General features: G+C 36.1%; 43 protein-coding genes and 1 other annotated feature. Of the genes, 40 read left to right on the top strand and 3 right to left on the bottom strand.

Annotated features, from left to right (window positions below; genetic code table 11):
- Positions 1–351: 351 nt before the first annotated feature.
- The 14 genes from ileS to BUB90_RS04760 all read left to right on the top strand — a co-directional run bounded on the left by ileS (position 352) and on the right by BUB90_RS04760 (position 17,925).
- Positions 352–3,522 (top strand): isoleucine--tRNA ligase, encoded by a 3,171-nt coding sequence (ileS, locus tag BUB90_RS04830; protein ID WP_073283688.1) that lies wholly within the window; start codon positions 352–354, stop codon positions 3,520–3,522.
- Between the two features lie 223 nt (positions 3,523–3,745).
- Entirely contained in the window at positions 3,746–4,129 is a 384-nt protein-coding gene (locus BUB90_RS23785) for a hypothetical protein (RefSeq protein WP_073283684.1), read from the top strand.
- A 328-nt stretch (positions 4,130–4,457) separates the two neighbouring features.
- A complete protein-coding gene (locus BUB90_RS04820) occupies positions 4,458–5,243 on the top strand; it encodes a DUF6612 family protein (protein ID WP_084139090.1) in 786 nt (261 codons plus the stop codon).
- Positions 5,244–5,562: 319 nt separating this feature from the next.
- Entirely contained in the window at positions 5,563–6,900 is a 1,338-nt protein-coding gene (locus BUB90_RS04815; RefSeq protein WP_073283681.1) for an MATE family efflux transporter, read from the top strand.
- A gap of 76 nt (positions 6,901–6,976) precedes the next feature.
- Complete coding sequence (locus BUB90_RS04810) at positions 6,977–7,429, top strand: DUF3888 domain-containing protein (RefSeq protein ID WP_073283677.1); 453 nt, start codon at positions 6,977–6,979, stop codon at positions 7,427–7,429.
- A gap of 203 nt (positions 7,430–7,632) precedes the next feature.
- A complete protein-coding gene (locus BUB90_RS04805) occupies positions 7,633–7,878 on the top strand; it encodes a TM1266 family iron-only hydrogenase system putative regulator (RefSeq protein WP_073283673.1) in 246 nt (81 codons plus the stop codon).
- Between the two features lie 74 nt (positions 7,879–7,952).
- On the top strand, positions 7,953–8,990 hold the full coding sequence (hydE, locus tag BUB90_RS04800; RefSeq protein ID WP_073283669.1) for a [FeFe] hydrogenase H-cluster radical SAM maturase HydE: 1,038 nt from the start codon (positions 7,953–7,955) through the stop codon (positions 8,988–8,990).
- A gap of 57 nt (positions 8,991–9,047) precedes the next feature.
- The gene (gene hydG, locus BUB90_RS04795) at positions 9,048–10,466 is read left to right on the top strand and encodes a [FeFe] hydrogenase H-cluster radical SAM maturase HydG (protein ID WP_073283666.1); all 1,419 of its coding nucleotides are present in this window, start codon (positions 9,048–9,050) and stop codon (positions 10,464–10,466) included.
- 11 nt (positions 10,467–10,477) lie between these two features.
- Complete coding sequence (gene hydF / locus BUB90_RS04790; RefSeq protein ID WP_073283663.1) at positions 10,478–11,674, top strand: [FeFe] hydrogenase H-cluster maturation GTPase HydF; 1,197 nt, start codon at positions 10,478–10,480, stop codon at positions 11,672–11,674.
- Positions 11,675–11,784: 110 nt separating this feature from the next.
- Positions 11,785–12,057, top strand: coding sequence for an autorepressor SdpR family transcription factor (locus tag BUB90_RS04785; RefSeq protein ID WP_073283660.1), 273 nt, complete (start codon positions 11,785–11,787; stop codon positions 12,055–12,057).
- Between the two features lie 103 nt (positions 12,058–12,160).
- The gene (locus tag BUB90_RS04780; protein ID WP_073283657.1) at positions 12,161–12,802 is read left to right on the top strand and encodes an SdpI family protein; all 642 of its coding nucleotides are present in this window, start codon (positions 12,161–12,163) and stop codon (positions 12,800–12,802) included.
- Between the two features lie 666 nt (positions 12,803–13,468).
- Positions 13,469–13,915 carry a hypothetical protein gene (locus BUB90_RS04775; protein ID WP_073283654.1) on the top strand — a complete coding sequence of 149 codons (447 nt, stop codon included), beginning with the start codon at positions 13,469–13,471 and terminating at the stop codon, positions 13,913–13,915.
- Positions 13,916–13,988: 73 nt separating this feature from the next.
- Positions 13,989–16,445: a glycogen/starch/alpha-glucan phosphorylase gene (locus BUB90_RS04770; protein WP_073283651.1), complete on the top strand. Its 2,457-nt coding sequence runs from the start codon at positions 13,989–13,991 to the stop codon at positions 16,443–16,445.
- 490 nt (positions 16,446–16,935) lie between these two features.
- A complete protein-coding gene (locus BUB90_RS04760; protein WP_073283648.1) occupies positions 16,936–17,925 on the top strand; it encodes a reverse transcriptase domain-containing protein in 990 nt (329 codons plus the stop codon).
- A 301-nt stretch (positions 17,926–18,226) separates the two neighbouring features.
- Here the strand turns inward: BUB90_RS04760 and BUB90_RS04755 are convergent, their stop codons facing one another.
- Entirely contained in the window at positions 18,227–18,931 is a 705-nt protein-coding gene (locus BUB90_RS04755) for a hypothetical protein (protein WP_073283644.1), read from the bottom strand.
- A gap of 98 nt (positions 18,932–19,029) precedes the next feature.
- Between BUB90_RS04755 and BUB90_RS04750 the strand changes: the two genes are divergently transcribed.
- Together BUB90_RS04750 and BUB90_RS04745 are read left to right on the top strand one after the other, a co-directional pair.
- Positions 19,030–19,647, top strand: a complete 618-nt coding sequence (locus BUB90_RS04750; protein ID WP_073283641.1) for a hypothetical protein — start codon at positions 19,030–19,032, stop codon at positions 19,645–19,647.
- 285 nt (positions 19,648–19,932) lie between these two features.
- Positions 19,933–20,169, top strand: coding sequence for an alpha-glucosidase C-terminal domain-containing protein (locus BUB90_RS04745; RefSeq protein WP_073283639.1), 237 nt, complete (start codon positions 19,933–19,935; stop codon positions 20,167–20,169).
- Between the two features lie 148 nt (positions 20,170–20,317).
- Here the strand turns inward: BUB90_RS04745 and BUB90_RS04740 are convergent, their stop codons facing one another.
- Positions 20,318–20,872: an isochorismatase family protein gene (locus tag BUB90_RS04740; protein ID WP_073283637.1), complete on the bottom strand. Its 555-nt coding sequence runs from the start codon at positions 20,870–20,872 to the stop codon at positions 20,318–20,320.
- Positions 20,873–20,962: 90 nt separating this feature from the next.
- Here BUB90_RS04740 and BUB90_RS04735 point away from each other — a divergent pair, with 90 nt between their 5' ends.
- The 7 genes from BUB90_RS04735 (at position 20,963) to BUB90_RS04705 (ending at position 27,943) form a co-directional block, all read left to right on the top strand.
- Entirely contained in the window at positions 20,963–21,397 is a 435-nt protein-coding gene (locus tag BUB90_RS04735) for an Lrp/AsnC family transcriptional regulator (RefSeq protein WP_073283634.1), read from the top strand.
- A 53-nt stretch (positions 21,398–21,450) separates the two neighbouring features.
- Complete coding sequence (locus tag BUB90_RS04730; protein ID WP_073283631.1) at positions 21,451–22,950, top strand: DHH family phosphoesterase; 1,500 nt, start codon at positions 21,451–21,453, stop codon at positions 22,948–22,950.
- Between the two features lie 32 nt (positions 22,951–22,982).
- Positions 22,983–23,672, top strand: a complete 690-nt coding sequence (locus BUB90_RS04725; RefSeq protein WP_073283628.1) for a response regulator transcription factor — start codon at positions 22,983–22,985, stop codon at positions 23,670–23,672.
- A 123-nt stretch (positions 23,673–23,795) separates the two neighbouring features.
- Positions 23,796–24,704 carry an ABC transporter ATP-binding protein gene (locus BUB90_RS04720; protein WP_073283624.1) on the top strand — a complete coding sequence of 303 codons (909 nt, stop codon included), beginning with the start codon at positions 23,796–23,798 and terminating at the stop codon, positions 24,702–24,704.
- A complete protein-coding gene (locus BUB90_RS04715) occupies positions 24,697–25,533 on the top strand; it encodes an ABC transporter permease subunit (RefSeq protein ID WP_073283619.1) in 837 nt (278 codons plus the stop codon). The genes BUB90_RS04720 and BUB90_RS04715 overlap by 8 nt, the downstream gene beginning before the upstream one ends.
- A gap of 12 nt (positions 25,534–25,545) precedes the next feature.
- Complete coding sequence (locus tag BUB90_RS04710; RefSeq protein ID WP_073283616.1) at positions 25,546–26,439, top strand: sensor histidine kinase; 894 nt, start codon at positions 25,546–25,548, stop codon at positions 26,437–26,439.
- Positions 26,440–26,821: 382 nt separating this feature from the next.
- On the top strand, positions 26,822–27,943 hold the full coding sequence (locus tag BUB90_RS04705) for a DUF3810 domain-containing protein (protein WP_073283613.1): 1,122 nt from the start codon (positions 26,822–26,824) through the stop codon (positions 27,941–27,943).
- 129 nt (positions 27,944–28,072) lie between these two features.
- Here BUB90_RS04705 and BUB90_RS04700 read toward each other — a convergent pair whose 3' ends face one another.
- On the bottom strand, positions 28,073–28,582 hold the full coding sequence (locus BUB90_RS04700) for a flavin reductase (protein ID WP_073283609.1): 510 nt from the start codon (positions 28,580–28,582) through the stop codon (positions 28,073–28,075).
- A gap of 257 nt (positions 28,583–28,839) precedes the next feature.
- Positions 28,840–29,106 (top strand) — a binding site (T-box leader).
- 67 nt (positions 29,107–29,173) lie between these two features.
- Here BUB90_RS04700 and ilvB point away from each other — a divergent pair.
- The 17 genes from ilvB (at position 29,174) to fabF (ending at position 57,556) form a co-directional block, all read left to right on the top strand.
- Positions 29,174–30,913, top strand: a complete 1,740-nt coding sequence (gene ilvB / locus BUB90_RS04695; RefSeq protein WP_073283606.1) for a biosynthetic-type acetolactate synthase large subunit — start codon at positions 29,174–29,176, stop codon at positions 30,911–30,913.
- A 16-nt stretch (positions 30,914–30,929) separates the two neighbouring features.
- Complete coding sequence (gene ilvN, locus BUB90_RS04690) at positions 30,930–31,409, top strand: acetolactate synthase small subunit (protein WP_073283603.1); 480 nt, start codon at positions 30,930–30,932, stop codon at positions 31,407–31,409.
- Positions 31,410–31,628: 219 nt separating this feature from the next.
- A complete protein-coding gene (locus BUB90_RS04685) occupies positions 31,629–33,080 on the top strand; it encodes a phospholipase D family protein (RefSeq protein ID WP_073283600.1) in 1,452 nt (483 codons plus the stop codon).
- Positions 33,081–33,289: 209 nt separating this feature from the next.
- Entirely contained in the window at positions 33,290–33,784 is a 495-nt protein-coding gene (locus BUB90_RS04680; protein WP_073283595.1) for a GNAT family N-acetyltransferase, read from the top strand.
- 118 nt (positions 33,785–33,902) lie between these two features.
- On the top strand, positions 33,903–35,675 hold the full coding sequence (locus tag BUB90_RS04675; RefSeq protein WP_073283590.1) for an ABC transporter ATP-binding protein: 1,773 nt from the start codon (positions 33,903–33,905) through the stop codon (positions 35,673–35,675).
- An 11-nt stretch (positions 35,676–35,686) separates the two neighbouring features.
- Positions 35,687–37,780 carry an ABC transporter ATP-binding protein gene (locus tag BUB90_RS04670; RefSeq protein WP_073283587.1) on the top strand — a complete coding sequence of 698 codons (2,094 nt, stop codon included), beginning with the start codon at positions 35,687–35,689 and terminating at the stop codon, positions 37,778–37,780.
- 317 nt (positions 37,781–38,097) lie between these two features.
- Entirely contained in the window at positions 38,098–45,315 is a 7,218-nt protein-coding gene (locus BUB90_RS04665) for a CehA/McbA family metallohydrolase (RefSeq protein ID WP_073283584.1), read from the top strand.
- A gap of 190 nt (positions 45,316–45,505) precedes the next feature.
- A complete protein-coding gene (locus BUB90_RS04660; protein ID WP_073283864.1) occupies positions 45,506–46,669 on the top strand; it encodes a YibE/F family protein in 1,164 nt (387 codons plus the stop codon).
- 214 nt (positions 46,670–46,883) lie between these two features.
- A complete protein-coding gene (locus BUB90_RS04655) occupies positions 46,884–47,630 on the top strand; it encodes a LytR/AlgR family response regulator transcription factor (protein WP_084139085.1) in 747 nt (248 codons plus the stop codon).
- Positions 47,615–49,225, top strand: coding sequence for a GHKL domain-containing protein (locus tag BUB90_RS04650; RefSeq protein WP_073283581.1), 1,611 nt, complete (start codon positions 47,615–47,617; stop codon positions 49,223–49,225). The genes BUB90_RS04655 and BUB90_RS04650 overlap by 16 nt, the downstream gene beginning before the upstream one ends.
- A 183-nt stretch (positions 49,226–49,408) precedes the next feature.
- The gene (locus BUB90_RS04645) at positions 49,409–50,965 is read left to right on the top strand and encodes a VanZ family protein (RefSeq protein WP_073283578.1); all 1,557 of its coding nucleotides are present in this window, start codon (positions 49,409–49,411) and stop codon (positions 50,963–50,965) included.
- Between the two features lie 292 nt (positions 50,966–51,257).
- Positions 51,258–52,811: a cardiolipin synthase gene (cls, locus tag BUB90_RS04640; protein WP_073283574.1), complete on the top strand. Its 1,554-nt coding sequence runs from the start codon at positions 51,258–51,260 to the stop codon at positions 52,809–52,811.
- A gap of 283 nt (positions 52,812–53,094) precedes the next feature.
- A complete protein-coding gene (locus BUB90_RS04635; protein WP_073283858.1) occupies positions 53,095–54,075 on the top strand; it encodes a beta-ketoacyl-ACP synthase III in 981 nt (326 codons plus the stop codon).
- A gap of 17 nt (positions 54,076–54,092) precedes the next feature.
- Positions 54,093–54,323, top strand: a complete 231-nt coding sequence (acpP, locus tag BUB90_RS04630; protein WP_073283570.1) for an acyl carrier protein — start codon at positions 54,093–54,095, stop codon at positions 54,321–54,323.
- 229 nt (positions 54,324–54,552) lie between these two features.
- Entirely contained in the window at positions 54,553–55,488 is a 936-nt protein-coding gene (gene fabD / locus BUB90_RS04625; RefSeq protein ID WP_073283567.1) for an ACP S-malonyltransferase, read from the top strand.
- Entirely contained in the window at positions 55,482–56,222 is a 741-nt protein-coding gene (gene fabG, locus BUB90_RS04620; RefSeq protein WP_073283563.1) for a 3-oxoacyl-[acyl-carrier-protein] reductase, read from the top strand. The genes fabD and fabG overlap by 7 nt, the downstream gene beginning before the upstream one ends.
- 95 nt (positions 56,223–56,317) lie before the next feature.
- Positions 56,318–57,556 carry a beta-ketoacyl-ACP synthase II gene (gene fabF, locus BUB90_RS04615; RefSeq protein WP_073283560.1) on the top strand — a complete coding sequence of 413 codons (1,239 nt, stop codon included), beginning with the start codon at positions 56,318–56,320 and terminating at the stop codon, positions 57,554–57,556.
- Positions 57,557–57,671: the final 115 nt, after the last annotated feature.

The raw sequence follows: 57,671 nt of genomic DNA, 5'->3' as shown, positions 1-57,671 counted from the left end.
ATCCTATACTATGATAAAAAATAATAAAATATAGCACCAAAATACGTTGATGGAGACAGTAGCAATTAAGAGAAACCAAAAGCGAGTTCGGGACAGTGGAAGCCGAATGGGAGTAACAGATTGTGAATATCACTCCGAAGTAGCAGACTGAAAGAATGTATCTCAGATAGAGGTAGAACGCTAAGGTGTTCTTAAATCAAGTAGGTCGTCGCCGGATTCCGCCGTTATCGGAGCACATATAAAAGTCTTAGACGGAGTATGTTAAATAGGTGGTTTCATGAAAGCATAGTGCTCTCATCCTGTTTAAGGGTGGGAGTTTTTTTATTTTAATCATAATTTAGGAGGGAAATCATGTACGATAAAGTATCCACGAATCTTAACTTTGTTGAGAGAGAAAAAAACGTAGAGAAGTTCTGGAAAGATCACGAGATCTTTGAGAAGAGTATTGATTCAAGAAAAGAAGGAGAGACTTATACATTCTATGATGGTCCACCAACAGCGAATGGTAAACCACATATTGGTCACGTTCTAACAAGAGTAATCAAGGATATGATTCCTAGATATAAGACAATGAAAGGTTACAAGGTTCCTAGAAAAGCTGGTTGGGATACACATGGACTTCCAGTAGAACTTGAAGTTGAAAAATTATTAGGATTAGATGGAAAAGAACAAATTGAAGAATACGGTTTGGAACCATTCATTGATAAATGTAAAGAATCCGTATGGAAATACAAAGGTATGTGGGAAGATTTCTCAGCTACAGTTGGTTTCTGGGCAGACATGGAAAATCCTTATGTAACTTATGATAATAACTTCATTGAGTCTGAATGGTGGGCATTAAAGCAAATCTGGGATAAAGAATTATTATACAAAGGGCACAAAATTGTTCCTTACTGTCCGAGATGTGGAACTCCGTTATCTTCACACGAAGTAGCGCAAGGTTATAAGGATGTTAAAGAAAAATCAGCAATTGCAAAATTCAAATTAAAGGATGTAGAAGACGAATACATCTTAGCATGGACAACAACTCCTTGGACATTGCCATCAAACGTTGCGCTATGTGTTAACCCAAATGAAACTTACGTTAAAGTAAAAGTTTCTGTTAACGCAAAAGGTGATGTTGTTAAAGAAGGCGAAGAAGATACTGCTGTTAAAACAGAATACTATATCTTAGCAGAAGCGTTACTTTCTGTAATCGATGGCGTATATGAAATCGTAGAAAATTACGTTGGTACTGACTTAGAATACAAAGAATATGAACCATTATTTGGCTACGCAGAACCAACTAAGAAAGCTTACTATGTAGTATGCGATACTTACGTTACATTATCAGATGGTACCGGTGTTGTTCATATTGCACCTGCATTCGGTGAAGACGATGCGAAAGTTGGTCGTAGATATGATCTTCCATTCGTTCAATTAGTAGACGAAAAAGGTGAAATGAAACCAGAATGTACAGATATGGCAGGCGTATTCTGTAAGAAGGCTGATGAAATCGTATTCCGTCTATTAGGCGAAAAAGGATTATTATTCAAAGCGCTTAAATTCGAACACAGCTACCCATTCTGTTGGAGATGTGATACTCCATTAATCTACTATGCAAGAGAATCATGGTTCATTAAGATGACCGCTGTTAAGGAAGACTTAATCCGTAACAACAACACAATTAACTGGATTCCAGAAAGCATCGGTAAAGGTCGTTTCGGTGACTGGTTAGAGAACGTACAAGATTGGGGTGTTAGCCGTAATCGTTACTGGGGTACTCCACTTAACGTATGGGAATGTGAATGTGGACATATGCATTCTATCGGAAGCATTGCAGAACTTAAAGAATTATCGAGCAATTGTCCTGATAACATTGAACTTCACCGTCCATTCATCGATGCTGTTACGTTCCCATGTGAGAAATGTGGTAAGGAGATGCAACGTGTACCTGAAGTTATCGACTGTTGGTTCGATTCAGGAGCAATGCCATTCGCACAACATCACTATCCATTCGAAAATCAAGATTTATTCGAACAACAATTCCCTGCTGACTTCATCTCAGAAGCAGTTGACCAAACAAGAGGTTGGTTCTATTCCTTACTTGCAGAATCAACATTATTATTCAACAAAGCACCTTATAAGAATGTTATTGTTCTTGGTCACGTTCAAGATGAGAATGGGCAGAAGATGTCCAAATCAAAAGGAAATGCAGTAGATCCTTTCGATGCATTAGACCAATACGGCGCAGATGCAATCCGTTGGTACTTCTATGTTAATAGTGCACCATGGTTACCAAATCGTTTCCATGGAAAAGCAGTTATGGAAGGTCAACGTAAATTCATGGGGACTCTATGGAATACGTATGCATTCTTCGTATTATACGCTAATATCGATAACTTTGATGCAACAAAATACACATTAGATTATGATAAATTATCTGTAATGGATAAATGGTTATTATCTAAATTAAATACAGTAGTTAAGACAGTAGATGAAAACCTAGCGGCGTATAAGATTCCAGAAACAGCAAGAGCATTACAAGAATTTGTTGATGAATTAAGTAACTGGTATGTAAGACGTTGTCGTGAACGCTTCTGGGCAAAAGGAATGGAACAAGATAAGATTAATGCTTACATGACTCTTTACACTTCCTTAGTAACACTTTGTAAGGCAGCAGCACCAATGGTACCTTTCATGACAGAAGACATCTATCAAAACTTAGTAAGAAGTATTGATAAAACAGCTCCAGAAAGTATTCATCTATGTGACTTCCCAGCGTACAATGAAGCTCACATTGATAAAGAACTTGAGAAGAATATGGAAGATGTACTGGATATCGTTGTACTTGGCCGTGCTTGTAGAAACACTGCTAACATCAAAAACCGTCAACCAATTGGCAACATGTATGTAAAAGGTGATGTTTCCTTATCAGAATACTTCCAGGAAATTATCGAAGAAGAGTTAAATGTTAAGAAAGTTACTTTCACAGATGATGTAAGAGACTTCACTTCTTATAGTTTCAAACCACAACTTCGTACCCTTGGTAAGAGATTTGGTAAACAATTAAATGCATTGAAAGAAGTATTAGCAAACCTTGATGGCAATGCAGCTATGGATTCTCTTAACGAAACAGGCAAACTTACGATTACACTTGATGGTGTAGAAGAAGTTCTTGATAAAGAAGATTTATTAATAGACGCAGCACAGATGGAAGGTTATGAATCAAATTCGGATTATGGTATCACAGTAGTACTTGATACAAACCTTACGGAAGAATTAATCGAAGAAGGTTATGTACGTGAAATCATCAGTAAGATTCAAACAATGCGTAAAGATGCTGGCTTTGAGGTAATGGATCATATCGTTGTATACCAAGACGGTAATGATGTTATCAAAGAAGTAATCAAGAAGAATGCTGACCAAATCAAATCAGAGGTTCTTGCAGAAGAAATCCATATCGGTACTATGAGTGGATTTACAAAAGAATGGGATTTGAATGGTGAGAATACTGTACTTGGTGTTGAGAAGGTAATGTAATTTTATAAAGGAAGGCTACTCTTAACCTGATAATGGGTTGGGAGTAGCCTTTTATCTATTATTAGGAAACTTCTCAAATCGGAAGAAATACTATAAAGGAAAAAAGAACCCCCTTTTAATTTTTAGTAAAATGATTTGGACTTTCCTCCTGTTGCAAGAACATGTTGATGTTATTATGCATATGATTTAATGTGTATAAAAAGTAATGATTAGGAGATTTATGATGAAGTATGAGGATTGTGGACATATTAGTGAACAAGAATTGCAGCAACCAGTTAAGCAAGTTCCTATAATGCCTATTAATAGAGATGGTTTTCGAGATAGAGACCGAGATAGAGACCGAGATAGAGACCGAGATTTCTTCAGAGACCGAGACAGGGACCGAGACCGAGATTTCTTCAGGGACCGAGACATGGATAGGGACCGAGATCGGGATTTCAGGGATGAAGATCGAGACTTCTTTAGAGATCGGGATTTCAGGGATGAAGATCGAGACTTCTTTAGAGACCGAGATTTCAGAGATGGTGTTATAGACTTCTTTAGAGATCGAGATTTAACAGACCTTTTCAGAGACCGCGAGTTCTTTAGAGATCGTAATCGTAGATAAATACACGTATTTAGTTTAGATTAAAATTCAATAAAGTGAGATGTAACAGTAAAACGACAATCTTTTAAAGGCATGTGTAGAGTGCGGATATGTATTATGCGTAAATCTATAAAATACCATAAAGATTGTCTTTTTACTGGTGTGTAAACGTATTAAAAAAACATATTTCAACAATCCCTTTTAAAATTCCTTAAAAAAGGATAGAATATGGGATATAAGTATTATCAATTGATACTATAAAACCAATGAAGTATATTGGGATACTAACTTGGAAATAAGTAAATGGTATTTTAGCATTCACCTAATTTTTATCAGTATGGAGGGTTATATGAAAAAGAGAATCGTATTTCTATTAAGTTTATTGATGGTATTAAGCTTAATGGGCTGTTCGAAAAGTAAGGAAGCAACGAAAAGTGTTGATCCAGCAATCATGTATGAAGAGGCAGCAAAGAAAATGGCTGATTTAAAAGACATGGCTGCAACGGCAAATTTGAAAATGGCAATGATTCAAGGCGAAGAAACCATGGATATGAGTATGGATATGGACATTAAAATGACTGGAGCAGGTACAGAAGATATGAAGTATCTTGCTGATACTAAGATGTCTATGTTGGGCATGGATTTGGATATGAAAATGTTCTATACTGACGGATATTATTATGTTGAAACTTTCGGGCAGAAGATGAAGTACGCAATGAATTACGCAGATATGCTCGATAAAGTTAATGAGAGTACCATGCAGACAGGTGACTTATCGAAGTATATGAAAGACATTGTAGCTACTAAGGAAGGTGATAATACAATTGTTACCTTTAAGTTAGATGGTGAAAAGATGACAGAATATATTAAGAATATGTTGGCAGACTTAGGTACTGATATTGATAGTGGTTCATACTCGGGAATTGAGGGAAATGTAGAGACAACAATTAATAAAGATGGATATTTTTCAGCAGTTAAGATGAGTCTTGTACTTGATCTGGATGTAGAAGGCCAAGCAATGAAGATGAATATGGACATGGATATGGTTTATCGTAATCCAGGGAAATCAGTAGAAGCAATTGAACTTCCTGACTTAGAAGGATATACAGAAGTTGATCCGAGTGAGATATATTAAGAATTGTATATGAGAGAAAAAAGGGGTATCCAAGAGAATAAAATGGATAGCCCTTTTAACAATGGATTATTAAGCTAATACGAAATAGGAAAGACTTAATAATCCTTATAAAGACCTTATAATCATAATGTAGACTTTCTTTAAGTCGGAATAATTAAGTTCTTAAACAATATTAGAAACTTAAGTATTCATAATAAAGGGAAAACGGGTTAGTAGGTGAAAGAAGATTGTATAGATGCTTTGTTTCTGATACTATACTAAGTAAGAGAATTATTTACTATTTCAATAATGATATCAATATTATAGGAAGGGAATCAAAGTGAAACAGAATTTAGGAACAGAAAAAGTAAATCGGTTATTATGGCAACTTAGTATTCCAGCTATTCTTGGAATGCTAAGTAGTGCTATATTTAATATTGTAGATAGGATATACGTAGGTAAGATAAGCTCATATGCATTGACAGCAGTGGGTATAACAATGCCTATACAGATTCTACAGATGGCATTTATATTGTTAGTTGGCGTTGGCTCATCTTCACTCATTTCTATTAAGTTAGGTGAGGAGAAAAAGGAAGAGGCAGAAGCTATATTATATTTAGCATTTAAGTCCATCATAGTGTTTTTAATTGTTTTTGCCGGATTATTTATGATTTTTCTTGATCCGATTTTAGATTTGCTAGCTATATCAAAAGAAGTATATCCTTATGCGAAAGAATATATTGTAGTTATAATTGTTGGTTCCATAATTGGAATACCGGGCTATTGTTTAAACAATTCATTACGATCCATTGGTCAGGCGAAAACATCAATGAATATCATAGTCGTAACGTCGATTCTTAATATCATCTTAGATCCAATTTTTATATTTGTATTTAAACTTGGTATTGCTGGAGCGGCAATTGCAACGGTTATTTCTCAGGCGACACTAACCATATATGTGGTTTACGTATTTATGAAAAGAAAGGATTTCATGATTCATCTGAGAAAGTGTAAGGTCAATCATGAAGGTCAATTGCTTATAGAAGCATTTAGGATGGGGCTTCCATCTTTTTATGTACAAGTACTTGCTACAGTAGTGAATGTTTTTATAAATAATAGTTTGCTACGTTATGGTACGGATCTAGATATTGCGGCAGTTACAATTATGGCGAGTATATTTAGTTTTTACCATATGGTCATATTCGGAATTGTTCAGGGGAACAATGCAATATGTGGATATAACTTTGGTGCAAAGAGATATGACCGAGTAAGAAGATCCTTAGAACTGGCACTCTTGTATGGATTTGTGTTATCAGCAATTTTGTTTATAGTAATACAGGTCTATCCAAGTGGGATAGTAGGTATGTTTTCCGATGATCCGATTTTAGTAGAGAATGCATCGGTAGGTATTAAGATATATTTATGTATGTTACCACTGATCGGTTTACAGACCGTAAGTTCACAGTATTTTCAGGCGGTTGGCAGGGCAAAAAGAAGTAGTATGTTGTCTTTTTTGCGTTATGGAGTAATTATAGTACCAGCAATACTTGTTCTTGCACCTAAGCGTGGAGTAAATGGTATCTATATTAGCAATGCGCTATCAGATGGATTAGCATCAATCATTGCATTAATATATATTATAATAGAAGTAAAAAGATTGAAGAGACTAGAACAATAAAGACTAGTTGGCTTGGCATATCCACAAACCTATTCGCATATGCATAAATGTATGAATAAGGGCAGTGGGAGAAGTTATGCAAAAACCAATTACGGAGTCAACCTTCCAATCAATTGTATGTGTTCTACTTTTTTTATTTGCTGTAATTTTATGTACGGCAGACTATATGGAACAGAAAAAAGTAGAGACGCTTTCAATGGAAGCAGTTTCAGAAGAAGATCTTAAGTCACAGACAATAGTAGCGTTGTTACGTAATAATATTGAAAAAGATTTGAGTGAATACTATGATAAACGATTCATAGTACCTTTAGAGTATTTTTTATATGAGATGAAGTTGATGCATCTTAGGCCGATCCAATCCGGTTATGAGATGTTGGTGGGTATCACTCCCGTAATCGGACCACATGATGCTGTTGGATATGATGAACTAACATATGTTGTGGATTATGCAGGTGATTTAACCTTGAAACAACATAAACATATTAAGGACTACGAACTTCCTGATCGATATAGAGATATACAAAAATAAACGAATTTACTAAGTATCATTTGACCAAATATATACAAAATGATAAAATATAATCAATAAGATCGTACTGATGGTAAGGATACGTTCCAAATCAAAAGACGTGAGTAAAAACATAAATCGTATGTTAATACCCTTAGTGCGCTTATGCAAATTAAGGGTATTTTTATGTAGTATTTATTCCCGGAAAGGAGATGTTTATTAACGTGGAAACTAGAGTAGCTGTCATTGGAATTATAGTGGAAAGTAATGATTCTATTGAAGAGATGAATCAGCTTCTTCATGAATATGGTACATATATTATTGGACGGATGGGGATACCGTATCGAGAAAGAAAGATTAATATCATCAGTATAGCAATTGATGCACCACAAGACATTATAAGTGCATTAGCAGGAAAGATTGGAAGATTATCAGGAGTTAGCGCTAAGACAGCGTATTCTAATGTTTAATATAGGAATTGAGATACATTCGTTAATATAAAGAGTTTCTCAAATCCCTAAAATTAATATATTGTGAGGTGGCTATGAAGAATATAATCAATCGTTTAGCAGAGAATCATATGTTATCAAGAGATGAATTTCAAGAGTTATTAACCAATATTACTGAGGAGGAACAAGAGTATCTCGCACAAAAGGCTAGAGACGTGAGCCATCAGATCTACGGTCATGATGTCTACACAAGAGGGTTAATTGAGTTTACAAATTATTGTAAGAATGATTGTTACTATTGTGGGATACGGAGATCGAATCAGAATGCTTCTAGGTATCGATTAACTGAGGAGGACATCTTACTATGTTGTAAGACCGGCTATGAACTGGGATTTCGAACCTTTGTCTTACAAGGAGGAGAGGACAGCTACTTTACAGATGATCGACTTGAGGAGGTTGTTCGCTCTATTAAGAAGGAATATCCAGACTGTGCAATTACATTATCTTTAGGAGAACGTAGTTACGATAGCTATAAACGTTTATTTGATGCAGGGGCAGACCGGTATCTACTAAGACATGAGACAGCGAATGAGGAACATTACGGTAAGTTACATCCAAGTGAGATGTCACTGAAGAAGAGGAAGCAGTGTCTTATCCACTTAAAGAACATAGGATATCAGGTGGGTTGTGGATTTATGGTTGGTTCACCGGAGCAGACTGTGGATAACTTAATTGATGACCTAGAATTTATTAAAGAGTTAGAACCACATATGGTAGGAATAGGACCATTTATCCCCCATAAGGATACTCCATTTGCTGACCAGATACAGGGAACGCTAGAGATGACACTACGGTTATTAAGTATTATTAGACTTATACATCCACATGTGTTGCTACCTGCAACGACTGCACTTGGAACCATTCACCCACTAGGCCGAGAAAAAGGAATTTTAGCGGGTGCTAATGTAGTTATGCCAAACTTGTCGCCAACCGATGTTCGGAAAAAATATATGTTATATGACAATAAAATCTGTACGGGAGATGAGGCAGCAGAATGTCGTATGTGCCTTGGGAGACGTATGGAGAGCATCGGGTATCAATTAGTGGTAGATCGAGGCGACTATAGAATATAGACTAATGGGAAAGCGATGCGTTATCACAGACCTACCCCAGAAGAAAGGATGAATGACATGTATGATGTAAAATCTTTTAACGCGGAGGAGTTTATTAATCATGAGGAGATTAATAAGACTCTTCAGTACGCGGAAGAAAACAAGAATAATGTAGAGGTTATTGATGCAATTCTTGCAAAAGCAAGATTGAGGAAAGGGTTATCACATCGTGAGGCAGCGGTTTTGCTAGATTGTGAAATTCCTGAGAAAGTTCAAGAGGTCTTTGAGTTGGCAGAACAAATCAAGAAAGATTTCTATGGAAATCGAATTGTTATGTTTGCGCCATTGTACTTATCCAATTACTGCGTGAATGGTTGTTTGTATTGCCCATACCATTTGAAGAATAAACATATCGCTAGAAAGAAATTGACTCAGGAAGAGGTAGCCAAAGAAGTAATCGCGCTACAGGATATGGGGCACAAACGTCTAGCAATTGAAGCAGGCGAAGATCCTGTGAATAATCCTATTGAATATATCTTAGATTGTATCAAAACCATATACAGTATTAAACATAAGAATGGTGCAATTCGTCGTGTAAATGTGAATATCGCAGCGACCACAGTTGAGAACTACCGTAAACTTAAGGAAGCAGGAATTGGTACATATATATTATTCCAAGAGACATATCATAAGGAAAGTTACGAGAAATTACATCCAACGGGACCAAAACATAATTATAACTACCATACGGAAGCCATGGACCGCGCCATGGAAGGTGGAATTGATGATGTCGGAATTGGTGTGTTGTTTGGGCTTGAATTATATCGATATGAATTAGTGGGATTATTAATGCATGCAGAGCATCTTGAAGCTGTACATGGGGTTGGACCTCATACAATTAGTGTTCCTAGAATACGTCGTGCAGATGATATTGATCCAGATGTATTTGACAATGGTATAACGGATGAGATGTTTGCAAAAATCGTAGCATGTATTCGTGTAGCTGTTCCATATACCGGTATGATTGTATCAACAAGAGAGAGTAAAGAAGTACGTGAGAAAGTGTTACATGCGGGTGTTTCGCAACTTAGCGGTGGATCAAGGACAAGTGTAGGCGGTTATCATGAAGAGGAAGCAAAAGAAGATAATTCTGCTCAATTTGATGTTAGCGATCAGCGAACATTAGATGAGGTGGTTCATTGGTTAATGGAAATTGGATATCTACCTAGTTTCTGTACGGCATGTTATCGTGAAGGCAGAACGGGGGATCGATTTATGAGTCTATGTAAGAGTGGGCAGATCCAAAACTGTTGCCATCCGAATGCATTGATGACATTAAAAGAATACCTAGAAGATTACGCAAGTGACCAAACGAAGAAGTTAGGCTATGAATTGATTGCTAAAGAATTAGAGAATATACCGAATGATAAGGTTAAGAAGATTGCTACGGAACATATCTATGATATCGAACATGGAAAGAGAGATTTTAGATTCTAAGGAGGTTCTCAATGAATAGTAATTTGAATAATACGCCAACAGCTAATCGTGTACACATTGCATTCTATGGTAAAAGAAATAGTGGTAAGTCTTCTGTAATTAATGCAATTACAGGGCAGACCGTATCAATTGTATCGGAGGTAGCAGGTACTACAACAGACCCCGTCTATAAAGCAATGGAGATCAGTGGAATTGGACCTTGTATGTTAATAGATACAGCAGGATTTGATGATGTTGGAGAACTTGGTCAAATTCGCGTACAAAAGACAGAAGGAGTTCTGGAAAAGACAGATATAGCAGTGTTATTGTTTTCTGAAACAGACATGGAACAGGAACTACAATGGTATGAGCAATTGCTGTCGAAGAATACTCCAGTTGTAACCGTAATTAGCAAGAGCGATGAAAAGGAGAATCTGTTAGAAATCGAAGAAGCCGTTAAGAAGAACACGGATACGGAACCAATCTTAGTGAGTGCTAAGACAGGAGATGGGATTTCACTTCTAATGGAAGAGTTAATTAAAAAGGTACCAGATGACTTTGAGAGGGAAAGCATAACAAGAGATCTCATTCAGGAAGGCGAAACGGTACTTCTTGTAATGCCTCAAGATATCCAAGCACCAAAAGGTCGATTGATTTTACCGCAAGTCCAGGTACTGCGAGAATTACTGGATAAGAAATGTCTTGTAATGAGTGTTACAACAGATAAACTAGAGGAAGCTTTAGCTTGTATGAAAGAAGCACCAAAATTAATTATTACGGATTCACAAGTATTCAAAACCGTTTATGAGAGTAAGCCGGCGGAAAGTAAATTAACTTCTTTTTCTATGTTATATGCAGCATATAAAGGTGACATTGATTACTACAAAGAGGGAGCAAAGGTAATTGACACCTTAACGGAAAATTCCAAAGTGTTAATAGCAGAGTGCTGTAGTCATGCGCCTCTTAAGGAAGATATCGGACGTGAAAAACTACCACGAATGCTACGTAACAAGATTGGAGAAAATCTTACTGTTGATGTGGTAAGTGGTATGGACTTTGGAACAAACTTAGAACAATATGATCTGATTATTCAATGTGGTGCTTGTATGTTTAATAGAAAGTATGTTATGTCAAGAATTGGGCAAGCCATGGAAAAGCAAATACCAATGTCTAACTATGGTGTGGTGTTAGCATATCTTAGTGGGATTTTAGAGAATGTAAGTATATAATGAGCAACACCTATTTAGATTTTTTTCTAAATAGGTGTTGCTTTATTTGTGGTTAAGAAGTATAATCTATTTAGAATTAATTCTAAATAGATGCAGAAAGAAGGTGTAAAATGGGATTTGCAGAGACATTCAAAGCGTTATCCGATCCTGTTCGTCGTGAAATTCTAGTTATGTTACGAGAAGGTAAGATGTCTGCGGGGGAGATTGCTAAAAGATTCGATATGACAGGTGCAACGATTTCATACCATCTATCACAATTAAAGAAGGCGGATTTAATACGAGAATCTAAATATAAAAACTATGTTTATTATGAACTGAATGTATCTGTCTTTGAAGAAATTATGCTTTGGTTTTCGCAATTTGATAAAAGTAACGAGACATAACAAAAGACGGTCTTATAACACAGTTGTGTTCTCGAGATGGGGTGGGTTTTGATTTATAAGTATAGAAGTATAGAAGTATAGGAAGATGAAGGGAGTGTTTTATATGAAGCACATAGAAAGATCTGTAAAGCTAACGGTGATACTAACTACTATTATATGTTTACTTCCAATTATAATTGGAGCAATTTATTATAAGGAACTGCCTGAACAAATGGCGATACATTTTAATAATGCTGGAGAAGCAGATAACTATCTGAATAAAAATTTTGTTCTCTTTGGTTTACCTACGCTGTTAGCGGTGTTGAACCTTTATCATCAGTTTCGTTTGATGACAGAACCTAAAAAAGCAAATTATTCTAAAGTATTATTGGGATTATCACAGTGGTTAATACCAGTTATTTCAGTAGGTGCAATGACATATACAATCCTTGTGGGACTTGGAAAAGGTTTTAATATAAGTAACATTGGAATAATTATTGCTGGAATACTAATTATCATTCTAGGTAATTACTTACCAAAGTGTCATTTTAACTATACAATGGGTATTAAACTGCCTTGGACTCTTAGCAGTGAAGACAATTGGAACAAAACCCATCGTTTTGCAGGTTTTATCTGGGCGATTGGGGGAATTATTATCTTAAGCAGTGCCTTTTGGCCCACAGATTATGTTGTGCTTGGAGTTATTGGTGCTATAGTAATTATTCCAATGGTCTATTCTTTCTTATTATACAGTCGTGGAATTTAATATGCTTGTTATGAATAGCAACTGCTTATCAGAGAATTTTGTGATAAGTTGGTTGCTATTCATTGCGTTAAATACGAAAAATCCAGTTGTTTATATATAACTATAAGCCCTTCTTTTGTTTTCATTTCATACAGATTCCTCCAATGAAAGATATGCTTGGTAATAGCGTACAAAATTAAAAGGTTATTTATATAAAAAACATAATACAATTCCCAAAATCATTTTACATATAATAATAAACATACACGAATTACACAATGTTTGGAAAACAAAGTATATCAATAGATTCCATTTATTATACTATAAAAGGAAGATTACTTGCGACCTATGGAAACATACGGTATAATGTAACTTATCAAGGGCAAATCAAGCACGAACGAGGTTCGTATTTGATTTAACTTGATAAGTTAGCGATAGAACGAAGTTCTAGAGCGAAACTCCGTAAGGGGTCATAAGTTAACAAGGGAAATTACGAAGTGATTTCTCGAGTGTAATTGAAAATAGAACGAAGTTCTAGACCGATACAAAGTCAAGAAGCTTGACTTGTAAGGAGTCCTAGGTTAATGAGTAGCAACTCCGTAAGGAGTAGTAATATAAGTCAAGAAGAAAACAAAGACCAAAATTCATGAAGGGATTGACTTAGTATACTCTATGAGGAGGAGTATTATGGAAGATAGACTATTTAGTCCAAATGAGAAAACAGGACAGCTAAAAACCTGTAAACGATGCAAAAAAGCATTTACCTACTACGGGTATGGGTATGAATATTGTCCAATGTGCAAAGAAATTGATACAGAGAATTTTCAAAAAGTTAAAGAGTATATTTACGAACATGGAATATCAAAACTGATTGATGTAGTTGAGGCAACAGGTGTAGAAGAAAAGACAATTACAACTTACCTTAAAGAAGGACGCCTTGAGATTCCAGAGGGATCAACCTATTATCTAAGGTGTGAACGGTGTGGAGCGAGCATATGTTCCGGGCGTTTTTGCCAACCTTGTGCTACAGTATTAGTTAAAGAATTCAATACGTCCGTTGCCTATAATGAAATTGGTAATAAGCCAATGAAAGAAGTTACAGGAAAGATGAGATATCTAGATAGCAATTCGTAATGTAACAAAAGATGAAGTTTGCCTTCTAAGGTAAAATATGATCGATCAATAAAAAAGGCTTGGAGGAAATCGTATGCAGAATATTAACAAAGAGGAATTTAAGAAGAGCATAGAAGATTATACGAAAGTACTATTTCGAAAATCGGTGAGCGAAGCATCGAAACAACAATTGTTTCAAGCAGTATCCTATTCGGTAAAAGATTTAATAATAGATCAATGGATGGCTACACATAGAGAATATGAAGATAAAGACGTAAAAACAGTATATTATCTATCAATGGAATTCTTAATGGGTAGAGCATTAGGAAATAATATTATTAATATGAAAGCTAATAATATTATCAAGGAAGCGCTAGATGAACTTGGGATTGATTTGAATGTAATCGAAGATCAAGAGCCAGATCCAGCACTTGGTAATGGTGGTTTAGGGCGATTAGCAGCATGCTTCTTAGATTCCTTATCAACTCTAGGATATCCTGCATATGGTTGTGGAATACGTTATAAATATGGTATGTTTGAACAAAAAATCGAGAATGGGTTTCAAGTGGAAGTGCCAGATAATTGGTTAAAAGATGGAAATCCATTCGAGATGAAGCGGTCAGACTATGCTGTTGAAGTTAAATTCGGTGGTTATGTTCGCATTACAAAAGATAATAACGGCAGAGAGAAATTTGTACAGGAAAATTACCAATCGGTACTTGCTGTGCCATATGACCTTCCTATTGTTGGATATGGTAATAATGTAGTAAATACATTGCGTATCTGGGATGCAGAAGCAATTGATAATTTTAATTTGGATTCCTTTGATAAAGGGGATTATCAAAAAGCTGTAGAGCAACAAAATCTTGCACGTACCATATGCGAAGTACTGTACCCTAATGATAATCATTATGCAGGTAAAGAATTACGATTGAAACAACAGTATTTCTTTGTATCTGCTAGTATACAAAGAGCAGTAATCAAATATATGGAGAAACATGAGGATATTCATAACATTCATGAAAAGGTATGTTTTCAATTGAACGATACCCATCCAACGGTTACCGTTGCAGAATTCATGAGAATTCTTATGGATGACTATGATCTATCATGGGATGAAGCTTGGAGTATTACGACAAAGACTTGCGCATATACCAATCATACAATTATGTCAGAGGCTCTTGAAAAATGGCCACTTGAATTATTCTCAAGATTATTACCTCGTATCTATCAGATAGTAGAAGAAATTAATAGAAGGTTTATAATAGAAATCCAAGCAAAGTATCCTAACGACTACAAGAAGATTGAGAAGATGGCGATTGTCTATGATGGCCAAGTGAAGATGGCACATCTTGCTATTGTAGCAAGCTTTTCTGTAAATGGTGTAGCTAGATTGCATACGGAGATATTGAAAAATCAACAATTGAAAGAATTCTATCAGATGATGCCAGAGAAATTTAATAGTAAGACGAACGGTATCACCCAGAGAAGATTCTTATTACATGGAAATCCGTTACTTGCTGATTGGGTTACAACTAAAATCGGGGATGACTGGATTACGAATTTACAACATATAAGCGAATTGAAAGTATATGCAGATGATCTTAGGTGTCAGAAAGAGTTTATGCAGATTAAGTATCAAAACAAAGTGCGACTAGCTGCTTATATCAAAGAGCATAACGGTATTGAGGTTGATCCTAGATCGATTTTCGATATACAGGTTAAGAGATTACATGAGTATAAGAGGCAACTTCTTAATATTTTGCATGTAATGCACCTTTATAACCAGTTAAAGAAGAATCCAGAGATGGAATTCTATCCAAGAACATTTATATTCGGAGCGAAAGCTTCTGCTGGATATCGCAGGGCGAAAGCAATCATTAAGTTGATTAATAGTGTTGGAGATGTTGTGAACAACGACAAATCCATTCAGAATAAATTAAAGGTAGTATTCATTGAAAATTATCGTGTATCCAATGCAGAGATGATCTTTGCAGCAGCGGATGTGTCGGAGCAGATTTCAACGGCTAGTAAGGAGGCATCAGGAACCGGTAATATGAAGTTCATGCTGAATGGAGCATTAACACTCGGAACAATGGATGGTGCCAACGTGGAAATCGTTGAGGAAGTGGGAGAAGAGAATGCATTTATCTTTGGTTTAACTTCTGACGAGGTAATTAAGTATGAACAAGAGGGCGGATATAATCCTAAGGATATCTATAACATAGATCAAGACATTCGTACGGTGATAACACAGTTAGTGAATGGTTATTATTCACCTGAAAACCCAGAATTATTCCGTGAGATCTATAATTCGTTACTTGATAGTAACGGAGGAGAGAGAGCAGATCAGTATTTTATATTAAAGGATTTCCGTTCCTATGAAGCCGCACAAAAGCGTGTGGAAGAAGCATACAAAGATCAAGCTAGATGGGCAAAATCCGCAATCCTTAATGTAGCAAGTAGTGGCAAGTTCACTTCTGATCGTACAATTGAAGAGTATGCGAAGGAAATCTGGCATCTAGATAAAGTAAAGGTAGAATTAGAATAGTGGCAAGACGGTGGTTTTGATTTTCAAAATCGCCGTCTTTTTATTGTAGTGCGCCTGGCGGCGCACGTTTCTAGGCAGTGAAGTCTGCGTAATCCGCCCGGTAGTAGGAAGGATATAGCCGAAGGCAAGGGTGTCCACCGTGAGGTGGAATCTGAAGGAAGCTGGATGTGAGGAACATACTAACTCACGGGCGAATCTCTGGTCTGACGAACAGAAATCACATAAGAGGCTATTCATGAGGGTAAGGCTGCTACACAAGTTAAAGCCCAATAACTACACGGATTCATGGATGGTAAATGTGGCAGATAGATGGAGAGGAAAGAAACGTGTGGTACCCAGGGAGGCCTGTATAGAATGCTCTGAAAGGAGTAACCATTGTTGTAAGGCGGTGCTGAACATACAGAAGTCAGCAAAGGTCATAGTAGTCGAGAGATGAAGGGCCGAATCAATAGGAGTTCTTAGTATAGCAGAGAAAGGAGAGAATGACCAAATGAATGCAGAAAACATTGATACTAATGGCTGTTCGCAAAGAGATAATGCGGAACATGAAGGGTATGCGAAAGCGCATCGGTCATTCAATTCGATATGGAAAGAAAGGAACAGTGCACAGCCCGAACTCTTAGAGAAGATATTGTACAAAGATAATCTAAACAGAGCTTTTATGAGAGTTAAGGCAAACAAGGGAGCACTCTTAAATTTGTTACGCCGAAATGTAAAAGATGAGAGAGTAATACAGTGGATAAAGAGATATTTAAAAAGTGGCGTTATGGAAAATGGTGTAGTCATGGAAACAGAAGAAGGTTCGCCACAGGGTGGAAACATTTCGCCACTGCTAGCGAATATCTATCTGAATGAGTTCGACCAAGAGTATGAGAGACGTGGGGTGAAATTTATCCGCTATGCAGATGATATAGTTCTGCTGGCAAAGAGTGACAGAGCCGCAAAGCGATTACTCGAAACAAGTACGAAATATCTTGAAGGGACATTGAAACTGAAAGTGAACCAGAAGAAAAGTCGCGTGGTCAGTGTGTTTGCAATCCGAAATTTTAAATACCTTGGCTTTGCATTGGAAAAGAACGAAAAGGGTATTTATATCCGAGTTCATGAAAAGTCATGGAAGAAGATGAAATCAAAGCTAAAAGAACTTAGTTCCCGAAGGTCTTGTCAGAGCATTCGTCCTGCGCTTGAAAAGATAAAGGTATTCATGCGTGGGTGGCTGAATTATTACGGAGTTGCAGATATGAAGAACAGGATAGATGTCTTAAACTCATGGCTATATCACAGAATTCGCATGTGTATTTGGAAACAATGGAAGTTACCAAGAACAAAAATGAGAAACTTGATTAAGTTGGGAGTAGCAGAGCACTATGCTGCAACTATTGCGTATAGTCGTAAGAAATACTGGTATATTTCCAACAACAAGGCGGTCATATGGGCATTAAGCAAAGAAAGACTGATAAACAGTGGTTTTTATGATTAAACCACAGCCTATCAGTCTGTGCACGTCAACTATTGAAAGCGCCGTGTACCGAACGGTACGCACGGTGCTGTGAGAGGACGGGAGTTAATCACTCCCTCCTACTCGATTAACAGTAAAATAAACTACCGGCTCAGCCGGTGTGTCCCCAGCTAGCTTTAGCTTCAAGTAAAAAACCTCCTATGTTACAATAACGTGGGTTTGCCAACCACATTAATTGTATATAGGAGGTATCCAAAATGGATATGAATAGTTTAGCCCATAATTTTTTCTAAAAATACTTAATTACAGGTCTTTAGATTTATTATATACTTTTATCAATAGAATATGATAAATATTTTGTTGGCTCTTTAAAGGTACCTGTTTTTGTTGTATCTTTTCTATCATAGATAGTTCCATAATAATGATAACATATTTCACCTGTTTGAGTGTAAGTTCCTACGTTTTGATAAAATTTCATTCTAAATTCACGTGTATTATATTTTGAATCATTATTTGGGCCATAATAACGAGTACCTTTCGAATACTCTCCTGTAACAGTAATGTCTACACCTATTTTACTAGAATCTAAAACTTCACCACTATAGCTTCCTTTTAATGACCCTGTATATTTGGTTGTAAGTGTTACTTCTTCACCACGAGCTACTGAAAATTTAAACTCATCTTTGGCTACCTGATTGTAAGTTTCAACTGTTTTTCTTGTAGATATATTTTCTATCGTAGTATAATATCCAATTGGATCGAGAATCCTTGCATCCTTTGATGGAAAATTATAATTATCATTATATGTTTCCTCAGGTATGTAATCATAATTAATAAGACGAATTACACCTACATCAGGATTATCTCTTATAAGGTCTTCGATGATATCATTTGGAACATCTTCTGCACCTTGTTCAATAATAATTTGAGGTTGTTCGTCATTACCTGATTGAGCTTGTACATTAAGTGATGAAAATAAAATTGTTGTAGTTAGTATAGCCACGGTTAATAAATTAAATTTTTTCATTGTTTTCTCCTCTTAAAATATTTTTTCTAATATTGATTATTTTTTACAAATATAGTATACTTTACAATCAAATATAAAGCAAGGGAGAAATACAAATTATGCATAAAAATGGTAATAAATTACTATGTTTGATGTTTTTTATCTGTTTTCTGTTGATATTAGAGATAACTATGAATAATACTAATCAGAATAATACCATTAGATATTTAACTGCTCTACCCAATATTAATAATATTTTAAATAATACAGGTCAAACATTTAAAACTTCAAATAATGAACAATATAAAAATGAAATTAATATATCAATTAATGGTAAGCCATTATTATTTAAAAAAAAGTCAATACTTGTTAATTCATCAAAAAAATCATATCAAATAAATTATACTAATAGTGACAATATTATTTCTCTATTAAAAGTCAAGCTAGATAAAAATATCAGTATAAATAATTATAATAGTTTAGATGAACTTAATACACCCATTACCATCATTCAAAATAAAAATGTAAAAATAATAATTTGTGATAATTTAGAGCAAAAAGAGAGTAGAAATTTTTATTACTATGATATAGACAATGATATAGTTTCAATAAGATGTACAAGAGCAAATGAAATTATTTTCTCTTACGGAGAAAGTCTTTATTATCTTGGAGTGAATTTTAAAATAGATAACAATCAATTATTTGAGTTGATAGATTATTTTATTGCTCTAGAGTAAGTGAAGAATATTCTAAACTTTTGTACTACATTCAACATACAGTCTCCTTACATATTTTTGTCTACAATTAATATCATAAAGAATAACTGTATGTTTGAATGATGGATTTGTATTCCTTTCATGCTAATGTTCTATAAGAGAGTAGACATTGCTGACTTTATTATTCCTTTGTATTAGCTTTTTCTTCCCCAGCTAATACTTCATCCCCCTTCGTATCCAATTATATACTGTTCAATAATTAGATTAAAAGCAGTCCCAGCATTAAGAAAGAGCAGTGATGCATTAATGAATGGTTCTTATAGGGCATATGAACTGAAAGATTCGCAGATTATGGCGTATGAAAGAGAAAGTGCGAACCAAAAAGTACTTGTGGTTCACAATTTCTCTGGTAAGAAAAAGAAAGTAACGATTGACGGGATTAAGACAGGAACTGTATTGTTTGATAGTAATGGAAAAGCAACTTGTGGAGAATATGTAATGGATTTTGAACCATATGCAAGTATTGTTGTAGAATATCAATAAGATTTTAGAGGTTGTTGCAAAATATAATTTAAATATCTATAGCATATTTTTTAGATAGAATGCATTGATTGTTTTTTGGTTGGTGTATGAAAGTATTCCGTCTGAAAATATGCAAAGATAGAGTTTGCAACAGCCTCTTTTTTTATATTTATAAGGATTTCTCCCATTCGCCAACGCTTAGAACTTTGCTAAACATTGAAGATTGTACTTTAAGTACGGTTTCATGAAGGGAGCGACTATCAATTGTCCCAAGTGGTGTAGTAAGATTAACGGTGCCTGTTGCATCTTTTAAGAATTCAACTTGGTATCCTTTGTGAAAAGCTTCTCGAGCAGTAGTATCACAACACATGTGAGTCATATATCCGGCAATTACTACCGTATTGCAACCAATATCCATTAGAAAGGATTCTAAAGGGGTATTATGAAAGCAACTTGGTTTATGCTTTTGTATCAAGAGATTATGAGGAAGCAATTGTACGATTTTCTCTACTTCTACTTCATGACTATCTGGAACGAAAGCAGATGGTTCAATCTCGCCTACTTCGCTAACATGTTGTACAACAACAACCGGAATTTGGTGCGCATTTGCTATACGAATGGACTGATGAATAAGGGGGAGACTTATGCTGGAATCCACAATTGGAAGGCAGCCATCAAGATATTCATTTTGCACATCAATTATTAGTAAAACTCTGTTATTCATAGTTGTAATACCTCCATTTGATTTGATATACTAATTATAAACAATATAGAATTTACTCGGAGAAACATTATAGGGGAGTTGAGTTGATGAATGAAACAATTTGAAGAAATTCAGTTGGACGAGATTGACGAGTTAATTTTAGATTTACTAAAAGAAGATGCCAAAGTACCAATGAATAAGATTGGTGAAGAAGTGCATATGACAGGACAGGCAGTTTCTAAACGTATTATATCATTACAAAAGAGAAATATTATAAAGGGATATACAATTAGAGTTGACGAGAATATCTATGGAGAGTATACGTTGTCCTTTATTCGGATATTTATGAAGTCAACGAAACATGCAGAACTAAGGGAATTATTGTGTAAGAGACAAGAGGTACTTGAGATGCACAGGATAAGTGGAGAGGGTTGCTATATTATTAAGACTAAGACGTACAATCAGGAAGCGTTAACATCGTTACTAGATGAGATTCTTAAGTATGGCAATTATCAAATTAGTCAATCAATTGATCAAATAAAGTAGAACTTAGGCCAGTGACATCAATTAATGTTTATTAAGCAAGAGGAAGGAATCAAATGCGCTTAAAAAATCTATTAAAGCACGATAATATAGTAATACAAAGTCATGACAATCCAGATGCAGACAGTCTAGCGTCAGGGTATGCATTGTATAGTTATTTCAAATCAAAGGAGAAGAAGGTCCGCTTTATCTATAGTGGGCGTTACAAAATACAAAAGAGCAATCTATTACTCATGATTGAAAAACTTAATATACCAATTGAATATGTGGAGAAATCAATAGAAATTGATCTTCTAATTACAGTGGATTGTCAGTATGGAACAGGAAATGTTACTAGACATGAAGCGAAAGAGATTGCAATTATTGATCATCATCAATTAGAAATTAATCCGGATCAATATAAGTATTCAGATATACGTAGTTATCTTGGTTGTTGTTCAACTCTTGTATGGCAATTATTGCAGAAAGAAGGCTTCGATGTGAATTCTGATGTAAAGATTGCAACAGCATTATTTTATGGTTTATATACAGATACAGGGCAACTTGGGGAGATATTCCATCCGTTAGATCGCGATATGCGGGACATGCTTCATTATGAGCAAGCAACCATATTGACACTACGAAATTCTAACATCTCACTGGAAGAGTTAGAGATAGCAGGCTTAGCATTATTACGTTACATCTATAATGATAAGTTTCGCTTTGCCGTAATTAAGGTTAAACCTTGTGATCCGAATATATTAGGTTTAATAAGTGATTTCTTATTACAAGTAGATTGTATTGATACTTGTATTGTGTACAATGAAGTACACGATGGGATTAAGATATCTATACGTAGTTGCATCAAGGAAGTGAAAGCTTGTGAACTAGCAAGTTATCTAACAGCAATTATCGGATCTGGTGGAGGACATAATGAAAAAGCCGGTGGTTTCATACAACGTCGATTGTTTGAAGCGCAATATAATAATATGATTCTTGAGGCATACTTTACAGAGCGAATGAATCAATATTACGAAAGTTTTGAAGTTATTGATGCTACACAATATACCGTTGATTTAACACAGATGAAGAAATATCGCAAGACCAGGGTGCCAATCGGTTATGTTAAGTTATCAGAGCACATCAGGGAAGGGACACCTGTACTAATTCGAACATTAGAAGGTGATATTGATATTATAGTAGAGGATAGAATATATATTATTCTTGGAGTATATGGAGAAGCATATGTAATGGAGGAGGAGAGGTTTCTACAGACGTATCGACCTGTCACAGCGAAGATAAACTATTCTACTCAATATATGCCAATTATCAAAAATCAGCTTGATGGCACATCAATATCTCTTGATAAGTTTGCACAAGCATGTGCCGCTAAGGAAGATGAAGATGTCTATGCGAAACCAGTCAATATAATAACAAAATTATTCACAAGATGGGAACCAGATAATTATATGTATGGTGATGTTGGTGATTATATAGCAGTTAATAAACAGGATATGAGTGATATATTCATTATAAACAAGGATATATTCCATCTATCTTATGTAGAGGTTGATTAATTGAATGGAGTATGAAGGATGAAGAGGCGCGTATGAACAAAATATTAATAGTAGAAGATGATAGTGATATAGGTGGAATGATGAGGGAGCTGTTAACGCATCATTGTTATGAAGTTGATAATGCATACTCTGGAACAGAAGCGTTGTTTTGGATTGAAAAAGAGAAGTACGACTTAGTACTTCTTGATCTAATGCTTCCTGGGCTGAGTGGAGAAGAAGTGTTACAAGCAATTAGAAAAAAGAGTGACATACCAGTAATCGCAGTGTCAGCAAAAGACGATAAAGATACAAGATTATCTTTATTAAAAGTTGGTGCTGATGATTATATAACAAAACCATTCGATACGGATGAATTACTTGTAAGGATTGAGGTGGTTTTACGCCGTAAAGGTCATATTGCTCAAACCAGTGAGAATTCTATATTGCGATTTAAGGATATTGAGTTGAATGATACGGAATTCACTTGTACAGTTAATAACATGTTGATTTTGCTAACAAAGTTTGAGTATAACTTACTTCATCTCTTAATGAGTAATCCTAAGAAAGTATTTACGAAGAATAATATCTTTGAGTCAGTTTGGGAAGAAGATTTCTTAGGAGAAGACAATGCTATCAACGTACATATTTGTAATATCCGCTCTAAGTTAGCAAAAGGAAATCCAAAAGGCAAATATATTCAAACCGTATGGGGAATTGGATTTAAGATGCAGCTGGAGGAGTAATATCATACTCTTAATACTTTCTTTATATTTGAAAAATGCTTACTAAATAAAGCTACCATATAATAAAATCATCAAAAGAAATGTTTTGAATTAAAGATAGAAAGAAAGTGTAGGAGGATGACAATGGAGTATGTATTACAAACAAATAATCTAACAAAGTCATATGCTGGAAAATGTGTTGTCGATCATGTCAATATGAATATCAAACGCGGTGATATTTATGGATTCGTTGGTAAGAATGGAGCAGGTAAGACAACATTAATCCGTATGGTGGCAGGTTTGGCATTACCAACGCAGGGAGATATTAAACTGTTTGGAAGTAAAGAGTTGAGTGAACAGCGTAGAAGAATTGGAACTACAATTGAAAACCCTGCATTATATCCGCATATGACTGCAAGACAAAATCTTGAGTATTATGTAAGGCTTTATGGAATTCCAGAAAAAGATGTGATAGACAATCTTCTCAAATTAGTAGGACTTGAGAACACCAATAAGAAGAAAAGTAAGAACTTTTCATTAGGTATGAAGCAAAGACTTGCTATTGCCATTGCCTTACTTGGAAATCCTGATTTTTTAATGCTAGATGAACCAACGAATGGATTAGACCCATTTGGTATCAAGGAGATGCGAGAGTTACTTCTTGAATTGAATAAAAAAGGCATCACAATTTTAATTTCAAGCCATATCTTAGGTGAATTATCAAAGATTGCCACTGCATATGGGATTATTAATAACGGAGTTTTAGTTGATGAGTTTAATAAGAATGAACTAATGGAACGCTGTAAGCGATGTATCAAGATTAAAGTTGATGATACAAAGAAAGCGATAGCAATAATTGAAGATAAATTCGGCACAGTAGAATATGATGTTCTTCCAGATGATAGAATACGATTATTTAGTCATATCAACAAAGTAAGTGATGTGAATAAGCAACTTGTACTTGGCGACATAGCAGTGGAGAGTATTCGGGTTGTTGGCCAAGATCTTGAGGGTTATTTTGTAGAGTTGATGGAGGGGAAGAACAATGATTAATTTATTACGTGCGGATTTTTATAAGTTATTTCATACAAGAGTGTTATATGTTTGTACATTCGTATTATTGTGCTATGTAGGTATTGTAGCAGCAGCTTTTTATAGTTTAGATCATATGCCACAAGAGAAGAAAGAGATGTTACAAGCGGGAAATCAAGCGGGTGAAGGAGTTAGTTTAACAGTAGACGATGAGACTGACTTATCAGAACAATTTCTACAAAGTGGTACGCAATTTGTTGGAGGGGTTATTGAAGAAATAGGCGTTATTGTAATGATTATTGGCATCATGATAGCGATATTGGTCGGTGGCGAATTCAAAGAACGTACTATAAAGAGTATGGTTGCCAAAGGGTATAAAAGGGAGCATATTGTAATAACGAAAGTTATTGTAAGTGCGATTGCTACAATAATAATGGTAACTTGTGCAGCGTTAGTGGCTTTTTTAGTCGGTTCAGTTTTATCGGGAAACGTAAATAACTATAATAATAGTGAGTTATTAGCAAAGGCTCGCTGCATTTTAGGAGGGCTGGCTATATTTGTTGCATTCTCAAGTTTATTTACGTTAATAGTAATAGCAATTCGGAATGTTGAAATATCAGTGGTTCTTAATATGATAATTATTATGATGCTACCAAATATCCTTGGAGTGATCGAAAGTACTTGGAAGATTCCGTTCTCTAAAATCCAACTTACGGAAGGATTTAATAAAGTAATACAAAGCAATGCTAGTATAGTAAATATGGTACATCTAGGAATATTGTTTGTTGGCTATGTTATAATATCAACAATTGTAGCATGTTTAGTATTCAAACGAGCAGATGTAAAATAGGAGGAATTACGAATGGTAGTTGGTATCTTAATCCTAATTATTGTAATATTGTCGTTTCGATTGTACCTATACCGAAGACAATTATCGTCCATAAGGAAACAAGTGGAATTTATTCGGGAGAATGAGACAAATATGGAATTATCAATTACCATTCATCAGAAAGAATGGAATTCTTTGATAGTATCCCTTAACAAGCTTTTGAAGGATATTAAAAGATGCAAATATGTGACCCTCAACCAAGAGAATTTATTTAAGCAAACCATAACAAGCGTCTCACATGATTTGCGTACACCATTAACCTCTGCATCAGGGTATATACAGATGTTGTATAAAGGTGGGCTTGACGAAGAGAAACAAAAAGAATATATTCAAATTATACAAAATCGAATTAATTCTGTAACTGTTATGCTAAATCAATTATTTGAGTATACGCGATTAGAATCTAACGTGTATGAACTTGATTATGAGCGAATTGATTTAAATGGAATCGTATGCGATACCATTTCTATGTTTTATGATGAATTAGTGCAAAGTAAGATTGAACCAGATATTCAAATTGAAGAGGGACCAGTTTGGGTATTTGGTGATTCTTTGGCTTGGATTCGTATAATAGAAAACATAATAAGCAACGCTATTAAATATGGGGAGAATTGGATAGGGATTTTGCTACAGAAGGAAGACAATGGGATTTATCTTAGAATTAGCAATCGAACAAGTACAATTGAACAAAAAGATGTGGAGTATATATTTGAACGTTTTTATACAACGGATTTATCAAAAACGAAGAAGTCTACGGGCTTAGGACTAGCCATTGCAAAAGAATTTGCAATAAGGATGGGCGGAACAATTGAGGCGGAGCTTAATGACGACATATTTGCAATTAGTATCCGAATGAAAAGTGCCTAGTTAAGTCTTATGGAGTTCTTAAGAATATCTTAATCATTACGATAGAATAAACTTAATATATGTGTGTTATAACTATAGTAGACAAGATTAATTAGGAGGTTAAGTGAATGTTAAAGAAATTATTTGTTTTAGTGACTTTATTCGGATTGGCAGGTGCTTACATTAAACAATGTAGCAAAAAAACGTATTGTACAGTGGGTTCAGAGAACAGTGAAGACAGATAATATGGATGAACAGGAAAGTAATAGGAGACAGTAAAAAGGGTATCGATTCTAGAAGAAGAATTGGTACCCTTTTTTCTTGTTATTGTTAATGCTGTGAGTTAGAATAGAAATAGGATAAAATGGGGGTTGGAAAACACCTAATAGAGAGGAGTGTAGGTATGAAAGAGATGTTAAAGAAAAAGAGAATCTGGTTGCTTAGCTTGTTTCCATTAGGATTAATCGTTTTAATAATAGTTAGGCATAACGAATATATAGCAGAGTTTTGGTTTGCAAGGGGAATCTACCGATTCTTTGCACAGAGTATGAGTTTTATAACGGGGTTAATACCGATATCCATAGCTGAAATTGGACTGTATTGCGGCCCGTTTTTAATTCTATATATTGTCTTTCGTATGGTGAGGCGGCTAGTACGTGATAAGGAGAATCGCAAGCAGACGATTGCACGTTATGTAGTGAATGCACTGTGTGTTGCTAGTACGGCTTACTTTCTTTTCATGGTGTTTTGTGGAGTGAATTATTACCGTTATCCATTCAGTAAGATTTATGGTTTAACCGTTGAAACGTATTCTATAGAAGAGCTATATGGTTTGTGTGAGGAGCTTGCAATTCAAGCCAATGATTTGAGAGCGCAGATTACAAGTGTTGATGAAGACGGAGTATTCAGGTTATCTACATCAGATTATGAGACTGCCAAGGAAGCAAAGAGAATCATGAGCGAGTTTGGGAATAAGTATGACTCTTTATCTGGTTATTATAGTAATCCTAAACCCGTATTAGCTTCTAGAGCAATGTCATATACAGAAACAACGGGATTGTTCGTTGCAATTACAATGGAATCGAATGTGAATGTTGATGTGGCAGACTATGGGATACCAGCAACCATGTGTCATGAACTAGCACATCAAAAAGGATATATGAGAGAAAATGAGGCAAATTATATCGCCTACTTAGCATGTACAGATTCTGACAATATTGAGTTTAGGTATAGCGGAGTTATGGATGCATTATCCTATGCAACAAGGCAATTATACGATCATGATCTAGAACTCTATAAGAAAATTAGAGATATGTATAGTGAGGAAGTGTTAGCAGACCGTATTGCGAACTCTGAGTATTGGAAGACGTATCATAACGAGGTAATTAGCGCTGTTTCATCAAAACTAAATGACACATATCTAAAGGCGAATAATCAAGAAAGCGGAGAACAAAGTTATGGAGAGGTGGTAGATTTGATGCTTGCTGAGTATCGAGCACGTAAAGCGAGTGAGACAACGAATTAGATGGTAATGATTAGATATCATCTGCGAAGGTTTAGAGGATGCTTTATATAGAATTGCTCAAACATATTTAACATAACGAATCGAATTGGTTATATAATAACAATCAATTCGGTTCGTTATGTAACAACATTATTTTTTAATAAGGACTTTTTCGATTTCAGCTATATATAATTCGTGGTAATCCCTATTAGGATACCATTTTTCAATTAATGAGGTATCAAGAAAACTGTTTTCATTTAAAGGTTGAACAAACATCTTTTTGCAGATAAGTACAAGTTTTGCTTCTTCAAAGTATGGAGTATCAAGTTCTTCTGCTACAGTAAGACCTGATTTGATGATTTTGTCTTCATCACGCCCAGATACTTTACCTAAGTATGACAAGGTATCTCTATATTTATTATCGTAGAAAGATAGAGAAAAATGAGTCGAGCCATCTATGAATTTTTTGGTGAAGCGTTGAGGTCGAATAACAGTGAAGGCTACATCTCTACCCCACATAACACCGAGTCCACCCCAGGAAGCGGTCATGGTATTGATTTGGTTATCTTTCTTTGCGGTTACAAGCATCCAGTCTTTTCCGATTAATTTACAGACATTCTCGTCTAGTTCAGTCGGTTTAATTGCTTTAAATTCTGACATATAATACTCCTTTCGATATAAATCTTATTATTAGTCAATTTACAAATCGTATCACTTTACATTCTATGTGAAACATCATATTTAGTATATCATATTTTTTATTTTTACATAACTATGTAAGGTATCCGGCATAGTTATGTATTATACAGAATAATATATAGAAAAATACATTTTTTACTTGACAAAATTATACACACTCGATTATAATCATAACAATATAACGTTTTGACACGTTACTACGAAAAACTAAATAAATCAATAAAGCAATGACGAGGAGGAGTACATACTCACCTAAAGCAAAGAGAGAAGATGGTTGGTGTGAATCTTCATGAAGGAAGTATGGAAGTAGCCTTTGAGCTGTGAACTGAAAGAAACGTAGTGAGTTTTAAGTAAGCTTCAACGGAATATTCCACCGTTATAAGGAAAACAGTATCAGCTGTATATACATATGCAACCCGTACTGGTAGAGTGCAAAGCGCAAGCTTTGAAATTAGGTGGTAACACGGAGTATATTCGCCCTAAGTAAGATAATCTTACTTAGGGCTTTTTTATTATTAAAAGTAAAAACAAATTAAAATAGGAGGTAGAGATATGATTAAAGGAACCGAGTTGTTTGTTAAAGCATTAAAAGAAGAAGGTGTTGATACACTATTCGCTTATCCAGGTGGATTCATTATGGATTTACTTGACCAATTATATGGGGAAGATGATATTGAGCTAATCCTTCCAAGACATGAGCAAGCACTAATACATGAGGCAGATGGTTATGCACGTTCTACAGGTAAAGTAGGTGTATGTCTTGTTACCAGCGGTCCTGGTGCGACTAACTTAGTTACGGGTATCGCTACTGCTAATTATGATAGTGTACCACTTGTATGTTTTACAGGGCAGGTACCAACAGGAGTAATCGGTAATGACGCATTCCAAGAAGTTGATATTGTAGGTATTACAAGAAGTATCACTAAACATAGTGTTATGGTAACGGATCGTAAGGACCTCGGCAGAATTATTAAAGAAGCTTTCTTTATTGCTAAGACTGGGAAACCGGGCCCTGTACTTGTAGATTTACCTGCGGATATTATGAAGAAGTTGGGAGACGAAAAATATCCAAGTAGTGTTAACATTCGTAGTTATAATCCTAATACTGCAGTACATGCAGGACAAATCAAACGTGCCGTTGCTATGCTCGAAAAAGCAAGGAGACCATTATTCTTAGTAGGTGGTGGTGTTAATATTGCTCATGCAAGTGACGTATTTACTAAGTTGGCAGAGACTACAAAGATTCCAGTAGTAACAAGCATTATGGGGCGTGGATCTATTCCAACTGATCATGAACTATTCATTGGGAATATAGGTATGCATGGATGCTATGCCGGTAACAAGGCAATTGAAGAATGTGATGTATTATTCTCAATAGGTACTCGTTTTAATGATAGAATCACAGGTAAAATCAGTGAGTTTGCACCAAAGGCTAAGATTATACATATTGACATCGATACGGCATCTATCTCAAGAAACATACATGTAGATATCCCCATTGTTGGAGATGCAAGGAATGCAATTGAAAGTTTACTAGAATGTGACTTTAGTGGATTACATGATTATTCTTCTTGGGTAGAAGAAATCAAGGCATGGAATGTAAAGTATCCAATCGGAGCAGAGCAGCAAGAATTTGAAGGATTAACTCCTCAGCAGATCTTAACAAGTGTGAATGGAGTAATTAAAGAAAAGGAAGCGGTTATTGTAACAGATGTTGGGCAGCATCAAATGTGGACCACACAAAATATCCACATAGATGCTACGAAGAAGTTAGTTACTTCAGGTGGACTTGGAACCATGGGATTTGGTTTACCAGCGGCAATTGGGGCGCAGCTTGGTAATCCTGATAAAGCTATAATCTGTATAACTGGAGATGGCGGTATGCAGATGAATATTCAAGAGATGGCAACAGCGGTTGCACAGGAACTACCGATTATCATCCTTATTGTGAATAACAGTTATCTTGGTATGGTTCGTCAGATGCAACAATTGTTCTACGACAAACGTTATCCAGTTACTTGCCTGCGTTATCGTAAGAGCTGTAATTATTCTTGTAGAGATGGAGAAAAAGCCTGCCCACCATATTCTCCAGACTTTGTTAAACTAGCAGAGAGTTATGATGCAGTTGGTAAGAGGGCATTGAATAGAGAAGAGCTAGAAGCTGCTCTTAACGAGGCTATGAAAGAAACGAAAAGACCAACAATTATTGAATGCATGATAGACAGTGACTTTATCGTATTACCAATGGTTCGTTCGGGTAGTGCATTTAAAGACATAATACTTGAGGTATAGAAAAGGAGGGATAGGTATGAAGAAGAGATGGATTGCATTATATGTAGAGAATAATGTAGGTGTATTAGCTAAAATCGCAGGCTTATTCTCTGGAAAAGGTTATAATATGGAGAGCCTTACGGTAGGGACCACAGAGGATTCAACGATATCTAGAATTACAATTGGAGCTAATTGTAATGATGAGGTTTTTGAACAAATCAAGAAGCAATTGAATCGAATGGTAGACGTAATTAAGGTAATGGATTTAACAGACATGTCAATCGTTAAGAAGGAACTTCTCTATATCAAAGTTAAAGAATGTAACAAGACAGATCGTAGTGAAATTCTTCAGATTGCCAATGTATTTGAAGCCAAAATCGTAGATTATAATACGCAAGGATTAATTATTGAATCCACCAATACAGAAGAAAGAAATAACGACATTGTCGAGTTAATGAAGAAATTCCCGAAAGTGCAAGTAGTAAGGGGTGGAAATGTAGCCATCGAAGTGTTATGATATAACTTATGAGAATCAGCACAGCTGATTCTAGGACTTGAGCATAGCGAGAGTCCGTAGCTCCGTTAGGAGTCATAAGTTAACGAGGGAAAATACGAAGTAATTTCTCGAGTCTAACGTATAGAGAACGAAGTGCGTATTTGATTTCACTAGGTAAGTTAGCGATATGACGAAGTTCTAGAGCTATAGATTTAAATGTAACAAAAAAGGAAGTGTGAGATGTTAGCCAGGAATAAGAAGAAAATAATTAAAACAATTATTTTCTTGCTAATACTTTATGTAATCTACATGATTTTAGGTGCTACGTTACCTTTTGTTTCCCATAAGGAAGTAAGTGATTCTGTTAAGGAAAAACTAGATGTGAATCGGTTCTTTGGGGATGGTGTTTCTGTTGACCGAGCAGCAGTTGTTGAGGATAGTAATGAAGCATTAGATATTCGACTACGTATGTTGAATGATGCGAAAGAGAAGATAATTATGTCTTCCTTTTCATTTAAGACAGATAGAAGTAGTAGGGAGGTATTTGCTACGGTATTGGCAGCTGCGGATCGGGGAGTTAAAGTAGAGATTATAGCCGACGGATTATCAGCAGGAATTGATATGAAGAGGGATCCAATGTATTATGTGTTGGCTGCACATGATAACATTACCATTAAGTATTACAATTTGTTTAGTCTCTTGGAACCATGGTCATTCAACGGCCGACTTCATGATAAATACGTAATTATTGATGATCGTATGTTAATTCTTGGAGGGCGTAATACATCCAATTATTTCTTAGGAACTTATAACACGAAAGTATTAAGTTATGACCGTGACATCTTCGTGTATAATACGGCAGCTGGAACAGATCGTTCTGGGGAAAGCGTGATTCATGAAGTAGAAGAATACTTCTATACTTTATGGAATTATAAGGATAGCGAAATTGTTTTTGACAAAGTCCCACTCTCTCGTAGAAGTAAGATAGCTTCTGCAAAGAATATGTTAGAAGAGACATATCAGAACTTATTAGCAGAACGTTCGGATATTATGTCAGAGGAATTTGATTATATGGCTTATACCGTTCCAACGAATAAGATTACATTGATTACGAATCCCATTCATATAATGTCCAAAGAGCCATACATCTGGTATCAGATTAATGAATTGATGCAGAATGCAAAAGAGCGTGTAATTATTCAGACACCATATGTGGTGCTTAATAAAACAATGGAAAACGATCTGAGTAAGTTAAAGGGTAAACTAAAGCAATTTGATATATTGATTAACTCCGTTGAAGTAGGGGATAATTATATGGCCTCATCGGATTATCTTTTTAACAAGCAAGATGTATTAGACACAGGAGCTACGATTTATGAGTTTGCAGGAGAACATTCCATGCATGATAAATCCGTGTTAATTGATGATGATATCTCGATTATAGGTTCTTACAATTTTGACATGAGAAGTGTGTACCTAGATACAGAGACAATGCTTGTAGTACATGGGGAAGAGTTCAATGAAGAGTTAGAGAATGTAATGAATTCTATGAAAGAGCAATCCTATGAGGTAGATAGTAAAGGGGAATATGTAGCTGGAGAGGATGTTGCTCTTCCTGAATTACCTTGGTGGAAGAAGATTGCATTCCGAGTGACTTCTGTGTTGTTCCAAATTATAAGATATCTATTATAAGTCAAACAACCTTCGTTCAACGCATTGAACGAAGGTTGTTTTTTTATGTAATAGGATTCGGGTGTTAAAACTTTTTTCAATTCGTCAGTTTACATATTTGAGAATTTAATACAAAAAAAATAGAAGATAACCAATCCTCAAGTTAGATAAATTATGTTAAGATATAATGTGATGGATTTTATGATTATCAAGGAGGATAAAAGATAGCGATGAATAAGTGTATGATCAGAAGAATGAATGAGCTAGATTGGGACCGTGTTAGTGAAATTTACATACAAGGGCTAGAGACGAATTTGTCAACATTTCAAACAGAATGCCCATCTTATGAAGAATGGAATGCGTCCCATCTTGAGGATTGTAGACTAGTGGCGGTAATAGAAGATCAAGTTGTTGGTTTCGCAGCATTAGCACCAACTTCAAAGAGAGAAGTATATAGAGGTGTAGTGGAAGTAAGTCTATATGTAGATGCAGGCTTTAAAAACTGCAAGATTGGAACCACCTTATTAAAGACCTTAATTGTAGATTCGGAAAAGAAAGGATATTGGACATTATGTTCTAGTATCATTGCAGAGAATGTAGCAAGTATTCGTGTACATGAGAGATGTGGATTTCGCCAGGTGGGTTATAGAGAGAAGATTGCAAAAGATCGTTTTGGGAGATGGCGCAATACTATTGTGATGGAAAAACGAAGTAATTTAGTATAAAAACCAGCAGAAAACAAAGTTAAATCTAGTTAATACTTTGAATCAAAGTTTAGTAAATACTTTAAAACAAAGTCGGCAGAGATTGTCGGCTTAATTTATCATGGGAAGGAGAGAGGCTATGAAACAGAAAAACACCCTGTTTTACTATATAGGTAAGTACAAGTGGAAGTATATCGCGGGTACCATAATTCTATTGGTTGTTGATATACTAAACTTATATATACCACAGTTTACAGGAGAAATCACAGATGGATTGCAAAGCCATTCTATGGGGATGGAAGGCGTTGTACAAGGTATCATTAAGATATTACTCGTAGGACTTATATTAACAGTTGGAAGGTTTTGTTGGAGATATTTTATCTTTGGCTCTGCAAGAAGAGTTGAATATGAAATAAGAAATGATATGTTCGCTCATCTCGAAACGCTTTCTATGCGTTATTTTAATGAGAATAAGACGGGCGAACTTATGTCATATTTCACAAATGATTTGAATGCTGTTCGTATGTCCATTGGCCCAGCAGTTATCACTACATTTGATGCAATCATATTAACAGTTCTTGTTCTTGGTAAGATGATTACCCATGTTGACTTGCGACTAACAATCATGGCAGTTATACCACTGGGAATTATAGCAGGTGGTGGAATCTGGTATGGAAAGCAAGCAGAGAAACGCTTTAGAGAGAAACAACAAGCTTTTTCTGATCTGACGGACCAAGTGCAAGAAAGCATCTCAGGAGTCCGCGTCATCAAGGCATTCGTCCAAGAAAGAAAAGAGATGCAAGCGTTCGCTAAATCTAATAAGAATAACAAAGACAAGAACATGAAAGTAGTAAAGTTGCAAGCTACCGTTATGCCATTACTTGATGTAGTGGTTGGATTTAGTAGTTTAATTACCTTATTCTATGGCGGATATCTAACTATGACTGGTGAGATTTCACTCGGACGGTTTATTGCATTTAACCAGTACATCAATATGTTAGTTTGGCCAATGATTGCAGTTGGAGATAGTATTACGTTCTTCTCACAAGGACGAGCATCTTATAAGAGAATACAAAGTGTGTTTAAGGAAGAGGCAGACATCTTTGATAAGGTTTCATTAGAAGAATTCATGAAAGAACAAGAAGGAAAAAGTGACCTTCAAGGAGAAATACAATTCAAAGGTCTATCCTTTGCATATAACAAGCAAGACAAACCAGTACTTGAAGATATTAATCTTACAGTGGAAAAAGGAAGTACACTGGCTATTCTAGGACGAACTGGTAGTGGTAAGACAACTCTTGCGAACCTACTTCTACGTATGTACAACACAGAACATAATAGGATTACCATCGATGGTATAGATATAAGAGAGATTCCGCTAAAGGTATTAAGGGAAAGCATTGCTTATGTTCCACAGGATAACTTCTTATTCTCTGATACCCTTGGCAATAACATTGCATTCGGTAGTGAATCGGATAAGAAAGAGCAAATCGAGGAAGCAGCAAAGCAAGCCTGTATCCATGATAATATAATGGATTTCCCATTCCAGTATGAAACCATTGTGGGTGAGAGAGGTGTTACCCTATCTGGTGGACAAAAACAGAGAAGTTCTATTGCAAGAGCCTTGATGAAAGAAGCACCAATTCTAATATTAGATGATGCACTTTCAGCAGTAGATACGGATACAGAGGAGAGGATTCTTAAGAATCTTAAGGATAATCGTCAAGGTAAGACAACAATTATTATCGCGCACAGAATATCTACAATACAGAATGCAGACCAAATTCTTGTGCTTGAGGAAGGTAAGATGGCAGAGTACGGTACCCATGACACATTACTAGAGCGAGAGGGCATCTATGCAGACTTATATCGAAAACAACAACTAGAAAGACAGTTAGTAGCACAGGAATAGGAGGTGACCTTATGAAACAGAAGATTGATGAAGATTATGAAAAATCGATGAAAGGAAATGTACTTCGAAGGTTACTTCGCTATGCAATACCTTACTGGCATACAATTATAATTGTATTTGCTTTGGTTCTAGCAATTACAGGATTTGATTTATTACGTCCAGTCCTTGTCGGAGATGCAATTGATGATTATATAGATGGTTATAACCGTCCTTACGTTCAAGTTGACGCAGATAGCAAGGGTGCAGTCTCATATAGAGGAATCCATCTAAGCAAAGACGGAGTGAAGAATGCTTCCCCTGATGCTAACAAACAGAACTATTACCAAATGTTTTTATATGAAGAGAAGTACTATATGTTTGATAATGTTGATTCAAAGGTACAGAAGAATCTAATGGAAGGTTCAAAAGAATTAGTAGAATCCGTTCAGGTGAGTCATGAAACACAAGAAGATGAATTCATTAAAGTAACCATTGAAGGAAAAGAATATACAGGTACGTTACTAAGTAAAGACGAACTAAAACAGGTCCGTAAAGGGGATTTTGATGGAATTAAGAAAATTGTAGTAGTGTATCTGCTTATCTTGCTCGTAAGCTTTGTCTGTAATATTCTGCAGACATGGTTATTACAATTAACTGGTCAGAATATTATCTATAACATTAGACAGGAAGTGTTTGAACATATCCATAGGCTTTCTCTGCGATTCTTTGATGTAACCCCGGTGGGACGTATCGTGACAAGGGTTACCAATGACGTGGAAGCTTTGAATGAGATGTATACGAATATTTTAGTTAAACTGTTTAAGAATATAGTGAAGATTATCGGTCTTGCAGTCGTTATGTTAAGTATTAATGTTCGTATGTCTATGTATGCTTTTGTACTATTACCATTCATTGTATTCTTAACTTTCTTATTCAAGAAGATATCAAGAGCAACCTATCGTATTGCCAGAACGAAGTTAACTGCTATTAATACGTATCTATCAGAACATATTTCTGGTATGAAATTAATTCAGATATTCGCAAAAGAACAAGAAAAGTTTAAGGAATTTGAAGGGAAAAGCAAAGAGTTATACCGTGCCAATTACCGTGAGATGATGGTGTTTGCTATCTTTAGACCAGCAATCTATATGCTATCTGTTTTAGCATTAGTGATTATTATCTGGGTTGGAGGTAGTTCATACTTTAGCGGGATTTTATCAATTGGTACGTTATATATATTTATCCAATACATTGGTTCCTTCTTCGAACCGATTCAGGAGATTGCGGAACAATTTAGTACCTTACAATCCGCAATGGCGTCCGCAGAGAAGATTTTCACAATCTTAGATGAAGAGATTGTGGTGGTGAATCCTGAAACACCATTAGACTTACCAGAAATGAAAGGTCGTATTGAATTTAAGAATGTTTGGTTTGCTTACATTGGAGAAGAGTGGATTCTTAAAGATGTTAGTTTTGTTATAGAACCAGGACAAAAGGTAGCCTTTGTCGGGGCGACGGGAGCAGGTAAATCCTCTATCTTAAATCTAATAGGTAGATACTATGATATTCAAAAGGGTGAAATCTTAATAGATGGTGTCAATATTAAAGCATTGAATACGGATCAGCTAAGGGCAGCAATCGGGCAAGTACAGCAAGATGTCTTCATATTCACAGGAGATATTAAGAGTAATATACGTCTTCGTAGTGAAGAGATTAGCGATGAGACGGTTAAGGAAGCTGCAGAGTATGTGAATGCTGATTCCTTTATTCGGAGATTACATCATGGATATGATGAAACGGTAACAGAGAGAGGGGCAACTTTATCAGCTGGTCAAAGACAATTGCTATCCTTCGCAAGGACATTAGCCTTCAATCCAAGAATTCTTGTTATGGATGAAGCGACGGCTAATATTGATACGGAGACGGAACAGCTCATTCAAGAAGCTTTGGAGAAGCTAATGACCAATCGAACAACAATTATGGTTGCTCATCGTTTATCTACTATTCAGCATGCAGATCAAATTATGGTTATGCATAAGGGACGCATTCGAGAGAGTGGTACGCATCAAGAGCTATTAGGAAAAGACGGAATCTATAAGAAACTATACGAATTACAGTTACAATAAGGAGAGAGACAATATTCATTCGATTGAGGAATGGGTATTGTCTCTTTTTCTATTGTTACCTTATATGCGATGAATAAAGAGAGGAATTCAAAAAAAGTTTAACACTCTAGCAAGAATGTGGACATATTGTTCTTAGTAAAATAGTAAATTAGTATAGAAGGTCTAATAGTGGCTAGACGCAAGTGGAGATTCTGAAGAGTTTGGTAAGATTTTAACAGTGAATTAACACAACGTTTATCCATGTGGAATAGTAGGCAGTTATTATGTATGAAGTACTAAAGGGAATATAAGCTATGTTTTCAAAAGGAGGACAAGGAATGTTAAAACATGCAGCAAAGAAGCCAATGGCATTATTATTAGCATTGGTTATGGTTGTGACTACAGTATTATCTGTGGTTCCAGCTTCAAGCAGTTATGCAGAAGAGGCGGCGAGGTTGAATATTGCTTCATTAAAATTCGGAGCAACTACAGATGAGACGACAGGGACGATCGAGTTCCCTAAGTCATTACCATATACAGATGGGCAAAGCGGTGTAAGCATAGATACCAGCGTGCCAGGTAAGTATTCAGTAAACATAAACAAGAATGCAAACACAATGAATGCAACTGGCTGGGGATCTGGGGATTATTGGAGTTTTCGGTTTCCGGCTAGTGGATATGAGAATTATACAATTTCCTTTTACCCTAGATCATCTAACACTGGAGTAAGAGATTTTGAAGTGCAGTACAGTTTTGATGGTACTATATGGACTACAATTGATGGTTCTGCATTCCGAGCAACTAATTCCTATACGGTTGAAAAAACATACAGCTTACCAGTAGAAATCAGTGATATTGCTAGTTTGCACATAAGAATGATAACCACAACCAATATCTCTGTTCGTGCAGGAACAGGCAGCTATGCCGCAGATGAAGCCGCCGCCGCAGGTGGAGTTACGAATATAGGTTCAATCACTCTTTCAGGAACTCCAATTGACGGATACGTGCCAGTTGCAGTACAACCTGTAACTGCTACTTATGAAAGTGAAACGGTTGTAGATCCATCAGCACAAATCACATTATATTCGGAGTCTGTAACAGAGGAAACCATGGCTGCATCTGGAGCAGCTATTATGATGCAAGTAAATGACCAAGTTGATTATTCCCAGTATACAGGACCATTTACATTAGCTGATTACGGTGCTGATGATGACCATACAGAATTTACAATCTCAACTTATGCAGAGGTAGATGGTAAGAAGAGTACATATTCTGCTTATAAGTATTATACAAAAGAAGCTACAACAATCCCAGTTGCAGACGCTAGGAATAAAGCAGATGGTACAGAGAAAGTCAGGGTAGAGGGTGTAGTTAATTTTATAGATGGAAAGAATGTCTACATTGAAGACGGTACAGCTGGTATCAATCTATATCTTAGTACTGCTCCAAGTGATATTAAGATTGGTGACAAGGTAAGTGCAATAGGCATTAAGGGGACCTTTAATGGACTAGAACAATTAACCTCCGTTACATATACTGTCCAATCTAGCGGGAATGCGTTATATTCTACGGACGCAACAATTGCGGAACTGTTAGCGAATCCGAATACGTATGAAGGACGTCGTGTTCATATTAAAGATGCAGTTATAGGGGCAATTAATACAAATGGAAACACAACCTTAAAACAAGGGGATAGTTTGACGAATATCTACAAAATTCCTGCTATTACTGGAATCGAAGGGAACGCAACCGTTAAGTTAGATGCGGTAGTTGGTTATTATAATAGTTTACAACTTCGTATTGTACAGGCTAGTGATATCGTCAAGACGGCAGATGCCCCAGAAGGTGGCGGAGACCAAGAAAATGACAAAGATGATTTAACAGGTGTAGTTGATCCGATATCTAAGGAAATGATCGAGAAGTATAGTGCTAAGAGTATAGCAGACATCTATAGTGATACAGCTGGTGGTAGCGTTACTGTAATTGGCCAAGTAGCTTACCAATTTGGCAATGTATATAATAATGCCAATAGTATTAATAGTGTTATATTACAAGATGTTATTAACGATCAAATTATGGGTCTTCAAATCTATGACTTTACAAATACCTATAAAACAGGTGATATTGTTTTAGTAACAGGTACCATTGGTACGAATGGTGGTGTTCGTCAAATCTCTGGTGTAAGTAAAGTGGAGAAAGTAGGGGAGGTAACCTTATTCAAACCACAAGAACTTACAATAGGGCAGTTACAAAAGGGTGGAGACCGTTATCTATCAGAATATATCCTAATTAAGAATGTTACAATAGGAGCTTATAACGCAACAGGTGCAACAACAATTACGGATGCAACAGGATCTACTACATTATTTAAAGGTGCTCTCTTACCAGATGGAATTGCAGAGGGGAGTGTGGTAAATCTATATTGCGCCTGGTCAAAGTATAATGCTACCTATCAAGTAAGAAATGGTGCATCTACTGATTATATAGCCATGAATGCGGATGGATCAACGGTAGATACGTCTATTACCTTACCAATTGCTAGTTGGGCGGGTACAGGTGAGATTACATCTCCCACCGTTTATGCTGACAAATATACATCAAATGACTACCTGAATAAGGAGGCTTATCTTACACACTCATCAGGGAAAATCCCAGTAATCTCAACAACCAGTACCTCCACAGGTAGTACAAACTATTATCTTGGGACAAAGGGCAGTACGAAAGGTGATTACTATGAACTTGTACTAGATAGTGAACTACTTGGTAATATCAAATTGAGTTACTCCATGAAAGGATCGAAATCAGGACCAAAGAACTTTGAAATATTATATAGTACAGATGGTGTGGCTTTCTCTAGCGCAGGAAAAAAATCCATTACTACAGATAGTACGTATGAAAAATTCGCTGTAACGATGCCAAGTGGAGCGAATAATGCATCCAAACTCTATATTAGAATTCAAGTTGCGGATACTGTTTCAATTGGTAATACCACAATTGGAAGTAGTGGAACCAACTATTTGAATGAGATATCCATTACAGGAAGTCCGATCGTAGCAAATAATATTGTGCACTATCCGGATATAACACCAGATGCGGGAGAAGCTCGTCTTGGAGAAGAGATTAGCATAACAACTTCAACAGTAGGTGCGACCATTTATTATTCTTTCGATGGCGTTTCCTATGAAGTTTATGATCCAGCGAACAAACCAACATTTAAAGAATTGCCAGCAACAGTAACTGCTTATGCAAAGAAAGATGGTTTGCTTGATAGCGTATCCATCACTTATGGATATACGCACGAGCAAGTAGCACCAGTAAAGGCAAGTCCAAACGGTGGAGCAAGAACAATTGGAACGAAAGTCTCCTTAACATGTGCAACAGAGAATGTGACCATTAAGTATTCTATGGATAACGGAGCAACATGGTTGAATTATAATCCAGATGTGAAGATATCACTTGATGTATTGCCAGCCACAATACTTACAAAAGCAGTTTTAGAAGGATGTAAAGATAGTGAGACCACAACATGTAATTATACCTTACGTGAGAATGAGAATTACAATATATACTTTGGGCAACTGCATGCACATACAGCATACTCAGATGGAGCAGGTACTTGTGATCAGGCATTTGAATATGCGAAGAATACTGCAAAACAAATTGATTTCTTAGCGATAACAGATCACTCTAATTCATTTGATAATGCGGATAAAGCGACTATCCTAGATGGCTCTATGAGTACCGAATGGGTAGAGGGACACGATTTAGCTGATAAATATACGGACTCTAGCTTCGTTGGCCTCTATGGTTATGAGATGACTTGGTCTAACGGACTTGGACATATGAATACCTTTAACACAGCTGGTTTCCAAAGCCGTACACAAAAAGATTACACAACCTATTCAACGGCACTTAGCAATTATTATACAACATTAAAGACAGATACTGGTTCGATCAGTCAATTTAACCATCCGGGAACAACATTTGGTGATTTCAGTGATTTTGCTCATTATGATGAAGATATCGATAGCTTAATATCTCTTATCGAAGTTGGTAATGGGGAAGGCGCAATTGGAAGTGATGGATACTTTCCATCTTATGAGTATTATACACGTGCTCTTGATAAAGGTTGGCATGTAGCACCAACAAACAACCAAGATAACCACAAAGGTTACTGGGGGGATGCGAATACTGGTAGAACGGTAGTATTAGCGGATAGTTTAACAAGAGAAAATGTATACGATGCACTTAGAAACATGAGAACGTATGCAACTGAAGATAACGATCTTGAGATTCAATATACGTTGAATGGAGAAGCCATGGGTACTATCCTTGATCAAACTCCAGACAGTGCGAATATCAAGGTATCATTAAAGGATCCAACAGATGCCTCTATTGGTAAAGTTGAAGTAATCGTTAATGGTGGTTTAAGTATAGCGACACAAAATGTAACCACTAATGTCGCTGATGTAGAATTCGATTTACCAGCGGATTATTCCTACTATTATATTCGTGTAACGCAACCAGATAAGAATACAGCAGTTACTGCACCTGTTTGGATAGGCAAAGTAGAGGCAGTTGGTATTTCAGCTGTTTCAACTACGGCTGCATTACCAATCAAAGATGAGGCTTTAGATGTAAATCTAGGTCTATACAACAATGAAGCTACAGATTTAGAGGTGAATGCAATTGAATTTTCGGCTGACGACAAAGTAATCCATACAGTGGACTTAAACAAAGCTGGATTAACGAGTGTTCCAGCTTATGGTACGAAGGAGTATAGCTTTCATTATACCCACAATGGTACAGGTGGAGTAACGATTAATGTTACAGTGAATGCAACACTTAATGGCGTGGATAAAGTGTATAAGGGCGTTTTACAGTTAACTTATGTAGCTCCAAGTATGGTTACAAATGTAGTAATTGATGGTACACATAGCAATGATTATGTAACGGGATATTATGGTGCTAACATGGGGAACTTCACTAAGATTGCCTCCGATGAGAATGTAAAGGTAACAATTGTTAAGGAGAAGATGACAAAAGAGATCTTAGAGAGCTGTGATCTGTTAATTATCTCTGCACCAGCGAAAAAGACAGGGACAGCCAATGCAGGAGCATATACAGTTAGTCATTATGAAGACGAATTCCTAGAATTAGTGAAAGAATATACAGACCGTGGAGGGGAATTGATTGTATGTGGTATTGCAGATTATCAGGATACTTCAGATGGTCAGACATCAACACAACAGAATAAGTTGCTATCGTATATTGGAGCAACAACACGGATAAACAGCGATGAGGCCATGGATGATGTAAGTAATGGTGGGCAAGCATATCGTCTATATCCTACCGATTACAACACAGAATCTGCTTATACAAAGGGAGTAGTAGAGGGACAAAAATACAGTGCATACAGTGGTTGTACCGTATTATTAGATGAGAACGCCATTGCAGATGGAAAAGCAGAATATATCGTAAAAGGCCATGAAACAACATACTCTATTGATAGTAAGAGCTTAGACAATAATTATGTAGAAATACAAAAAGGAAATGCCATTCTACTAGCAAGAGAAAGTTTAACTGGTGGTGGTAATGTATTCGTATCGAGTACAGTTTTTATGTCGGATTTTGAAGTGAAGGCTGAACAAGATAATATGTGGGATTTACCTTATATCAATAAGAATGTAATAGTTAATATCATGAACACAGTTAAGAAACAGATGGATATCACAAGCATCTTCGAAGCAAGAAAAGGTGAGATGGGTGAGATCTATTGTGTAGAAGGAACTGTTACGGCTGGTACGGTATCAGGTAATGCATTCTTTGATACCATCTATATTCAAGATGAAACAGGTGGTATTAACATCTTCCCGATTAACGAGGGACTAATTGAAGTAGGACAGAAAGTACAAGTGGTTGGAGCACTTGATCAATATCTAGGAGATAAAGAATTAAGAGTAATCACAGCTAAGGTAGTTGATGAGAAGAAGGACGAGATTGCGCCTACTAAGGTGACAACAAAAGAAGCAATGAATTATGAAAGCAACGGTGGTAAGCTTGTTAAGGTAGAAGGGGTTATCACAGACGTAATCCTTAAGAATGACGTTGTTGAAACACTTATGGTTAAAGATAGTTCTGGTGTAGAGGCTAGAGTATTTATCGATGGTTATATACTATACTCCGATAGCACAAGTAAAGCTTTAGAGAGCTTTGCTAAAGTAGGGAATACTATTTCCGCAGTTGGTTTAGTTTCTTATGATCCGGATGGAGAAAGATTACGTGTTCGTGACCGTTCAGAAATCATTCTTGTTAAGAGCGGATCAAGCAATGAAGGTGGCAGCTCTTCAGGGGCTACAGATAATAATACCAATACGGGTAATGGTTCAACGTCTGTGACAATTGATAAAGAAAACAATACGAAGACAATTACAGCGGTTACAACAGAATTAGATGTGAATAACAATCCTGTTGAGGCAAAGACAATCATTACTTATGATGCTACAACAGGAGAAGTAAAAGCAATTAAAGTGCAAGTTACAATAGACAGCCCATTGATTATAACTACAGAGGGTACTAGTACAATCAAAGCAGAGTTGATGGAGAAGGCTATATTAGAGGCAGCAAAGAATGCTTCTAAAGAAGTTCCCGTACAAGTAACTGTAAATATTGCTTCGACTGAGATGAACAAGCAATTAGATCGTGCTGGGATAAACAAATTAGAGGTAATTGTGGCAATTCCAACAAGTGTATCAGATAATAATGCGATTGCAATCAACGAGTTGAATCTTCCAAAATCAGTTATTAGTAAGGCAAAAACAAGTAAGAAGAATCTTGCCATAACTATCACGAATGAAGCGGGTAAAGTAATGTATTCATGGAACTTTGATGGAGAGACACTGAATAAATCAAACAAGAAAGTGACAGACATGAATACCGCAATTCTATTCGGTAAGATAGTTGATAATAGTAAGGTGAATGAATCACTTCAACAATATATATCTTCTTCTACTAGAAAACAAGGTATCATACTTGATTTCAAACATAGTGGAATCCTACCGAGTGCAGCATCTATACGTGTATATGTAGGTGATAGCAAGGGTATGGAGGCTGGTAAGAAGGTCTACCTATATTACTACAATGAGAAAGCGTCTACAGGTTCTAAGCTTAAGAATAAAGCAAGATTAGAAGAAGGAAGTAAAGTTGTTTATACAGTAGATAAAGATGGTTATGTCACGATAGATATTAGGCATTGCTCAAGTTATGTATTACTCCCTTCCAAAGCAAATTCAAAAGTAGTAGCTACGCTATTTGAACAAATTCAAACAGTATCTAAGAAAACAATAGCGGTGAAGCAAACAGCAAGTCTTGGTATTAATTTACCTATTGAAGCAGAGGAGGCAAAGGTTGCGTATACTTCATCAAAGAAGTCTGTTGCAACAGCTTCTCAGACAGGGAAAGTAACAGGGGTGAAAGCAGGTAAAGCAACAATTACGGCAAAAGTAACTATAAATGGCGTTACTAAGAGTTATAAAACAACTATTACGGTTAAGTAGATAACAATATAACACGAAACACGCTATGTGTACCGAACCGCCAGCAACACGACGTCCTTGTTGTGTTGCTGGCTGTCTCGGCATCCATAAGTTCCTGTAGGGTTTTTGGCTTTCGAACCCTATTAGTCAAATTTATAAATTGTGGTAAGGAGCGTAGGTTGTTATTATGGAGAAGTGGAAGAAGGAAAATATGAATAATACAAAAAAGAATACGAATAACAATAGAATAAATAAGACAACATGGATAAAACTAATAACATTTCTAGTAGCTATTCTCATTATTGGAGTTCTTATTCTAAGTATAGATAGTAGCGACATCCGAAGTGAGGAAAAGAATATTCGGTATGATAAAGGTGTCGTGGAAAAGGTATTATCAGATAATACACAAAAAGATTCGGCGACAGAAGGAATACGTAGAGGTTCGCAAGTTCTGCAGGTGAAGATGGCAAATGGCCCATATAAAGGACAAGTAGTTACGATGGATAATTACTTAAGTGCCCAATTTAATGTGTATGCGAAAGAAGGAACTAGAATTATGGTTCGTGTAACTGTCTATGAAGAAGGTCCGAATTTTTCTGTATATAATTATGATCGTTCCTTGTTATTATACGGATTCATTGGCCTGTTCATGGTATTGTTATGTGTTATTGGAGGCAAGAAAGGGTTCTCTGCCTTAATTGGTTTGATTTTAACCTTACTTGTAGTAGTAAAGATTTTGCTACCACTATTATTAAAAGGGTTTCCACCATTGACGACTACCATTGGAGTAATTGCATTTGCAACGATTGTTGGGTTTATACTAATTGATGGAATTAGTGTAAAGACAAGTTCCGCAATTATTGGAACAATAGCAGGTGTTGTATTAGCTGGATTACTAGCCCATCTGGCGGGTATCTTCGGACATATTAATGGATACCAGATGGAAGAGGCAGAGTCCTTGTTTTTGATTGCAGGTAGTGGTAGTGGAATTAAGATTACCAATTTATTAACTGCGGGGATATTAATTGCATCTCTTGGAGCAGTGATGGACGTAGCAATGAGTATCGCATCATCCCTTCATGAATTACATGAGGTAAACACTTCTCTTACCACGAAACAATTATTTCGATCTGGTATGAACATTGGTAAAGATGCTATGGGAACCATGGCAAATACATTAATCTTAGCATTCACAGGTTCTTCTTTGAACCTATTGCTTATGATCTATTCGTATGGGATTCCATATACGCAGTTAATTAACACAGATAGTATTGCAATAGAGATTATTCGAGGGATTGCAGGAAGTATCGGTATTGTATTGACCGTACCAATTGTGGCGCTCATTAGTGCGAATATGGAGAAGCGTAAGCAGTAAGAAGATATAGTTGCTAATAAGACACACCGCTCTTTTGAATTTGTAATCCGAAGAGCGGTGTGTTTTCAGTGAATTCTAAATCAGCTCGAATGTAAAATCAGCTGATTAGGAATTATATTGTGAATAAGTTTGCTGTAGGAGGTTATTTCCATTATAATTATAACAAAATAAGTGTAAAGCGGTGTAATAGTATGTGAAAGGGAGAGAATATGCTATGATGATTACTGTTATATTATGTGATGATGATCGATTTATTTTGCAATTAGCAACAGAAAGAATAAATGAGGTAATAAAGCAATATAAACTAACTGCGCAAATTGGGTGCATTGCTACAGATCGGGTAGAGATTTTGCAATATATGAAAAAGAATAATGGACCATATTTGGTTTTTTTAGACCTAGACTTGGGAGTAGGAAAACTAAATGGTATAGATGTTGCTAAGCAGATTAAGAGTCAAGAATACAATGCCAAGATTGTATTTACAACAAACCATCATGAGATGGCGATGCAGGTGTTAAAGAGTGGCGTTGAACCCTTTGGATTTTTAGAAAAGACCACTGATTTAGATAGACTAAGTGATGGATATCGACGATATATTCAGATGGCTATCTCCGCTGGGGATGAAGTAATAAGGCAAGAAGAAAGCATTGAACTAGTAGTAGGAATTGATGAGACCTTACTTATTCAAAAGAATCAGATTCTATATATTAATTCGGAAAAAACAGTGTCTCATGGTGTTACCTATCATACCGTGGACGGTTCTTGCATAACGGTTCGGGATACAATGGAACATATAGCAATGGAAATGGGTGAAGAGTTTGCAAGGATACATCGTTCCATTATTGCCAATCGCAAACACATCATAGGGCTTGATGGTATGGAAGTACGTTTATCCAATGGGGAATGTATTCCGTGTGCAGTACGAATGAGAGCTGAGGTGAAAAAATGGCTGAGGCGTTGAATTCAGTTGCCAAATCTGTGATAAATAATTTTGGATTCGTAACCTTACTAATAGTAATTATAGCAGTTTGGTGTTATGTATTTTATAGAATCGAAAATAATAAAGCAGTGGCAAGTGAAGGTAAGAAAAACTATCTAGCAAAGATTGAAAGATTGGAACTGAGTTTATGCGTGCTAATTGGGAGCAGTGTTCTACTCTTTTACTATCCAGGTTTTGTGTATCAGAGGTGGGGTGGTAGTGCGCTTGCAGTATCGATATTAAAGATTGTTGTTATGGTAGTTACCATACAAGTAATCGGATATGTCACGCTCCATCTTTCAGATCTAGCATTGCTTGTTTTTGTTATGTCTGTTATCCAATACTATATGCAATTCAAAGTGTTTAACAAAAGCATTTTATTCTTTAGCACATGGTTTTTGTTATGTATTCTAGTAAAGCGAAGATATGGAAGAATACAAGTCCTGGCATTGCAGACATTGATATCCTTCCTATCGGCTATACTTAGCTACTATCTATTTGACTTTGTATTCCAAAATGGTGTTAGAGAGATGTATTATTTCTATTCCAATCGATGGGAACTTAGTAATGTGCAGAAAATACTGTTTTTAAGCATTGTAACGCTGGTATTTATTGCTGTTTTTGCAGGTGTGTTATTAATTACCAAGAGATTATTGGATATGTATATCGAGAATATCAGAACCTTTAGTGAAAAGTATAAGGAGATTGGGCGGTATTTATTAATGATGCCACTATTCTTTGGTTTGGTGTTACTCCTATTAGATTTATTCCAATATGAGAGGATGTATTTCTTAAATAATAGAGAGTTTTTAGTTACCGCCGTTTGTTTTGTGTTCTTCATAGGAATACAAATATTCTATATTCGCTTATTGATGCAAACCGTCCGCCTGAAAGAACATCTGCAGTTTCAGGAACTTGAGAAAGAGAGTATTGAAAGTTATCAGCAAGATATGGTTAGAAATATGAAGGAAATACGTGAGATGAAACATGACCTGAAGAATGTCTTTCTAACAATGGGAGGATATGTAGCAAGAAGCAATGATGAAGAGTTGAAGGCGTATTATTATGAAAACATTGCACCTTTTGCGGGAAATGAAATTCGCAAGAATGATTTATATGTATCCCTGCAAGAAATTGCAAATGAGTCTTTAAGGGCTTTTTTGTATTATAAATATCTAGAAATACAAAACTATCACCAAGAGTTTCAACTTATGACTTTTTCAGACCAGAGCTTTTTACCATATGTAACGAATACCTCAGATATTATTCGAATCTTAGGAATATTCATTGATAATGCAAGAGAAGAGTGTGCGCATATAGAGGCGGGAAGTGTCATACTCATAATAAAAGAAAAAGAGGGTGAATTGCAAATCTGTGTGAAGAATACGGTAAGAAAATCTGTTTTACAGAGTGGAATTCACGTAGGGACAACCAGTAAAGGTTTAGGACGAGGAAACGGCCTAGAAATTGTTGGTAAAATAATTAAAAAACATGATGATATCCTATGGAATTCTTACTTTAAAGAAGAGATGTTTATTCAAAGTATAAATATGAAGCGTAGAATTAAGAGTCAATGAACATGTTAATGGCTTGAACGTAGCTCATATTGCCTGAACGGATTAAGTAAAAACCGATACGTGCCAAAATGCATGAGATGGAGCAAGAATCAACATTGCTCCATCTTTTTGTTATATAGTATGCCTAATAAGTGATTAGCGATAGGTGAAAACCTATTAGTATGATAGGAAGAGGTTGATTGAATGTTAGGTTATATATTAGATGCTACGGGATATTTGGGGAACGGTATGGTTGCAATAGTTGTATTCCTACTTGTACTTGAAGGTATTTTATTCTGGAAAGGTAGAAGAATTAGTTGGATGGAACGAATCTTCTTGGTGCTGTTTGGAGTTTATCTTACCGTAATTTTTGCAGTTACGGTTTCTCCTATATATGGATTCTATACTAAGTTGAATGAATTAGAGATTAATTTGAATGCATTTGCAGTATTAGTAAATGGGCATTTAAATCCGATGAATCTATTTGGTAATATTGCAATGTTCATACCAATTGGCTTCTTTTTACCATTCATCTCAAGAAAGATGCAACATGGTATTCGTGCTATCTTAGTAGGAGGTATACTATCCACGTTAATTGAATTCTTACAAATATTCTTAAGGAGAGGAACTGATATTGACGATGTGATTTTGAATACAATGGGTACTGCAATTGGATATGTAATAGCAAGTGTATTCTTGTATATATTCCCAAGTATGAGAAAAATGATTGGGATTGAAGAGTTAAAGACTGGAAGGAAACTTAGACGTGATTTGTTTCCGACCGTTCTTCTGACCACTATGGTATTAACGAGCGTAATAATTACTGGCTTTGAAAAAAGACGACAGTATGCGAGTGACGGCTTTGAATATACCCTTGAACAAGGGGAGGCTAAGGAGTCAGAAGATGCTAGTAAGCACAATTTTAGTGTGAGTAAGGGAGGCAATAAAAAAGAAGAGGGGGTAGAGTTACCGAAGAACATGTTAGCGAAGAATGTCTTCTTTATCAATGTAACGAAGAATAAGGTGATGAGCTCTTATCGTGAAGAGGATAAAATAGCACCAGCGAGTACAACTAAGATGCTTACAGCGATGACAGTGCTAGACTATTGTAATACACAAGAGATTGTTACCGTTGGAGATGAAGTTTCTCTAGTGCCAGCGAATGGGTCACGAGCAGGGATTTATATGGGAAATCAAGTGACGGTGGAACAACTGTTAGAAGGTTTACTATTGCCATCTGGTGGAGATGCAGCGTACGCGTTAGCAACCTACGCAGGTCGAAAGATTTTAGGGGACACATACGTAAGTGCAGAAACGGCAATTAAAGCATTTGTAGGTATGATGAATAAAAAAGCAAAAAATCTTAACGCTACGAATTCCCACTTTACAACGCCAGATGGATATGATGAGGAGGGGCAGTATAGCACAGCAAGAGATTTGGGGATTATAGCCGCAGCTTTCTTATCATCCACAAAGGAAGATGGTATTCTTAAAACAATTGTGGGGAAGGAAAGTAGTCGCGTATGCTTTCCAGATGGCACCGATCTTACATGGGAAAATACCAATCTATTACTTGTTCCTTCCAGTGAGTATTACTATGATAAGGCAATTGGACTTAAAACCGGAAGTACTGAGAATGCAGGAAAATGCTTGATTTCGGCAGCCATAATCCATGATAATCTCTATATAGCAGTTGTAATGGGAGATACAGAGGAAGGAAGATATCTTGACTCCATTGCATTATATAAGTCAGTAGAATAATTATGGGAAAGAGAGCTTTTTCCGTCCCACTCAAATCAAAATTCCAAAACACTCTCATTGCGACATTTATATAATGTTTCATCTTGATAAGCAAAGAACCTATAATAACAGTCATAGTAGAAAGCTATAAGCAATAAACGCATTAACAACCAAATTACAAAATTTTACTGGACAACCCTTATGATACACGATAAAATACAAATTAAGCACATAATACTGTTTTGTTCGTAAAAATATATTAGATGTTGATGAAATAAGGGCAAAGGATAAATGCGCTAGCATAGGTAGGGGTATGAAGAGAGTAAAAGAGGTAGGAGTTAAATTATTAAAATTAATGTTTAGCAGGCTTGTTATTGTAGGAATAATTCTTGCACTTCAGGTGGGATGGTTTGTGTTATTCCTTGTTAAACTAAGTCAATATAGCGCAATTATATCTTTATTGTTTAATGTACTAAGTATTATTGCAGTATTGTACATCGTCAATAAACAGGATAATCCGGCTTATAAATTAGCCTGGGTTGTACCTATATTGTATTTTCCATTACTAGGTGGATTGCTGTATGCATCAATGGGGAATAAACAACCTTCCAGAAAGTTAAGAGCAAAGCTTGATAAACAATATCAAATAACAAAACCATTATTAATACAGTCGGATGAGGTAATCAAGGAAATACAAGAATCAAACAAACAGGTTGCGTTGCAATCTACCTATATTCATAAAGTAACTAATTTCCCAATCTATAAAAACACAGTAGCCGAATATTACAAGTCGGGAGAAGAGAACTTTCCAGTTATTCTAGAGGAGTTAAAGAAAGCGAAACACTATATCTTTCTTGAGTATTTTATTATCGAGGAAGGAAAGATGTGGGATAGTATATTAGAGATTCTTGAACAAAAGGCAAAAGAAGGACTTGACGTACGTTTGATCTATGATGATTTTGGTTGCTTAACAACATTACCTTATCCATATTATCAAAAGATGCAAAAGATGGGGATCAAGTGCTTTGCATTTAACCCGTATATACCAATATTTTCAGTTGCTATGAACCATCGTGACCATAGAAAAATACTTGTAATTGATGGACATACAGCGTTTACCGGTGGAATTAATTTAGCAGACGAGTATATTAATCACATTGAACGATTTGGGTATTGGAAAGATGCAGGACTAATGTTAAAGGGAGAGGCTGTTTGGAATTTTACAATTATGTTCTTGCAGACATGGAATGCAATGTTGCCAACGGACAAGGATATCTCAATTTTTTATCCACATATACATTTTGAGGATATATTTGAGTCAGATGGTTTTATTCAACCATATGGGGATACTCCCCTTGATCAGGAAGTGGTGGGTGAGAATGTATATCTCAATATGATTAACGGAGCAACGAAGTATATCTATATGTATACGCCATATTTAATTATTGATAATGAGATGATCACAGCTCTCTGCCTTGCCGCTAAGAAAGGTGTAGATGTTCGAATTGTGACGCCTGGTATTCCAGATAAGAAATATGCATTCTGGTTAACGCAGTCTTATTATGGACAGTTAGTAAGAGCTGGAGTGAAGATATTCGAATATACACCAGGATTCATACATTCTAAATGTTTTGTATGTGATGATGAAGTTGCAACAGTTGGCACAATCAATATGGATTATCGAAGTTTATATCTTCACTTTGAGTGCGGCGTATTCTTATATGGCTCTAAAGTTGTAAAACAAGTAAAAGAAGATGCATTAGAAGTTTTCAAGGTATGTAAACAAATAACGATTGAAGATTGCAATAGAAGATTGCCAATGAGACTTGTACAAGCAGTACTAAGGTTGTTCGCACCGCTAATGTAATTTGTTAATATATAATAGTATTAAGGCTATTCTACAGCATGGAAAGTGCCGTTAGAATAGCCTTTTTTTGAATCTAAAATGCATATTTTGTGGAAAAAAGTAGTTTAAAAGAAAGGTATTAATGAAAAAAATTCTTGACAAACAACACTTCAACCAATATACTTTGGATATCAAAGTAATTTGTAAAAAATGTTTTGACTTAATAGAAGGATACTGTCATAATGGGTATGTATCGGATCAAGGGTTATCTATTAAGCGATGGCAGAAAGGCATGGTACATGGCATGGAGATGAGATTTGTCAGTACAGGAAGTTATCTACCAGAGCATGTGGTCGATAATGAATTCTTGTCTCGAATCGTTGAAACAAGTGATGAGTGGATTAGTAGCCGAACGGGTATTAGGCAACGTAGAGTCACTTTATGTGAAGGAACAGCGTGTATGGCGGTGAAGGCAGCAGCTAAAGCTATTGCGAGAACAGATATTAATCCTTTGGATATTGATATTATAATTGTCGCAACAATGTCACCAGATAATTCTATGCCGAATACCGCTTGTGAAGTTCAAGCGGAAATAGGGGCGATGAATGCAGTTTGCTACGATCTTAGTGCCGCTTGTTCAGGGTTTGTTTTCGCACTTAATACGGCATATTCATTTATAAAAGCAGGAATCTATAAGACAGCACTTGTGATTGGTTCTGAGGTGTTATCAAAGATGATTGATTGGAATGATCGGTCAACTTGTGTGCTTTTTGGTGATGGAGCTGGAGCTGCGATTGTGCAAGCCGCAGAAACTGGAGTGTTTGAATCAATACTTGGTTCAGATGGGACGAGAAAAGATGCATTGACTTGTGCGAGTCGATACATAAACAATCCACTAGTTTCAAGAGAAAGCATGAGCTCTGACGAAAGTTCACTTGATTATATCAAGATGGAAGGACAAGAAGTTTTTAAGTTTGTTATCAAAACCATACCACTTACGATACAACAGGTTATTGAAAAAACCGAGTATACAAAAGATGAGATTCGATATTATGTATTACATCAAGCGAATCAACGAATACTAGAGTCAGTAGCAAAGAAACTAAAAGAACCAATCGAGAAGTTCCCAATGAATCTTGATAAGTACGGGAATACATCAGCAGCAAGTATTCCGATTTTACTTGATAAGATGAATAAAAAAAATATGCTGAACCGAGGAGATAAAATCATCCTTTCAGGATTTGGCGGTGGTCTTACATGGGGGACCACATTAATTGAATGGTAGTTTAGGAGGAATTAATAATGGATTTAAATGAATTAAAAGAATTAGTAGCAGATCAATTAAATGTAAGTGTTGAAGAATTAAAAGATGAAACAAACTTTATTGAAGATTTAGGTGCAGATTCATTGGATTTATTTGAACTAGCAATGGCTATGGAAGAAAAATTCGATATTGAAATTCCAAGTGAAGATTTACCACAAATCAGAACTGTTGCAGAGGCAGCTAAATACATTGAAGCTAAAATAGCGTAAGGATTGTACTTACAATATATGATGAAATTGCCCTATAATCAATATAAGTCTACCAAAGATATTCCATCTGATGAATGGGGTATGGGGGGGACTTAGTTGGTTAACTAGGGCATTTTTATAAGCAAATTACAGTAATAATGAATAAAGAAAAGGTCGTCGGCACTCATTTGAGACGATTCAAATGGAACCTGAGGACTTAAGTATATAAGAAAGGACATATGGTGTTTGTATGTATAAGACAGCGTTTCTATTTCCTGGCCAAGGGGCACAATATGTGGGTATGGCAAAGGATTTCTATGAGCAAGTTGAGGAGAGTAAAGAAGTTTTTGAACGTGCCAACAAAGTCTTAGATTTTGACGTGATTAAGATGTGCTTCGAAGAGAATGAGGAACTTAATCAAACAGAATATACGCAAGCAGCAATGGTTACTGCATGTGTAAGTATTCTTGAAGCCGTTAAGAAGAAGGGAATTAAAGCAGATATCACAGCTGGTTTATCTCTAGGCGAATATGCTGCATTAGTAGCAAACGACGTACTTTCTTTTGAAGATGCTGTTGCCTTGGTTCGTAAAAGAGGAATCTACATGTCAAATGAAGTTCCAAATGGCGAAGGAAGTATGGCAGCAATTTTAGGACTTGATGTAGAGACAATCGAACGTATCTGCAAAGAAGTAGAAGACGAGACAAATATGTGTGTACAACCTGCAAACTACAATTGTCCAGGACAGATTGTTATATCTGGTAAGAAAGAAGCCGTACTAGCAGCTTGTGATAGATTAAAAGAAGCAGGTGCTAAGAGGGCATTAGAACTTAAAGTAAGTGGACCATTCCATTCTGCTTTATTAAAAGGAGCAGGTGACAAACTTTCAGAGGAACTTAAGAATGTTGTAGTGAATCCAATGACGATTCCATATGTTTGCAATGCGAAAGCAGAGATTGTTTTAGATGTTTCGCAGACGAAAGAACTACTTGAGAAGCAAGTATATTCGCCAGTTCGTTGGCAACAGACCATGGAGCTTATGATTGCTAATGGAGTAACAACATTTGTAGAGATTGGACCCGGTAAGACTTTAAGTGGATTTTTAAAGAAGATTGATAAAACCGTTACGGTTATTAATATAGAAAAGATGGAAGATTTAGAAAAATTGGAGGGTATTGTATGCTAGAAGGTAAAGTTGCGTTAGTAACAGGAGCGAGCCGTGGGATAGGTCGAGCAATTGCAGAAGAATTAGCGAGTCAAGGCGCATATGTTATTATTAATTATAGCGGCAATGAACAAGCAGCTGGTGAAGTGCTTAATACAATAACTAAGATGGGTAAACGTGCTTCGCTATATAGATGTAATGTAGGAAACTATGAAGAAGTAAAAGAGATGATTGATACAATCGTGAAAGAACATAAAACAATTGATATCATTGTTAATAATGCGGGTATCACAAGAGATAACCTATTACTTAAGATGTCAGAACAAGAATTTGATGATGTTATCACAACAAACTTAAAAGGAGCATTCAATACCATTAAGCATGCTTCCCGTTATATGTTAAAACAACGTAGTGGTAAGATCATTAACATTTCTTCTGTTTCCGGAATCATAGGAAATGCAGGACAAACAAACTACAGTGCTGCAAAAGCAGGAATTATTGGTATGACAAAAGCAGTTGCGAAAGAACTTGCTTCAAGAAATATTACTGTAAATGCAGTTGCACCTGGATTTATCCAGACTGACATGACAGAAGCACTTCCAGACGCAATGAAGGAAAAAGTATCGGATTCTATCCCACTTAAGAAGATGGGCCAACCGGAAGATATTGCAAAGATGGTTTCATTCCTTGCTTCAAGCCAAGGCGATTATGTTACTGGTCAAGTATTTAAGGTTGATGGTGGAATCGCTATATAAATTAATAATTAAGAACATTAGAAAGGATGTCACGCAGGCTTAGGTAAGTCGTTTGTATGTGACCATATCGCTAGCGATATGAATAGGTAGATACAATGAAAAAGAGAGTTGTTATTACAGGTATGGGTGCAGTTACACCGATTGGTAATTCTGTAGATGAATTCTGGACAAATGCGAAAGCTGGTACGGTTGGTATTGATGAGATTACGAAGTTTAGTACTGCAGATTATAAGGTTAAGTTAGCAGCAGAATTAAAAGACTTCGATGCGACAGCTTATATGGATCGTAAAGAAGCAAGAAGAATGGACCCATTTTGCCAATATGCAATTGCAGCGTCTATTGAAGCTATGAAGGATAGCGGTCTTGAAGTAACAGAAGAAAATGCAGACCGTATCGGCGTTATTATTGGTTCTGGTATCGGCGGTCTTGGTACTATTGAAGCTGAGACTAAGAAATTATTAGAAAAAGGACCAGGTAGAGTTTCACCTCTTATGATTCCTATGGCAATTGGAAACATGGCAGCGGGCAATGTTGCAATTCGTCATGGATTAAAAGGTAAATGTACAAGTGTTGTAACAGCTTGTGCAACCGGCACACATTCAATTGGTGATGCCTTCCGTACAATTCAATATGGTGAAGCGGATGCTATGCTAGCAGGAGGATGTGAAGCTGCTATTACACCACTTGGTTTAGCTGGATTTATGAACTTAACAGCGTTAAGTGAATCAACAGACAAGAACCGAGCTTCTATACCATTTGACGCTAAGAGAGATGGTTTCGTAATGGGTGAAGGTGCTGGTGTTGTAGTTCTTGAAGAACTAGAACATGCAAAGGCTAGAGGAGCCAAGATCTATGCTGAAATCGTAGGATATGGTGCAAGCTGTGATGCATTCCATATTACTTCTCCAATGGAAGATGGCAGTGGTGCAGCCAAAGCAATGGTAGAGGCTATAAAAGAAGCTGGAATTGAAAAAGAAGAAGTTGACTATATTAATGCTCATGGAACAAGTACTCCATACAATGATTTATTCGAAACAAGAGCGATTAAACTAGCTTTTGGTGAGTACGCAAGCAAACTTGCAATCAACTCTACAAAATCAATGATAGGGCATTTACTAGGTGCAGCTGGCGGAGTAGAATTTATTATTTGTGTGAAGTCAATTAATGATTCCTATGTTCATCCAACAGCTGGATTACAAGTAGCGGATCCAGAATGTGATCTTGATTATATAGCTGGTAATGGTAGAGATATGGAAGTAAACTACGCAATATCAAATTCATTAGGATTTGGTGGACACAATGCTAGTGTAATAGTAAAGAAATATAGCGAATAAATTAAGTAAACATTTGGCATTAAAAAGTGCATTGACATGCGGTTTGTAACGCTAAAGATAAATTGGCTGAAGGCAAACCGTATTCCTTGTATGCTAGGATCAGGAGGATTAAGAA

It is taken from the genome of Anaerosporobacter mobilis DSM 15930, assembly GCF_900142955.1.
GTDB lineage: Bacteria > Bacillota > Clostridia > Lachnospirales > Lachnospiraceae > Anaerosporobacter > Anaerosporobacter mobilis.
The sequence above is the reverse complement of the archived record's forward strand: the minus strand, read 5'-3'. Positions and strand labels throughout refer to the sequence as shown.

Excerpts from the sequence above, each read along its gene's own strand:
- BUB90_RS04775 (WP_073283654.1), top strand. The coding sequence starts at position 13,469 with ATGGAAGATAGACTATTTAGTCCAAATGAGAAAACAGGACAGCTAAAA.
- BUB90_RS04650 (WP_073283581.1), top strand. The coding sequence starts at position 47,615 with ATGGCTGAGGCGTTGAATTCAGTTGCCAAATCTGTGATAAATAATTTT.
- hydE (WP_073283669.1), top strand. The coding sequence starts at position 7,953 with ATGAAGAATATAATCAATCGTTTAGCAGAGAATCATATGTTATCAAGA.
- BUB90_RS04645 (WP_073283578.1), top strand. The coding sequence starts at position 49,409 with ATGTTAGGTTATATATTAGATGCTACGGGATATTTGGGGAACGGTATG.
- fabD (WP_073283567.1), top strand. The coding sequence starts at position 54,553 with ATGTATAAGACAGCGTTTCTATTTCCTGGCCAAGGGGCACAATATGTG.
- BUB90_RS04685 (WP_073283600.1), top strand. The coding sequence starts at position 31,629 with ATGTTAGCCAGGAATAAGAAGAAAATAATTAAAACAATTATTTTCTTG.
- ilvN (WP_073283603.1), top strand. The coding sequence starts at position 30,930 with ATGAAGAAGAGATGGATTGCATTATATGTAGAGAATAATGTAGGTGTA.
- BUB90_RS04655 (WP_084139085.1), top strand. The coding sequence starts at position 46,884 with ATGATGATTACTGTTATATTATGTGATGATGATCGATTTATTTTGCAA.
- fabF (WP_073283560.1), top strand. The coding sequence starts at position 56,318 with ATGAAAAAGAGAGTTGTTATTACAGGTATGGGTGCAGTTACACCGATT.
- acpP (WP_073283570.1), top strand. The coding sequence starts at position 54,093 with ATGGATTTAAATGAATTAAAAGAATTAGTAGCAGATCAATTAAATGTA.
- BUB90_RS04755 (WP_073283644.1), bottom strand. The coding sequence starts at position 18,931 with ATGAAAAAATTTAATTTATTAACCGTGGCTATACTAACTACAACAATT.
- BUB90_RS04680 (WP_073283595.1), top strand. The coding sequence starts at position 33,290 with ATGAATAAGTGTATGATCAGAAGAATGAATGAGCTAGATTGGGACCGT.
- BUB90_RS04760 (WP_073283648.1), top strand. The coding sequence starts at position 16,936 with ATGAATGCAGAAAACATTGATACTAATGGCTGTTCGCAAAGAGATAAT.
- BUB90_RS04700 (WP_073283609.1), bottom strand. The coding sequence starts at position 28,582 with ATGTCAGAATTTAAAGCAATTAAACCGACTGAACTAGACGAGAATGTC.
- BUB90_RS04820 (WP_084139090.1), top strand. The coding sequence starts at position 4,458 with ATGAAAAAGAGAATCGTATTTCTATTAAGTTTATTGATGGTATTAAGC.
- BUB90_RS04730 (WP_073283631.1), top strand. The coding sequence starts at position 21,451 with ATGCGCTTAAAAAATCTATTAAAGCACGATAATATAGTAATACAAAGT.
- BUB90_RS04675 (WP_073283590.1), top strand. The coding sequence starts at position 33,903 with ATGAAACAGAAAAACACCCTGTTTTACTATATAGGTAAGTACAAGTGG.
- BUB90_RS04725 (WP_073283628.1), top strand. The coding sequence starts at position 22,983 with ATGAACAAAATATTAATAGTAGAAGATGATAGTGATATAGGTGGAATG.
- ileS (WP_073283688.1), top strand. The coding sequence starts at position 352 with ATGTACGATAAAGTATCCACGAATCTTAACTTTGTTGAGAGAGAAAAA.
- BUB90_RS04665 (WP_073283584.1), top strand. The coding sequence starts at position 38,098 with ATGTTAAAACATGCAGCAAAGAAGCCAATGGCATTATTATTAGCATTG.
- BUB90_RS04635 (WP_073283858.1), top strand. The coding sequence starts at position 53,095 with ATGGAGATGAGATTTGTCAGTACAGGAAGTTATCTACCAGAGCATGTG.
- BUB90_RS04660 (WP_073283864.1), top strand. The coding sequence starts at position 45,506 with ATGAATAATACAAAAAAGAATACGAATAACAATAGAATAAATAAGACA.
- BUB90_RS04770 (WP_073283651.1), top strand. The coding sequence starts at position 13,989 with ATGCAGAATATTAACAAAGAGGAATTTAAGAAGAGCATAGAAGATTAT.
- BUB90_RS04705 (WP_073283613.1), top strand. The coding sequence starts at position 26,822 with ATGAAAGAGATGTTAAAGAAAAAGAGAATCTGGTTGCTTAGCTTGTTT.
- hydF (WP_073283663.1), top strand. The coding sequence starts at position 10,478 with ATGAATAGTAATTTGAATAATACGCCAACAGCTAATCGTGTACACATT.
- BUB90_RS04670 (WP_073283587.1), top strand. The coding sequence starts at position 35,687 with ATGAAACAGAAGATTGATGAAGATTATGAAAAATCGATGAAAGGAAAT.
- BUB90_RS04740 (WP_073283637.1), bottom strand. The coding sequence starts at position 20,872 with ATGAATAACAGAGTTTTACTAATAATTGATGTGCAAAATGAATATCTT.
- BUB90_RS23785 (WP_073283684.1), top strand. The coding sequence starts at position 3,746 with ATGAAGTATGAGGATTGTGGACATATTAGTGAACAAGAATTGCAGCAA.
- BUB90_RS04785 (WP_073283660.1), top strand. The coding sequence starts at position 11,785 with ATGGGATTTGCAGAGACATTCAAAGCGTTATCCGATCCTGTTCGTCGT.
- BUB90_RS04720 (WP_073283624.1), top strand. The coding sequence starts at position 23,796 with ATGGAGTATGTATTACAAACAAATAATCTAACAAAGTCATATGCTGGA.
- hydG (WP_073283666.1), top strand. The coding sequence starts at position 9,048 with ATGTATGATGTAAAATCTTTTAACGCGGAGGAGTTTATTAATCATGAG.
- BUB90_RS04710 (WP_073283616.1), top strand. The coding sequence starts at position 25,546 with ATGGTAGTTGGTATCTTAATCCTAATTATTGTAATATTGTCGTTTCGA.
- BUB90_RS04735 (WP_073283634.1), top strand. The coding sequence starts at position 20,963 with ATGAAACAATTTGAAGAAATTCAGTTGGACGAGATTGACGAGTTAATT.
- BUB90_RS04780 (WP_073283657.1), top strand. The coding sequence starts at position 12,161 with ATGAAGCACATAGAAAGATCTGTAAAGCTAACGGTGATACTAACTACT.
- BUB90_RS04750 (WP_073283641.1), top strand. The coding sequence starts at position 19,030 with ATGCATAAAAATGGTAATAAATTACTATGTTTGATGTTTTTTATCTGT.
- BUB90_RS04745 (WP_073283639.1), top strand. The coding sequence starts at position 19,933 with ATGAATGGTTCTTATAGGGCATATGAACTGAAAGATTCGCAGATTATG.
- cls (WP_073283574.1), top strand. The coding sequence starts at position 51,258 with ATGAAGAGAGTAAAAGAGGTAGGAGTTAAATTATTAAAATTAATGTTT.
- BUB90_RS04715 (WP_073283619.1), top strand. The coding sequence starts at position 24,697 with ATGATTAATTTATTACGTGCGGATTTTTATAAGTTATTTCATACAAGA.
- BUB90_RS04810 (WP_073283677.1), top strand. The coding sequence starts at position 6,977 with ATGCAAAAACCAATTACGGAGTCAACCTTCCAATCAATTGTATGTGTT.
- fabG (WP_073283563.1), top strand. The coding sequence starts at position 55,482 with ATGCTAGAAGGTAAAGTTGCGTTAGTAACAGGAGCGAGCCGTGGGATA.
- ilvB (WP_073283606.1), top strand. The coding sequence starts at position 29,174 with ATGATTAAAGGAACCGAGTTGTTTGTTAAAGCATTAAAAGAAGAAGGT.